This is a genomic window from uncultured Tenacibaculum sp. (assembly GCF_947495995.1).
In the GTDB taxonomy this organism is placed as follows: Bacteria; Bacteroidota; Bacteroidia; order Flavobacteriales; family Flavobacteriaceae; genus Polaribacter.
On sequence record NZ_CANMAX010000014.1, the window covers coordinates 1 to 55,105 of the forward strand.

Here is a 55,105-nt window from a genome sequence, read left to right on the forward strand (position 1 = left end):
TAAAAGAAACTACCAATTCTTGTATTACTTCTGTTTTTAATCCGCCTACATTAAAAGCCTCTATTTTTACATTGTATATCCCTTCTGCATAAGTATGATCAACACTTTGACCAGCTTCGACATCAGCAAAATCAGTAGTACCATCTCCAAAGTAAATTTTAAAACTATTTGCACCATCAGCTGTTGGTGTAATCGTTACTAATCCTGTATTATCTTGTGTAATAGCGTAGGTTGCAGCAACATTACTTGGAGCAACAATACTATCAGCAAAAGACAAGTCTCTATCTTCTTCTATACAGCCTGTAAAAAATAACAAGCCTAATATGATATAATATATTTTCTTCATAATCTTACGTTTTATTGCTCTGAACATGTAGAACTTGAATATCCTTTATTTTGACACCAATTATTTCCTGCCAATTCAATTTCAATTCTTGGAATAGGGAATAATTCATTTTTATCTGTAGTAAATCCTGGGATTGTAGCTGTTTCACCCGTACGCACTTGATCAAAGAAACGATGACCTTCTCCTGCTAATTCTAATCTTCTTTCTTGTAAAATATTGGCAAGTGTTGCTGTAATTCTATTCGTAGTATTTCCAAAAGCTCTGTCTCGTACCCGATCTAAATAAATTTGTGCACTACCTGCACTTCCTCCTTGTACATGAGCTTCTGCTGCCATCAATAAAACATCAGCAAAACGAATTGCTCTGTAATTATTACTGTGTGTTAAATGCGGATCTGGAGCATTTCCTTCAGCAAAAGGAATATATTTAAAATTAAAATATCCGTTATGATCATGACCAACTGTAAATGTTACATCTGGCCTAGTTGCAACAAAATCGTTAATATTAAAAAAGGTAGCCGCTTGTCTTGTATCTCCTGCTTGATATGCATTTACAATAGCCAAACTCGGAATATTAAAGCTAAAACCATCTGCATACGGAGCATAATTTCCACTTCTGAATCTTGGTCCCATAAAACCAACGGCGATATTACCTTCGACACATTGGAAACATCCGAAACCACCACCTTCTTGTCCGAAATACTGAATTTCAAAAACAGATTCTGAGTTGTTTTCATTCTGATTAGAAAAGATCATTGCAAAATCTGTTACCAAACTGTACTGACCAGAATTAATAACTAAATCGAAAGTTTGAGCAGCATCTGAATATTTCTCTTGATATAGATATACTTTACCCAATAGAGCCAAAGCTGCCCCTCTCGTGGCTCTACCAGGTTGTGATTGTTGCCAAGGTAAAATATTGGCAACCTCAAATAAATCTCTTTCTAATTGTGTATAAATTTCTTCTTTAGTTGATTTGTTTATAGATTGAGCTTCTTCTATACTTATTCTTTTATCTAAGTACATTGGCACTCCTCCAAAAAATTTCACTAATTCAAAATAGTAATACGATCTTAAAAACTTGGTTTCTGCAAGTACTTGATTTTTTCGATCGAAATCTGTTTTGTCTTTAAATTCAATAATATAATTTGCTCGACTTATTCCGGCATACATCCATTGAAATATATTTCGTAAAGCTCCATTATCTGGATTATGCGTCATATCATCTATTTGTTGCCAATCTAAAACATCAGTAGGATTTTCTCCTCCACATAAACTATTGTCTGAAGCAATTTCTCCTAATATTTGATTCAAATACGTAGTAGATAATAAATCATAAACTCCTATTAATGCATTTTCATAATCTTCAGCAGAATTAAAAAAGTTCTCTGTATTTTCTTGTCCTGGTGGTAAAACTTCTAAGTAATCATCACAACCAAATAGTGTAACAAATACTACTACCATTATTAATTTTATAGTGTTCTTCATGGTTTTGCTGATTTAAAATGAAACTTTAATTCCTGTAATAAACATTCTAGGCTGTGGATACTGACCTAAATCTACTCCTGCTCCAATTGCGCTTGCATTTGTGATATCAGGATCGTAACCTCTATACTTTGTGAAAGTGTATAAATTGTTTATTGAAAAATACAGTCGTAAAAAGTCGATTCCTTTAATTTGATCTGGACTAAGTGTGTAGCCAAATTGTACATTTTGGATTCTTAAAAATGAACCGTCTTCTACATAAAAAGATGAGAACAATTGATTATTTGCTGCATTTGTAGAAGCTCTCGGTATTTCGTTAGAAGTACCCGGACCTGTCCATCTTCCATTATATAATGATAACTTATTACTGTAGGTTAGAAAACGCTCGTAACTACGTACGATTTCGTTTCCTATAGAAGCATAAAAAGATGCTCCAAAATCGAAACCATAAAATTTAACATTGAAACCTCCACCCATAGTAAAATCTGGAATTGGATCTCCTAAAACCGTTAAATCATTTTCGCTACCAAATTCTATAAATCCATTTCCATCAACATCAACATATTTTAAATCTCCTGGAGCTGCTCCTGGCTGATATTCATCTAAATTTCCATCTCCATCACGATCAACTGCTAATGCATCGATTTCTGCTTGTGTTTGAAAAACTCCATCAGTTTGTAATCCGTAGAAAACACCAATTGGTAATCCGTTTTGCATTCTAGAAGGTCGCTGATTTAATCCGAATAAACCTCCTGGAATAAATCCTGCGTCATTATTAACATCAATTACCGTATTGTTGATTGTTGTGATGTTGTAATTTACATCTAGAGAAACATCATCTGTAAAATAATGTGTGTAGTTTAAAGATAATTCGATTCCGTTATTTTCTACAATTCCTGCATTTACAAAAGGAGCTCCACTACCTGGTGCAGCTGTTCCTAATAACGCTGAAATTTCTGGTACAACTAATAAATCTTCAGTACGTTTATTATAATAATCGAAAGTGAAATTCAAATTATTATCAAAAAAGCCTAAATCGAACCCGATGTTTGTTTGCGTAGTTGTTTCCCATTGAAGATCTGGATTTGAAAGTACTCCAACAGCATTTCCGAAAGACAATACATCGCCAAATGGATATGTTGCATCGCCATTAATTCCTTGAAGTGTTCCTAACCATTGATAAGGATTAATTTTATCGTTACCTACTTGTCCCCAACTTCCTCTTAATTTTAAGTTAGAAACTCCAGTTTCTTCCATAAAATCTTCGTTGTGAATTACCCATCCTCCCGTAAAAGATGGTAAATAAGCAACTCTGTTATTTGGACCAAATCGTGTTGAAGCATCTCTACGTAATATTGCAGAAAACAGATACTTTTCGTTATAATCGTATTGTAAACGAGCAAATATTGACGTGTAACGATCTTCTATTGAGAATGAACTTGAATTTATTGTTTCTCGAATATCATTAGAACCAACATCATCGTCATCAATAATAAATGATTGTGTGTTGAACAAAAATGCGTTTTCCCAAGAATCATTTCCTGTTAAGAATCCTGCTCCGAATAACCCGTTGCTTTGTTCTTTTGTAATGGATAAACCTAATGTGGTTTGAAAATTATGATATTCTCCTAAAGTGAAATCATAATTAAAAAAGTTTTCTGAAATGAATGAAAAGAAATTCTGATTATTTTCATTTACACGACTAAACACATCTCGATCTCCATCTCCGTTTCTGTCTAAATTAAAAGCTCCAGTAACAGGATCTAATTGAACCGTATTTACTACTTTATTTTCTCCATAATATTGCAATGGATTATAACCTCTTGAAAATACATTTGAATAATTAAAACTGTTTCTACTTATTAATTTAAAATTCTTAAACAAATCGTATTCTAACTCTATTTTACCCGTAAATCGATTCACTTTAGTTTCATTGTAAGTATTATCGATTACAGCAAACGGATTTACGATTTCGTTTCCTTGTTCTGTACCGATATAAGAAAAACCACGTGACGGTCCGGAACCATCTGTACCGTCAAAAATCGGAGTTAACGGCGAAGCATTTGTAGCATAATACAAAATTGAACCTCTACTTCCTTCAGGAATTGCTCTTCTTTTTGTATTAGTGTATAACAATAAGGTATTTAACTTTAATTTCTTAGTTAAATTCAATCCTAGATTACTTCTAATTGTAGCTCTTGAAAAATTTGATTTGCTTGGCGCAATAATTCCTTGTTGATCTAGAAAACTACCACTAATATTAAAGTTATATGTTTCTCCTCCTCCAGAAGCCCCGATATGATGTGTTGTCATTGTTGCTGTTTCAAACAACTCATCTTGCCAATCGGTAACTGTATTTATATTTTGAAGTTGAAAAGGAATTGTTCCTCCATCTGCCGCTACAGTTTCATTTACAAGCGCAGCATATTCTAATCCACCTAATAAATTCAGTTTTTTGGTAGTTTCTTGTAGAGTTAAAGTAGAATTATACGTGAATTTTGTTTCGGTATTATTCGTACCAGATTTTGTAGTGATTAGAATTACTCCATTCGCACCTCTTACTCCATATATTGCTGTACTTGCATCTTTAATGATATCGATTTTTTCAATATCGTTCGGATCTATAATACTCAAATCTGGTCCTATTTGCACTCCGTCAACAAGTACTAATGGTGAATTATCTCCATTAGTTGTAATTCCTCTAATTCGAATATTATACGAAGATCCTGGAGAACCAGAATTTGACGATACTTGAACTCCCGCAGTTCTTCCTTGTAAGGCTTGTTCTATTCGTTGCGGATTGTTCTTTTCTATTTCCTCAGGTTTAATTGTTCCATAAGCACCTGAAACCAACTCTTTTCGTTTAGAACCATAACCAATAATTACTACTTCATTTAAAAAACTAGACTCGGTGTCTATTTCTAACTCAACATCTATAATAGAACTTGTTACCACTACTGTTTTTTTAACATAACCTGGATAACTAAATTCTAAAACCTTTCCGATAGCTGCCTTTATTATATAACTTCCATCGAATTCAGTTTCAGCAGTTACAGAAGATTGTTTGAGTAAAATAAATACTCCGGGTAAAGGTTCTCTTGTTATTTCATCTAATACTTTACCCTTTACTTCTATATCTTGGGCAAACGACATCAATGAAAGACACAACAAACTAAAAATTGTAAATAGTTTTTTCATATGTAAGGTGTAATTGATTTAAAACTTGTTTGAGTTTTAGGGGAAATAGAGTGTATAGTCAGACAACATCTAAGAAATTAGATGCTATCTGCATATACTTTAAAATTGTTATTTATTTAGTGTAACTTGAAATCAATCGGAAATGAATATGAAGTATTAACATTCTTTCCTTCTTTTTTCCCTGGTTTTAATCTTGGTAGTTTTTCAACAAATCTTGTAGCTGCAACTTCTAGAATTTTTGCATTCTCTGGTCCATTTGCAGTAATATTAACCACATTACCTTTTTTATCTACTACAAAATTCACGATTACATTCCCTTCTAAGTTTTTCATTTTAGCTTCTTCAGGATATGCAAAATAACTTTGAATGTGTTTAATTAAACTTTCATTAAAACACGTGATTGAATCGTCTTTTGATTTTTTACAAGAATCGAATTGAGGAATTTCATCTAATGACGAAAAACTATAAATTGATTCTTTAATTTTTCCATCTTTAGACTTTCTAATGTTAGTAGGTCTTTTTCCTGGAATTTTAAATGTTATCGGTAATCCGTATTTTACAGAAACCTTAGTACCATTATGTTCTCCCGGCATAAACTTCGGAAGTTTTTTAATAATACGTTTTGCTTCTTTTCCTAATAAATCTCCTTTATAAGGTGAAACGATTTTTAAATTTTCTACGCTCCCGTCTTTACCAATAGAGAAATGCGCATATACTCTACCCTGTATACCTCTTTCATAGGCACTAACTGGGTATTTTAAATTTTTCTTGATATGAGTACGTAATTTTACTTTAAAACAACGCTCCTGACTATAAATAGGAACAGATTTACAACTCTCAAAAAGCGGAATTTGATCTACATAATCGAAAGGAAGTACACTCGGAACTTCTTCTTTATTAACATCTACTAAAGAATTAACTATGTTAACTTTCTTTTTTATAGAAGCTAATTTGTGTGAATACGTTTTGCTAGAAGATATACCTGTGGCTTTATCTCTCTTTCGAATTACTCTTCTTCTTGAAGTAACTTGAACGGTAACTTTTTGTGCTTTATTATCGGTATTTCTTTCGATAGAGCACTTTGTAATACTGTTTAGATCTAAAACTGGATCGTCAACAGAATTTGTACATGTCTGTGAAGACTGGGGACTGACATTGACTATATACAATAGTAATAGAAGTGTCGAAAACTTTAGTTTTTTATTCATGATACGGGGGGTTAAATGTTTAAATGAAACTAATTTTTTCTTTAAAATCTATAAGAAAATAATAAGAACTTATGTTAATTAAAATGAAGTAATAATCATTAACTCACATTTTAACAACTCTACTAATATACTAATTAACAATGTATTAAAAAAGATATATTTTAAAAAAATGACAAAAAAATAGCCAAAACACTATAAAATCGTGATTTTTTTAACGGTTGTAAAGTATATGAAGTCTTTTCTCTTTAAATTTAGAGAACATATGGTTAACTACCTTAAACTTCACTATTTTATTTATTAAAGCTATGAACAATAAAACTGAAGAATCAACTAAAAACAATTAATTATGTTAGAACAATTTACTGATTTTGAATTAACAAATCCTCATTTTATTTATGGAGGATATGATACTGGTGGAAATGATGATATATCCGCTGAAGAATTTAATCAAGGTTAAATAGATTTTTTCCATACAAGAAATTACACTTCTTCTATATCAAACAAATAATAAAATATCTTTTTATAACTAGTCTTCTTTTTATAATTAGTAGTTGTACTACAAAAGACAAAGATCAATATCATTTTAAAGCTAATATTGAAAATATTACAGAAAACGCTAACGTATTATTATTTAACTATGATATTATGAAAGTAGTAGATTCTACTACAGTTAAAGATGGAATAATAGAATTCAAAGGAACTACTAAGTATCCTTTCGAAGCAGCAATACGTGTAGTGGAAGATACATTAACTGTTCTATTTTGGATGGAACATAATAAAGTAACACTCAATACTTCTAAAGAGATAGCTAAAAAACTAGGACTGAATTATAATCTAGAAGTTAGAGGAGGAAAAATTAATGAAGCTTTAAAACAGTACACTAACAAAATAAAACCATTTCATAAAAGATATACCGATTTATACAATAACAATAAAGATACTCTCAATAAAAAACAAAAGCTTAATCAACTATTAAATAAACAGATCGATGCTTCTTATGATTTTTTCATTGACAACCCTAACAATTACTTTTCTCTAGACGAATTAATTAAATTAAAACATAATTATTCTAAAGAATTATTAGAGAACTATTATAACAAATTATCAAAAGACTTACAACAATCTCCAAAAGGAAAACTTTTAAAAGATTATATTTTATCGTCTGGAGTGCAAATAGGTGATTTAGCTCCTAATCATTATTACAAAAGACTTACAAGGAAAAACAGTTAAACTTTCTGACTTTAAAGGAAAATATGTATTACTTAATTTTTGGGCTGCATGGTGTTCACCTTGTGTTAAAAAGATGCAACAATTTCCAGAGTTAGAAAAAAAGTATAAAGACAAAGACCTTGTTGTTTTTAATTTTTCTTTTGATGTTGGTCACGAAGAATGGAAATCTATGAGCGAACAATTACAGTTGAAATCTATTAATACATCTAACTTAAAAAATATGAGCAGAAGTAAAACTGCTTTTAATTATGGAGTGGAATCAATTCCTTCAGGCTTTATAATAAGTCCAGAAGGAAAAATTATAAAACATATAAACTTTGATGATAATCTATTTGAGGAAGTTAAAAAATTAATTAAGTAATCTTTACAAGAAAAAAAGCCAAGTTTTAAACTTGGCTTTAACTATTTAAATAATTACACAAGAAACTCAAAAAGATTAGGCTTGTCGTTGAGATATTCTCCGTAGAAATTCAATCTTTTCATTCTTTCAATTAGAGGATGTAAATCTTTACTATCTACCAATTCAATACCTACAACTGCTGGTCCGTTTTCTCGAGTTGTTTTTTTAGAATATTCAAAAAAAGTAATGTCATCGTTTTCTCCTAAAACATTCATTACAAATTCTTTTAGAGCTCCTGCTCTCTGTGGGAAACGTATGATGAAATAGTGTTTCAATCCGTTATGAAGCAACGCACGTTCTTTAATTTCAGCAGTTCTAGTAATATCATTATTACTTCCGCTAATCACACAAACGATATTTTTTCCTGCTAACTCATCTTTAAATTGATGTAATGCACTTACCGTTAAGGCTCCTGCAGGCTCAACAACTATCGCTTCCTTATTATACATTTCTAATATAGTTTGACAAACTTGACCTTCAGGTACAGTTATCATTCCATCTAAATTTTCAGTACAAATTTGATGTGTTAATGTTCCTACTTGTTGTACAGCTGCACCATCAACAAACTTATCGATATCGTGTAACTTAATAGGCAAACCTTTGGTTAACGCTTCTTTCATTGAAGGCGCTCCAGCAGGTTCTACACCGATAATTTTTGTGTGAGGAGAAAGATATTTAAAAACTGAAGATAATCCAGAAGCTAAACCTCCCCCTCCTACTGGCACAAAAACGTAATCGATAGCAGTATTGGACTGATTAATAATTTCCAATCCTACTGTACCTTGCCCTTCAATTACCTTTTCGTCATCAAAAGGATGAACGAAAGTGATATTATTATGATCTGCAAAAGTTCTAGCACTTGTGTAAGAATCATCGAAAGTATCACCAACTAATTCAATTTTCACATATGAACCTCCAAACATTCGAACTTGCTCTACTTTTTGTTTTGGAGTTGGAGCTGGCATGAAAATAGTTCCTGATATTTCTTTTTTACGACAAGCTAAAGCTACTCCTTGTGCATGATTTCCTGCACTTGCGCAAACAATTCCTTTTTCAACTTCTTTAGCAGTTAAGGAATTAATCTTGTTATACGCTCCTCTAATTTTGTAAGAACGTACTTGCTGAAGATCTTCTCGTTTTAAAAATATATTTGCATTAAATGTATTAGAAAGATTATAATTTTCTTGCAACGGCGTTACCGCTGCCACACCTTTGAGTGTAACAGCAGCTTTTTGAATTGCCGATAATTCTGGAAAATATATCTTCTTTACTGTAGTTTTCATAGATTACGATAACACCAATTCTGATGCTAGTTTTTCTTCTTTTATTGCTTTCATAGCTGTCATTGCTTCTCTTAAACGTTCTCCTACTTCTTCAATAGGGTGATTTCTAATCGCTTTATTAACCTTAATCAATTCTGCATTATCTACACTATTAGATGAACTAAAATTCTTTCCTACTAAATCAGTTGTTACTGTAGTCATAAAATCTTGTAACAATGGTTTAGCTGCATGATCGAATAAATAACAACCATACTCAGCAGTATCAGAAATAATTCGGTTCATTTCATATAATTTCTTTCTTGCAACAGTATTCGCTATTAAAGGAAGCTCATGTAAAGACTCGTAATATGCAGACTCTTCAATAATTCCTGAAGCAACCATAGTTTCAAAAGCTAATTCTACTCCCGATTTCACAAAAGCAACCAATAATGTTCCTTTGTCAAAATAATCTTGTTCAGAAACTGCAACTTCAGTAGCTTCTGTTTTTTCGAAACCAGTTTCGGCAGTATCAGCTCTCCAAGTCAATAAATTTTTATCATCATTTCCCCAATCTTCCATCATCTTAGATGAAAAATGACCAGACATAATATCGTCCATATGTTTTTCAAACAATGGTCTTAAAATATCTTTTAATTCTTCTGATAAATGATATGCTTTAATTTTCGCTGGATTTGATAAACGATCCATCATATTTGTAATTCCACCATGCTTTAATGCTTCTGTAATGGTTTCCCATCCGAACTGAATCAATTTACTGGCAAAATGTGGTTCTACACCATCTGCTACAATTTTATCAAAACATAGAATTGATGCTGTTTGTAATACTCCACATAAAATCGTTTGCTCTCCCATTAAATCAGATTTTACCTCAGCCACAAAAGAAGATTCTAAAACTCCAGCTCTATGTCCACCTGTTGCATAAGCATAAGCTTTAGCTTCAGCTAATCCTTTTCCTTGAGGATCATTTGCTGGATGCACAGCAATTAAAGTTGGTACTCCAAAACCTCTTTTATATTCTTCACGAACTTCACTACCAGGACATTTTGGAGCTACCATAATCACTGTTAAATCTTTACGAACTTGTGTTCCTTCTTCAACAATATTAAATCCATGAGAATACGATAGTGTTGCGCCTTCTTTCATTAAAGGCATTACAGCTTTTACTACATTGCTGTGTTGTTTGTCTGGTGTTAAATTACACACTAAATCTGCAGACGGAATTAACTCATCGTAAGTTCCTACTACAAAATTATTCTCCATTGCATTTTTATACGATTGACGTTGCTCTTTAATTGAATTTTCACGTAAAGCATACGAAACATCTAAACCAGAATCTCGCATGTTTAAACCTTGGTTTAAACCTTGTGCTCCACAACCTACAATCACTACTTTTTTACCTTCAAGTGCTTTGATACCTTCAGAAAACTCAGCAGATTCCATAAATCTACATTTTCCTAATTGCTCTAATTGCTCTCTTAATGATAATTGATTAAAATAATTTTTCATGACTCGTAAGTTTTTATTTTTTAATTGATTCTAATAGTTCTGATACAGGCATTTCTTCTTTTGTAATTGCAATTCGACCTGATCGAACAAATTGCTTAATTCCATGTTTGTTAAGTAAATGATATAACTCTTCTACCTCTTCTTTTGTTCCTGATTTTTCTAAAACAAAAAAGTCTTTATTAATGTTAATCACTCTTGATTTACTACTGTTGATTACCTTCTGAATTTCATCGTTTTCAGTAAGTAAATCTGTACGCAACTTGAATAAACATGATTCTTGATACACAGTTTCTTCGTCAGTATGACAAAAGGCTTTAATCACTTCTATTTGCTTTTCTAACTGACCTAAAATCTTTTGCATTTGATCTTCTGCTATTCTAACCAATAGCGTAATTCTCGATACACTTTTTATTTCAGATTTTGATACATTGACACTCTCTAAATTGATATGTCTTCTTTGAAATATTGCTGAAATTCTATTTAGAACTCCAATGTTATTTTCAGTATATATAGATACGGTATACGTTTGCTTTTCACTCATAATTCTTAACTTAATCTTACCTCTGAAACTGATGACCCTGTGGGTATCATTGGAAATACATTATCTTCTTTCTCTACACACACTTCTAAGAAAAATGCTTCTTCTGATGCCATCATTTCTGAAACTGCATCAGCTAACTCCTCTCGTTGTGTTACTCTCTTAGCATCGATATGATATCCTTTAGCAATGGCTACAAAATCTGGATTTGTCATCGTTGTTGATGCATATCTTTTATCGAAAAATAATTGTTGCCATTGACGAACCATTCCTAAGAATTCGTTATTTAATACCACAATTTTAACCGCTGCTTTTGTTTGTAAAATTGTTCCCAACTCTTGGATTGTCATTTGGTAACCACCGTCTCCAATTACTGCAACAACTTCTCGCTCAGGAGTTCCCATTTTTGCACCAATTGCCGCTGGTAAAGCAAACCCCATAGTTCCTAAACCACCTGAAGTAATATTACTTTTGCTCTTGTTGAAATTCGCATATCGACAAGCAATCATTTGATGCTGACCCACATCTGTAACTACAATAGCATTTCCTTCAGAAGCATTATTAATTTCTTTAATTACTTCACCCATGGTTAAACCATCTTTTGTAGGATATAAATCTTTCTTGATGACTTTGTCGAACTCAATTGCATCGTGATCTCTAAATTCTTGTAACCAAGACTTATGTTCATTATCTTTTAGGTACGGAAGTATTGCTTGTAAACTTTCTTTCGCATTCCCTAAAACTGCAACATCTGCTTTTACATTTTTATTAATCTCTGCGGGATCAATTTCAAAATGAACAACCTTAGCCTGTGTTGCATAACGACTTAAATCACCCGTTACACGATCATCAAATCGCATTCCTACAGCAATTAAAACGTCACATTCATTCGTTAATCGGTTAGGTCCATAATTTCCATGCATTCCAACCATTCCAACATTTAATTCATGAGAAGTTGGTAAGGCAGATAAACCTAAAAGTGTCCATGCAGAAGGGATTCCAGCTTTTTCAATAAATGCTTTAAACTCTTCTTCTGCTTCACCTAATATTACTCCTTGTCCAAAAATTACCATTGGTTTTTTAGCTCCATTAATTAGGTTTGCCGCTTCTTTCACAGCATTTACATCTAATTCTGGTACAGGCTGGTAACTACGTACAGCTGTACAAGCTTCGTAAGAAAACTCAAACTTTTCGAACTGAGCATTTTTTGTAATATCAATTAAAACTGGCCCAGGTCTACCCGAACGAGCGATATAAAAAGCTTTTGCGAAAACCTCTGGGATTTCTGAAGCTTTAGTTATTTGATAATTCCATTTGGTAACAGGTGTAGAAATACCAACGATATCTGTTTCTTGAAATGCATCTGTTCCTAATAAATGTTCTGCAACCTGACCTGTAATACAAACCATTGGTGTAGAATCAATCTGAGCATCTGCAATTCCTGTAATTAAATTTGTTGCTCCGGGTCCGGAAGTTGCAATTGCAACACCAACTTTACCTGTAGCTCTAGCATAACCTTGAGCTGCATGTGTTGCTCCTTGTTCATGACGAGTTAAAACATGATTTAATTCTTTTTGATATTTATACAATTCATCATAAACAGGCATAATTGCTCCACCTGGATATCCGTATAACAAATCGACTCCTTCTGCCAACAAACATTTTATGACTGCCTCTGCACCAGAAATTGTCACACTAGTTTTTACACTCTGCTCTTTAACTTTTTTTGTTCTAGTTTCCATGTTGTTGCTATTTAAAATTCATCTGTTACACATCCATTAGATGCGGATGCTACTGTTCTTGCATATTTATAAAGTACTCCTCTGTTTACTTTTAATGGAGGAGCTTTCCATTCTTTTCTTCTAGCTTCCAGTTCTTCATCAGAAACTTCAAGATTAATTGTATTCGTTTGCGCATTAATAGAAATTACATCTCCATCTTTTACCAATGCAATTACTCCACCTTCTTGAGCTTCAGGAGTAATATGACCAACTACAAATCCGTGAGTTCCGCCAGAAAATCTACCATCTGTAATTAATGCAACCTCTTTTCCTAATCCAGCTCCCATAATAGCAGCTGTTGGTTTTAACATTTCTGGCATTCCTGGTCCGCCTTTCGGTCCTTCATAACGAATTACAACTACATCACCTTTTTGTACTTCTCCATTTTTAATTCCATCGTTAGCTGCAAATTCACCTTCATAAACTTTAGCTTTTCCAGAGAAAAACAATCCTTCCTTACCAGTAATTTTTGCTACAGATCCATCTTTAGCAAGATTTCCGTATAACATTCTTAAATGCCCAGTTTCTTTAATTGGATTATCAACAGACTTTATTACTTCTTGTCCGTTGGTAAGACTTGGAACTTCTATTAAGTTTTCAGCTAAAGTTTTCCCCGTAACTGTTAAACAGTCTCCATGCAACAATCCTTTTTCTAAAAGATATTTTAACACTGCTGGCGTTCCTCCAACTCTATGCACGTCTTCCATTAAGTATTGTCCACTTGGTTTTAAATCAGCTAGAAAAGGAGTTTCATCTGAAATACGTTGGAAATCTTCCAATGTAAATTTCACATCTGCTGCTTTAGCAATAGCCAAAAAATGTAAAACAGCATTTGTAGAACCTCCCATTACAGTTACCAAACGAACTGCATTTTCTAGTGATTTCTTTGTAACAATATCTGAGGGTTTAATGTCTTTTTCTAATAACACACGAAGTGCTTCTCCTGCTTTTATTGACTCTTCTTCTTTATTATTACTAATCGCAGGATTTGAAGAATTGTAAGGTAAACTCATACCTAAAGCTTCAATAGCTGAAGCCATTGTATTTGCAGTATACATACCTCCACAAGCTCCAGCTCCAGGAATTGCTTTTTCTATCACACTCTGATATTCATTTTGTGTAATAGTTCCTGCAACTTTACTTCCCCAAGCTTCAAAAGCAGAAACGATATCTAGTTTTTTGCCTTCATGACAACCAGAAGCAATTGTTCCACCATACACTAAAACTGACGGTCTATTTAAACGTAACATTGCCATTAGGGCTCCAGGCATATTTTTATCACACCCAACAACAGTTACCAAACCATCGTATGACATTGCTTGCACTACAGTTTCCATAGAATCTGCAATTACATCTCGTGACGGTAAAGAATAACGCATACCTGGCGTTCCCATAGAAATTCCATCAGAAACTCCGATGGTATTAAAAATCAAACCAACCAAGTCTACATTTTTCGTTCCTTGCTTTACCAATTTGGCCAAGTCGTTTAAATGCATGTTACAAGGATTTCCTTCGTATCCTGTACTTGCAATTCCTACAAAAGGTTTCTTTAAATCTTCGTGAGTTAACCCTAATGCATGTAACATTGCTTGTGCTGCGGGTTGTGTATCGTCTTGAGTTACTCGTTTACTAAATTTGTTCAATTCCATTTTAAAGTGCTTTTTCATGTACTCTTTCTTCTAGTACTTCTGCTTTATATAGTTTCATTAAATTATGTCCGTGTGATGTTTTCCAATCCATTGGAAATTGATATTCATCTATAGATTCTAAGCCTACTACTTCCGCCGCTGTTCCTGTGAAAAAACATGCATCTGCAGTTTTTAATTCATCTAATGTGAAATGTTTTTCTTCTACTGGAATTCCTTCTTCTCTACATAAATCGATTACTGTAGCTCTAGTAATTCCTGCCATAATATGGCCTCTTGGTGGAGTATATATTTTCCCATCTTTTTCCATGAAGATGTTAGCACCTGAACATTCAGCTACATTTCCATTCATATCTAATAATAAAGCTTCATCGTATCCTTGACTTTTCACTTCATTTGTAGATAAAATTGAGTTTACATAATGTCCTGTTACTTTAGCTTCTACGAAACAAGAATTTGGATTTGGACGTTGAAATTTTGATGTTTTAACTCGAAGTAATTTATCACCCATTAATTTTGCCCAATTCCAGCATTGTATTACAACATTCGTTTCTAATGAAGTTGTTAATCCCATGTTAGCCCCAGCGTAAACTAGAGGTCTTATATAAGCGTCTTCTAACTTATTTAATTCTAAAAGTTTGTAGGTTATTTCTGTTAATTCTTCTTCTGAATAATTAAACTGCAAGCCCATGACATCAATTCCATATTTTAAGCGTTTGTAATGTTCATAAGACTTAAAAATCTTTGCTCCATTTTTGGTTTTGTAAGATCTAACACCTTCAAAAACTCCATTACCGTAATGTAAGCTTTGACTGTATGTATTCATTTTAGCATCAGTTGCTTTTATGAATTCACCATTAAAAAAAACTACACTTTGTTCATCGAAATACATGCTTCTTTATTTATGATTCTAATTTATTTTATCCTTTTTTTATTCTTTTTTAAAAACTTTTAAACTCATGATTTTTAAGTAATTAAAAACAAATTTAAAAACCTAAAAATCAATAACTTAAACACCATTCAAGACGATAATCAATAGTCAAAAAAAAAGCCTGTATCAACTAGTTGATACAGGCTTTTTTAAACAATAGCTATCTATATCAACTCGGTGGTGAGCTAATAATGACAATGCTAATAATGATGTTTAAAAATCTATTCATGTGTTTAAATCAAAAAAGGCTTCCTAAATATTAGGAAGCCTTTGTATATATTCTTTAAATTTATAGTATCACTTCCTCTATCCTTGTGAAATAATAATCACAACGACAATAATAGAAATGATATTTAAAATTCTTGTATTCATCTGATACGGCAAATATTGTTATTTTTTTTTGAATAATCCTAATATTATTTTCAAAAACATTACGCACTCAACAAATCGTTACTATCTTTTAATGGTAAACTTGAGCTTCCCATTAGGAATGCATCGACATGGTGAGCAGCTTGTCTTCCTTCAGAAATTGCCCAAACAATAAGTGACTGACCTCTACGCATATCGCCAGCTGTAAAGATTTTTGGCACATTAGTTTGATAGTTATTTATACTCGCTTTTATATTAGATCGATAATCTAAATCTAAATTCAATAACTCTGGCAAAGTTTTTTCTGGACCAGTAAATCCAAGAGCTAAAAAGACCAAATCGCAAGGCCAAGTTTTTTCTGTTCCTTCGATTTCTATTAACTGAGGACGTTCACCTGGAATTATTTTCCATTCTACCTCAACTGTTTTTAAAGCAGTTAATTCACCTTTATCATTTTTTACAAACTCTTTGGTATTTATCAACCAATTACGATCGCAACCTTCTTCGTGAGAAGAACTTGTTTTTAGTTGCAAAGGCCAAAATGGCCAAGGTGTTTTAATACTTCTAGCCTTAGGTGGTTTTGGCATAATTTCGAAGTTCGTTACTGATTTTGCTCCATGTCTATTTGAAGTTCCGATACAATCTGAACCAGTATCTCCTCCACCAATTACGATAACATCTTTACCTTCTGCACTAATAATTTCACTCTCTAAATCAGAGTTAAATAAGGCTTTAGTCTGCTTAGTTAAGAAATCCATAGCTTGATGCACACCTTTTGCATCACTTCCAGGAATATTTAATCCTCTAGCTTTTGTTGCTCCTCCGCATAAAACCACTGCATCAAATTCATTTAGTTTTTCTACTGGAACAGTAACACCAATATTAGCATTTGTTTTGAAAGTAATACCTTCTGCTTCTAGAATCTTAACTCTTCTGTCTATAACTTCTTTTTCTAATTTAAAGTTAGGAATTCCGTAACGTAGTAATCCACCTATTTTATCTTCTCTTTCGAATACCGTAACTGAATGCCCTGCTCTGTTTAATTGTTGAGCAGCTGCTAATCCTGCTGGACCTGATCCAACAACAGCTACAGTTTTTCCTGTTCTAAAGTTTGGTAATTTCGGTTTTATCCAACCTTTTTCAAAACCTTTCTCTACGATATACTTTTCAGTATTTTCAATAGATACAGGTTGATCTATTATTCCTAAAACACAAGCTTTTTCACAAGGAGCTGGACATAATCTTCCTGTAAATTCTGGGAAGTTATTTGTAGAATGTAAAATATCTAAAGCTTTTTTCCATTCTCCTTTATGCACCATATCGTTAAAATCAGGAATTAAATTCCCTAACGGACAACCGCTATGACAAAATGGAATTCCACAATCCATACAACGAGAACCTTGTTTTTGTTGCTCTGTTGCAGATAACGGGCTCGTAAATTCTTTAAAATTTTGTACTCGATCTTTAACAGCAGTATTTACTTCTTGCTTACGTTCGTATTTTTTAAATCCTCCTAATTCTCCCATAATCTAAGCTGTTATTTTAGTTGTTTGTTCTTCTGCTATTCTTTCTAATGCTAATCTGTAATCTGTTGGGTACACTTTTATAAAGTCCATTTTATTCACTTCCCAATCACCTAAAATCTTTTCTGCTAAGCCACTATTTGTATAATCTTTGTGCTTTTCAATCATTGATTTTAAATCTTTTTGATCTTCAGTTTCTAAATGCACTAATTCAACCATTTCTAGATTACATAATTCATTTCTAAATTGATGAGACGGATCATACACATATGCAATTCCTCCACTCATTCCTGCAGCAAAATTTCGACCTGTTTTACCAAGTACTACAACTTTACCACCTGTCATATATTCACAACCGTGATCTCCAATTCCTTCGACAACAGCAGTAATTCCTGAATTTCTAACACAGAAACGTTCACCAGCTATTCCGTTGATATAAGCTTCACCAGTTACAGCTCCATAAAAACATACATTTCCAACAATAATATTTTCTTCTGCAACGAAATCTGCTTCTTGAGGTTTCTTCACAATAATCTTAGCTCCAGATAAACCTTTTCCTAAATAATCATTAGTTTCACCATCAACAACCATTTTTAAACCTTTGATTGCAAACGCTCCAAAACTTTGTCCAGCAGAACCTTTAAATTGTAACGTTAACGTATCTTCTGGCAACCCTTCTGATCCATGAAGTTTAGAAATTTCATTACTTGTTAAAGCTCCTACTGAACGGTTTGTATTTTGAATTTCATAGGTGAATTCTGATTTAATTTTATTTTTAATTGCTCCTTTAGCATCGTCTACTATTTTTAGATCTAATACTTTTTCTAATCCGTGATCTTGCTTTTCTGTATTGTATAAAATCGGATTATCATTAGCATTCACTTTATGTAAAATTGCCGAAGCATCTATTCCTTTTGCTTTATAGTGATCTATAGCATTATCTACATTTAACTTTTCAACCTGACCAACCATTTCTTTAATAGATCTGAACCCTAAAGTTGCCATAATCTGACGAACTTCTTCTGCAACGAAATACATGAAGTTAATTACATGTTCTGGAGTTCCTTTGAAGTTTTTACGAAGCTCTGGATCTTGCGTAGCAATTCCTACTGGACAAGTATTTAAATGACATTGACGCATCATAATACAACCAGAAGCCACTAAAGGCGCCGTTGCAAAACCAAATTCTTCTGCTCCTAATAAACATGCTATTGCTACATCTCTACCCGTTTTTAATTGTCCATCACATTCTAAAACCACACGATTACGTAAATTATTCATCACCAAAGTCTGTTGTGCTTCAGCAACTCCCAATTCCCAAGGTAAACCAGCATGTTTTAGAGAAGTTAAAGGAGAAGCACCTGTACCTCCATCGAAACCTGAAACTAAAATTACATCTGCTTTTGCTTTTGCAACACCAGCAGCAATGGTTCCAACTCCAACTTTAGAAACTAACTTTACATTAATTCTTGCTTCTCTATTCGCATTTTTTAAATCAAAAATTAACTGTGCTAAATCTTCAATCGAATAAATATCGTGATGTGGTGGTGGTGAAATTAATCCCACATAAGGTGTAGAATTTCTAACCTCTGCAATCCAAGGCAATACTTTTTTCCCAGGTAATTGTCCACCTTCTCCTGGTTTAGCTCCCTGAGCCATTTTAATTTGGATTTCCTTAGCATTCGTCAAATAATTACTAGTTACTCCAAATCTACCTGAGGCTACCTGTTTAATAGCACTATTTTTAGAATCACCGTTAGATAATTTTTTAAATCGCTCTTTATTTTCTCCTCCTTCACCAGAATTAGATTTTCCTCCAATTCTGTTCATTGCAATCGCTAAATTTTCATGAGCTTCTTGACTTATAGATCCATAAGACATTGCTCCTGTTTTAAAACGTTTTACAATTTCTGTCCAAGGTTCTACTTCTTCAATCGGAATAGGGTCTAAGTTTACAAATTCGAACAATCCTCTAAGTGTCATTAACTCTTTAGATTGCTTGTTAATTTTATCTGCATAAACTTTATAACTTTCCTTACTTTTAGAACGAACTGCTTGCTGTAATTTAGAAACTGTTGTTGGATTAAACATATGACGTTCACCATTTCTTCTCCAACGATAATCTCCACCGATTTCTAAATCTAAAACTGAATCTATATTCTTATCTCTAAATGATTCTGTACATCTTTTATAGATTTCTTTTTGAAGTACATACAAACCAATCCCTCCAATTCTTGATGGAGTTCCTGGGAAATATTTATCTGTAAATGTTTTCTTTAACCCTAAAATTTCAAAAATTTGAGAAGCTCGATAAGAATGTAATGTTGAAATTCCGATCTTATTCATAATCTTTAATAAACCTTTACCTATGGCTTTATTAAAGTTTTTTACAGCTGTACCAACTTGTATATCTGGAATTTCTCCTTTCTCGACTTGATGAGCGATAATTTCGTTTACCATGTACGGATTTATGGCACTTGCTCCGTAACCAAACAATGTTGCAAAATGATGTGGTTCTCTAGGTTCTGCACTTTCTATAATGATTCCTATTTTAGAACGAGTTCCTTTTCTATACATTGAATTATGTAGATAAGAACATGCTAATAAAGCAGGAATTGGTGCCCACTCTTTATTTACTCCTCTATCTGATAAAATAATAATATTTGCGCCCTCATCTTCAACAGCAACTGTTGCTTTATATAGAATCCCTTCTAATGCATTTTCAATTCCGTTAACTCCTTTTTCTAATGGAAAAAGCATTGGAATAGTTACGGCTTTAAAATCCTCGTGTTCAAGATTTTTAAGTTTATCTAAATCTTCATTTGAAATTACAGGATTTTGAATTCTTAACTTTTTAGCTTGCTCTGGAATCACATGAAAAATGTTTCGATCTGATCCTAATGCTAAACTGATATCAGTAATTATTTCCTCTCTAATTCCATCTAAAGGTGGATTGGTAACTTGAGCGAATAACTGCTTGAAATAATTATAAAGTAATTGTGATTTATCTGAAAGTACAGCTAATGGAGTATCTGTTCCCATAGATCCAATCGCTTCTTTACCTTCAGTAGCCATAGGAGCAATTAAGTGATCTATTTCTTCAGTAGTATAACCAAATAAACGTAGTCTTGTTTTATAGTCTGTTTTTTCTTTAGGTATAGAGTTGTTTGTATATGGTATTTTAGCTAGCGGAAGTGAATGTTCATTCAACCATTCTTGATACGGATGTTTAGAAACTATTTTCTCTTTAATTTCTTCATCTTCAATAATTCTTCCAGCATTCATATCTACCAAGAACATTTTTCCTGGTTCTAATCTACCATGTTTAACTACGTTATCTGGCTTTATATTTAAAACTCCTATTTCTGAAGACATTACAACATTACCTCGCTTGGTAACTGTATATCTTGAAGGTCTCAATCCGTTTCTATCTAATAATGCTCCAATATAATTTCCATCAGTAAAAGGAACAGAAGCAGGACCATCCCAAGGTTCCATAATGCACGAATTATATTCGTAGAATGCTCTTTTTTCAGCACTCATTGTTTTGTCTTTCTCCCAAGCTTCAGGAACTAACATCATCATTACTTCAGGAAGCGATCTACCTGTCATTAATAATAATTCAACTGCCATGTCCATTGAAGCAGAATCTGATTTTCCTTCAGTGATAATTGGAAATAACTTTTTCATATCATCTCCAAATAATTCAGAAGCCATTAACTCTTGACGAGCTAACATACGTTTCACATTCCCTTTTAAAGTATTGATCTCTCCATTGTGACACATGAATCTGAATGGTTGAGCCAAATCCCAAGACGGGAATGTATTTGTTGAGAATCTCTGATGCACTAATGCTAATCTTGTTACTAAATCTGGCTGTTTCAAGTCTACATAAAAACGCCCAATATCTTCTGGCATTAATAGACCTTTATAAATTAATGTTGTTGTTGAAAGACTAGATAAATAGAAATAATTAGATTCAGAAATCTTTGAACTTGCTACCGTATGTTCGCTAATTTTTCTTGCTGCAAATAGTTTTGCATTAAACTGTAAATCTGTTAGTTCTTTCTCTCCTTTAGTAACAAAAACTTGTTTGATTTTAGGTTGTGTTTTCGCTGCTACAGCACCCAAATTTGATGTGTCAACAGGTACATCTCTCCAACCTAAAACTTTTAATCCTTGTTTTTTAAATTCATCTTCTAAAACATTTTCACAATAACTGCTTTGATTGAATTTTCTAGGTAAAAAAACTTGTCCGACTGCATACTCTTTTACTTCAGGTAAATCAAAATTACACACTCTCTTAAAGAAATCGTGTGGAATATCTATTAAAATACCAGCTCCATCACCAGTTCTACCATCTGCACTAACTGCTCCTCTGTGTTCTAATTTTATTAAAATCTCTAAAGCATCATGAATAATTTGATTCGACTTTTTTCCTTTTAAGTTACATATGAATCCAGCACCACAGTTGTCTCTTTCAAACTCGTTTAAATACAAGCCTTGATCTTTCATATAAAATATTTTTGTTTGTTAGTTTATTTAATTTACAAGAGAAACATGTGTTGTCTTAGTTCACATTCTCTATAAAGAATAAAGCCATTCAGAAATCTTCTGACAGATCTTTACTCAACCTAAACACTCTGTTACAGAGTGTTTATTCTAGTTCAAATATTTTAACGTTTCTTTAGTTTGAAACGATTAGCTCACCTTTAAAAAGGAATTAGTAGAATTAATGCTCATTTAACCTGAAATCAGGATAGGCCGTCATTCCATGTTCATGAGTGTCTAAACCTTCTATTTCTTCTTTCTCACTTACACGTATTCCTATAGTTTTCTTTAAAGTAAAAATGATAATAAACGATGTAGAAATACAGAAAACCGCATAAGTACCTACACCTATTAATTGGCTTACGAATTGAGCGCCACTAGCCAACTTTCCAAAGATTCCAACTGCTAGCGTTCCCCATACACCACAAGCTAAGTGTACAGCAATAGCTCCAACTGGATCATCTAATTTGATCTTATCAATTAAACTTACAGCCAACACAATAAGGATTCCTCCAATGCCACCAACAATAATTGCATCCATCGGACTCATTACATCTGCTCCTGCAGTAATTGCTACCAACCCTCCTAAAATTCCATTTAAGAACATTGTTAAATCTAAATTCTTATACATAATTGTAGAAACAATTGCAGATATTACTCCTCCTGCTGCAGCTGCTAAACATGTAGTTACTAAAGTTATTGATGTTGATTCTGGATTTGCTGATAAAACAGAACCTCCATTAAAACCAAACCAACCTAACCAAAGTATTAAGACACCACCAGTTGCTAATGGAATATTATGACCCGGTATTGCTTGAGCTTTTCCGTTTTTAAACTTCCCTATTCTAGCACCTAATAACCAAACAGCTACTAATGCTGCCCAACCTCCTACAGAGTGTACTAAAGTTGAACCTGCGAAATCGTAAAAAGGAGTATCTAATTGGTGTAAAAAACCTTCTCCCCATTTCCAAGAACCTGCTATTGGATATACAAATCCAACGTAGACCACAGTGAAAATCATAAATGGTAAAATTTTCATTCGTTCTGCAACTGCTCCAGAAACTATAGTTGCTGCTGTAGCTGCAAACATTCCTTGAAAAAGAAAATCTGTCCAGTATGTATAACCAGAATTATACGTTAAATCTAATGCTCCATCTACCATTGGTGCTTCTAAACCAAAGCCAGAAAAACCAAAAACTCCTAATGCCTCTTTTGCAAAACCAGGATACATTAAATTGAATCCAAAAGCTGCATACATTAAAAGCCCAGTTGTGATGATAAAAATATTTTTAAATAATATGTTCAGTGTATTTTTTTGTCTAGTTAAACCAATTTCTAGTAAAGCAAATCCTAAATGCATGAAAAATACTAAAGCAGTACATATCATCATCCACACATTGTTCGTTGTTAGTTGTTCCATAATTATGCTGTCAAATTAATTTAAAGTGTTTCCTCCTTCTTCCCCTGTTCTAATTCTGTAAGCTTGTTTAATTTCACTTACAAAAATTTTCCCATCTCCAACATTTCCTGTCGAAGCTGCTTCAAGAATTGTTTTAATTGTGATTTCTTCAAAATCATCATTTACCACAATTGATAAATATCTTCTTTGAATATCACTTGTACTGTAAGAAACACCTCTATACACATGTCCTTTTTTTTCGTTACCTAGACCTGTAACATCCCAATACGAGAAAAAGTTAACACCTACTTCATGGAGTGCATTTTTCACTTCTCTAAATTTGGATTTTCTAATTATTGCCTCGATTTTTTTCATGGTAATTACTTAATAAATTATCCTGTTTTATATGTTTTAGATTGTTAGAATAACTTGATTTAAGAGGCAAAAGATTGGTGTTTTAAGGAGGATACAAGATTAAAAAGAGTATAAGTATTAATACTTAACATCAAATCTTACTTATGATCTGTTTAAATAGAATTCAAACAAAGTAAATATTAGGAATTCTGAAACCTTACTTTTCATGATTATTGCCTTATAAAATCATTACTCTGACTCCCAAAGCTAAATCCAAAAAAGGAAAAATCAAAACACAAAACACTGTTAAACAGGCTAAAACGATGTATTAAAAAAAGTAAGTCTCAAAAAAACATATTCAAAAATCAGAATATTATAATATCACTATCGAAAAAGTTATTGCAATTATTAAATACTTAAATGAGAAAGCTGAAATTAAGAATCACATAAAAATGACACCTTTTTAAAAAAAAGTGAATTTTAACGTGATATCACTAAAAATACGTACTGATACGTATTTTTATTTTACAAATATGATAAAATTTAGAATATAAAATTACGATTCTTTCAAACAAAAAAAACACCTCTAAAATTAGAGGTGTTTTAAATTCAAAACAAAACTTAACTAAATTATAGTACTCTGTCCCATATGAACATTCGTAAAATTAATATTACTATCCTCTTGATTATGGATGTAATCGGTGATAAAATCTCCAACTTTAGAGGTAGTAAAATCGTTCTCAGAATCGATATCCTGTGTAGTTATTCCTAATTCTAAAGACTTTTGTACAGCATTTTCTATCACTGCAGCTTCTGTCTCTAAATCTAAATGTCTTAACATCATTGCGGCCGATAAAATAGACGCTAACGGATTAGCAATATCTTTTCCTTTAGCCTGTGGAAAAGAACCATGAATTGGCTCAAATAAAGCAGCTTTATCTCCTACTGAAGCTGAAGCTAACAATCCGATAGAACCTCCGATTACACTTGCTTCATCTGATAAAATATCTCCAAATAAATTTTCTGTAAGAATAACATCAAACTGTTTAGGATTTAAGATTAACTGCATCGCTGCATTATCAACAAACATAGTATCAACCTCGACATCTGGATACTCTTTTGCTAAAGCAGTAATTGTTTTTCTCCATAATCGAGACGTCTCCAACACGTTTGCTTTATCGACTAATGTTAGTTTCTTTCTTCTGTTTCTTGCTGATTTAAAAGCTAAATGCCCCATTCTTTCAATTTCTTCTACAGAATATGAACATCCATCAAAAGCTATTTTACCATCGTCACTTAATTCTTTTATACCAAAGTAAATACCACCAGTTAATTCACGATAAATCTCGATATCTGTTCCTTTGATAATATCTTCTTTTAAAGGAGAATTTTTAATCAAAGCATCGTAAGCTTTCACTGGCCTTATGTTACAAAATAAACCTAACTCTTTTCTCAACTTTAATAAACCTTGTTCTGGTCTTACTTTTGCAGATGGATCGTTATCGTATTTAGGATCTCCAATTGCTCCAAATAAAATCGCGTCACTCTTTTTACATGAAGCTAATGTTTTATCTGGCAACGGATTTCCTGTTTTATCAATTGCACAAGCTCCCATCAAAACCTCATCATATACAAAAGTATGATCGTAAACTTCTCCTATCGCTTGTAATACCTTTTTAGCCTGTTCTATTACTTCTGGTCCTATACCATCTCCAGGGATTACTGTAATATTAAATCTCATATACTTGTATTCTTTTTACAACGATGCCTCGTATGCTTCTATTTTTTCTTTCTTACTGATTAAAAAGTCTATATCATCATAACCATTCAATAGACATAATTTCTTATAGGGATTAATTTCAAAACTAACTTCACCAACTGTAGTTTTTAAACTTTGATTCTCTAGATCTACAGTTAACTCAGTTTCTGGATTTTCTTGTATTTTCTTTAGAACACTTTTTAAAAACTCTGGAGTTACTTGAATTGGAAGTATTCCATTATTCAATGCATTACCTTTGAAAATATCAGCAAAAAAACTACTGACTACAACTTTAAATCCGTATCCTGCCAATGCCCAAGCTGCATGTTCTCTACTAGAACCACAACCAAAATTGTCTCCAGCGATTAAAATGCTTCCTTTATAATTTTGATTATTTAAAACAAAATCTTCATTTACACTTCCATCTTTATGGAATCTCCAGTCTCTAAATACATTATCTCCAAAACCTTTTTTATCCGTTGCTTTTAAAAAGCGTGCAGGTATGATCTGATCTGTATCAATATTTTCTACTGGTAATGGTACTGCTGTATCTTTTAATATTTGAAACTTTTCCATTAGTTTAAATGTTCCGTTATATTAATTATTTTTCCTTCTACTGCTGTTGCTGCTGCAACTAAAGGACTTGCTAGAATTGTTCTAGCACCTTGTCCTTGTCTACCTTCAAAATTTCTATTTGATGTAGAAACACAGTATTCTCCTTCAGGTATTTTATCATCATTCATTGCTAAACAAGCAGAACATCCAGGTTGACGTAATTCGAAACCAGCTGCTTCAAAAATATCTTGTAATCCTTCTTCTTTTATTTGTTTTGCTACTTGTTGCGAACCAGGAACTAACCATGCATTTACGTTTTGTGCTTTTTGTTTTCCTTTTATGAAACTAGCCGCAACTTGAAAATCTTCAATTCTAGAATTGGTACAACTTCCTATGAATACATAATTGATTGGCTTACCTACTAAACTTTCACCTTTCTTAAAATTCATGTATGAAAGTGATTTTTCAAAAGAAGCGTCGTCTGATGATGGAATATTTTCTGAAATCTTAATTCCCATACCAGGATTGGTTCCATAAGTAACCATTGGTTCTATATCTGCAGCATCAAAGGAATATTCTTGATCAAAAACTGCATCGTCATCAGTTTTTAATGTTTTCCAATAATCTACTTTAGCTTGAAACTCTTCTCCTTTAGGAGCAAATTCTCTTCCTTGAACATAATCGAAAGTAGTTTGATCTGGCGCTATCATTCCTCCACGTGCTCCCATTTCTATGCTCATGTTACACACTGTCATTCTTCCTTCCATCGACATTTCTTCGAATACATTACCTGCGTACTCACAGAAATATCCAGTTCCTGAATTTGTTCCTAACTTAGATATGATATATAAAATCACATCTTTAGGTAATACTCCTTTTTTAAGTTTTCCGTTTACGTTAACTCTTAAACTTTTCGGCTTTTGAATTAATAAACATTGACTTGCAAACACTTGAGCAACTTGACTTGTACCAATACCAAATGCTATTGTTCCAAAAGCACCGTGAGTTGATGTATGACTATCTCCACAAACCATTGTCATTCCAGGTTGTGTAATTCCTAATTCTGGAGCCATAACATGAACAATTCCATTGTATTTATGACCTAAACCATATAACGTGATATTGTTTTCTTTACAATTCTTTTCTAACTGCTGTAGTTGATTTCTAGATAATTCATCTTTAACAGGTAAATGCTGATTTACCGTAGGTGTATTATGATCTGCAGTAGCCACAATTTTATCTGGTCTAGCTATAGAAACACCTCTTTCCTTAAGCTCATTGAAGGCTTGTGGACTAGTTACTTCATGAATTAAATGTTTATCGATATATAATATTTGTGGACCATCTTGAATTGTGTCCACGACATGTTTATCCCAAACTTTATCGAACAATGTTTTTCCCATTATGCGATTGCTATTTTAGTAATGTTACTCACTTTTTTCATTATTAGATGAATATCTTCATCTATTACTTCTTTTTGTTTATCTGCGAATTGTAAAAACGTTTGATAAGCTTTATCTAATTGAACTTTAGTCAACTCATAGCCAATTTTCTTAGCTCTATATGCTAGAGCTGCTCTTCCGCTTCTTGCTGTTAATACAATTGCACTCTCAGTTACACCTACTTCTTCTGGATCAATAATCTCATAAGTTTCACGATTTTTAATCACACCGTCTTGGTGAATTCCTGAACTATGCGCAAACGCATTTGCACCTACAATAGCTTTGTTTGGCTGCACAGGCATTCCCATTTTCTCTCTTACCATTAAACTTGTATCGTATAACAGTTTTGTATTAATATCAGTATGAAGATTTAAATACGGATGTTGCTTTAAGATCATTACTACTTCTTCTAAAGCCGTATTTCCAGCACGTTCACCAATTCCGTTAATTGTGCACTCGATTTGTCTAGCTCCGTTTACAACACCTGAAATTGAATTAGCAGTAGCCAAACCAAGATCGTTATGACAATGACAAGAGATAATTACATCATCGATTCCTTTCACATTGTCTTTTAAGTATTTTATTTTCGCTCCATATTCTTCTGGCAAACAATACCCTGTTGTATCAGGAATATTTAAAACAGTGGCTCCTGCTTTAATAGCTGCCTCACAAACTTTAGCTAAGAATTCATTTTCTGTTCGACCAGCATCTTCAGCATAAAACTCAACATCATTCACATATTTTTTTGCATGAGATACAGCCGCAATTGCTCTTTCAATTACTTTTTCTCTCGTGCTATTAAACTTAAATTTTATATGCGAATCACTTGTTCCTATACCTGTATGAATTCTAGGTTTCACAGCATATTTCAATGCTTCAGCTGCTACTTCAATATCTTTTTGAACAGCTCTTGACAAACCACAAACCGTAGCATTCTTAACTATTTTTGCAATTTCACTAACAGAATTAAAATCTCCTGGACTAGATATTGGAAATCCAGCTTCTATGATATCAACTCCCATGCTATCCAATCGTTCAGCTATCACTAATTTCTGATTAGTATCTAACTTACAACCTGGTACCTGTTCTCCGTCTCTAAGAGTGGTATCAAAAATTTGGATTTTATTATCTTTCATTGTAACTAATAGTTGTTATTATCTAACTCAAATTTATATATTGGCTTTATAGATTTCTTTGAATAAACGAATCTCTTTACGATATCAAAGAAGATAATAAAAACATTTAAAAAACTGACTTTCAATATATTATAATGAATAATTTTACAAAAGCTAATCAAAATCAAGATGCTTTATTCGCCTTAATTCAATCTCTTACAAAATCTGAGAAAAGGCAATTCAATTTATATATTGGAAGACTTGAAGGAAATAATCAAGCAAAATTTTTCACTTTATTTAAATTTCTAGAAAAACAGAAAAAATATGATGAAAAAGCGATTATTAATAGTGGTATAGTAAGCAAACAGCAGTTATCTAATTTAAAAGCTCATTTATACAAGCAGATTTTAACGAGTTTACGCATGAATCCTTCTCACAAAAACTTGAGGGTTCAAATACGTGAACAATTAGATTTTGCTACAGTTTTATATCAAAAAGGGTTATACAAACAAAGTTTAAAACTTTTAGAAAAAGCCAAAACAATGGCTATTGAAAATGAAGAAAAAAATGTGGCTTATGAAATTGTTGAATTAGAAAAAGTAATAGAGAGTCAATACATTACAAGGAGTATAAGTACAAGAGCAGATGAACTTACTGTTCAAGCAAAAACGTTAAGTCAGCAAAATGTAATTACGAGTAAACTTTCTAATTTATCGCTACAACTTTATGGAATTTTATTAAAGACTGGTTATGTTAGAAACGATGGTGAGCTTCAAAAAATAAATGAATATTTTAACGCCAGACTTCCAGAAGTTAATTACAAAGAATTAGGTTTTAGAGAGCGCTTGTGGTTATACAAAGCACATCTTTGGCGTTGTTTTTTAACTCAAGATTTTTTAAACGGTTATAAATATGCTAGTAAATGGGTTTCTTTATTTAGAGAATATCCTAAAATGATAGCTACAAATCCTGTTTTCTATTTAAAAGGAAGGAACTACTTACTTGAATCTTTGTTTTTTACACGACATAAAAATGAGTTTAACAAAGAATTGTCATGGTTTGAAAATGAAATTCAAAACAATGAAATTCCTATCAACAGTAATACTGAAATTTTAATCTTTCAATACTGCTATGCTAATAAACTTCATAAACATTTTATTGAAGGTAATTTTCATGAAGGAGAATATTTAATTCATGAAATTAACGAGAAAATTAAGCTATATAGTAATCGATTAGATAAGCATCACATCATTCAGTTTTATTACAAAATTGCGTGTTTATACTTCGGAATGGGTAACAACAAAATGTGTATCGAATATCTTTCTAAAATTATTGAAGCTAAAAAACTTTACGTTGGTGAAGATTTACAATGTTTTGCAAGAGTTCTTAATCTGATTGCACATTATGAATGCGGCTTAGATTATCATTTAGAAAAACAATTTAAAGAGACTTATAAATTCTTATTGAAAATGGAAAATCTACAAGAAGTTCAGAAGATTTTTATTGAATCTATTCGATCTTTAGGAGATTTATATCCGCATCAATTCAAAAAAGAATTCCAAAATATTCATACCAGATTAAAAGCTTTTGAACATCATCCGTACGAGAAAAGAGCGTTTTTATATTTAGATATTTTATCTTGGTTAGAAAGTAAAATTCAGAACAAAACTATAGCTGAAATTATTCGAGAAAAAGCCTAATTTTTCAAGAAAATTTCACAACAATTTTTATAAAAAAACATCTAATTTCTATTCAAATTTGTTTAATCAACTCTTATTATTGAAAGGAAATTAGATGTTTATTATAATTTTTTTTGTAATAAATTAATGCTTCTCTTGGATTAAACTTTTGTAGATTGTTTCTCTAATTCCTTCACCTGTAATAAACCAATCGCCATATTTTTCATCATCATACTCTTTCGTTATTGAAGTGTCATTCTTTACCTCATCTACAGATTTTCCTTCATTAATTTTGGCCTGCACTCTATCTCTCAATAAAACTAACATATCTCTATAAGCAGCTAATTCTTTTTTATTTGAGATTTCTCTATGTCCAGGAATTACAACTGTAGCATCATCTATCATCAATAAAGCTTTTTCAGCAGAAGCAATATAACCTTCAATTCCACCTCCACTAGACAAATCTATATACGGATATTTCCCTTGAAAATAGGTGTCTCCCATATGCAACACATTATTTTTTGTGAAATAAATATGAGCATCTCCATCGGTATGTGCATTATGCACATGAGAAATTAAAACATCTTCACCGTTGAAATGCACCATCATATCTTCTGTAAATGTAATTACTGGTAACGCTTCTTTTGGAGAAGCTGGTCTAGTTTTTCCTCTAACCACACTCTCCATCCCCATACGTTTTCTTACATTTTTATGAGAAATAATTACCGCTCCTTCTTTACTCATATTTTCATTTCCACCAGTATGATCACCATGCCAATGTGTATTGATTAAATATTTTACAGGTTGATCTGTTATTGCTTTAATTGCTTTTAAAATTTTTGGTGTTAATTGCGCAAACTGATCATCAATCATAAAAGCGCCATCTTTACCAACAAAAAGTCCAATATTTCCCCCTTGTCCTTTTAACATGTATATGTTATCAGTAACTTTAGTTGGAATAATTTTCACCTCTCTTTTTTGTGCAATTCCATTAAACGTTAATAAGAATCCTAGAAGTAAGCTTGATCTTTTAATTATTTTCATTTAGTCTATTGATTTGTACATTTTATAATGAGGTCCGGCTTTATTTATAAATCTATCTCCCATAATTTTAAAGTCATTTTTCTCGTAAAATAAAATCGCGACTTCCCTGGCATTACACCATAAATAGTCAATTTTTAATTTTACTAACTCGTTAGTCGCAAATTCTAATAATAACTTTCCATAACCTTTACCTCTTCCTTTTTCAGAAGTCGCCATTCCACGTAATTGATAATGGATTCCATCTAATTCTTCTAAATTATTTTGCATAAATGTTCCTATTCCTAATAGCTCTTCTCCATCAAAAACACCAACATGAAAAGTATTTTCATTAAAATCTCCTTCAAATTCGTGAGGTAAATCAATGTTTTTTCTTAAAATTTGCTTACGTAAGAAGTATGTTTCTTCTGCTTTAATTTTCTTTACTAAAACCATTACTTTTAAAATAAAAAATAAATGAATATTTCTTTTACTACTATTAATAAAGACAATATACTAAGTATTCTTCCCTTACTTTCTATAATCAACACAAAAACTCCTCCTGATATCTTAAAAGAACGAGTTGTTGAAATGGGAAACTGCCCTAATTACGAATGCGTAGCTGTTTTCGATGAAGATGAAATGATTGGTATTTGTGGGTTATGGTATTCTACAAGACATTATTTAGGTAGAAGTGTAGAACCCGATCATGTAATAATTTCTGAAGCATATCGCGGAAAAGGACTAGGTAAACTTTTCTTTAACTGGATTTACGAGTATACAAAAGGAAAAGGTTGTGAAGCTATGGAGTTAAATACGTATAGTACTAACACTAAGTCACATAAATTTTATTATAACGAAGGTTTTAATATTTATGCTTTTCATTTTGCTAAGATTTTAAGAGAAGATCAAAAATTTTATTAGATTTTTTTCGAAAAAAGTTTTGCAGAAATTAAAAAGCTCTTATATTTGCACCCGCAATACCAATGCGGGAGTAGCTCAGTTGGTAGAGCGTCAGCCTTCCAAGCTGAATGTCGCCGGTTCGAACCCGGTCTCCCGCTCAAAACAAAAACCGAAACATTAGTTTTGGTTTTTTTTATTTCTATACTTCTCATTTTGAACTACATCTAAAATTTTGTTTTTATTCTGTAAATAAATGTTTGCAGAAATGAAAAAAGCTCTTATATTTGCACCCGCAATACCAATGCGGGAGTAGCTCAGTTGGTAGAGCGTCAGCCTTCCAAGCTGAATGTCGCCGGTTCGAACCCGGTCTCCCGCTCAAAACAAAAAACCGAAACACTAGTTTCGGTTTTTTTTATTTTATATGTTTTATCAGATACTTTTTTTTAGATCTCTTCAAGTTTACTACCAAATAAAAGTAACAACACTATTATACCTCCCAATATCATTAACATTGTTGGGTTATTATTAATCACATTAGGCCTCAATAATAATGTAATTGCATATCCTCCAATAGCACCACCTAAGTGAGCAGCATGACCAACATTACCTAATTGTTTTTTCATACCATATATTGAATACAATAAATATCCAATTCCTAAAGCATAAGCTGGAAAGCTAAAAAATGGAAAAAATATAAAACTGTATAATTTTCCTGGGAACAGTAAAATTGAAGCAAACATTACTCCAGAAACAGCACCAGACGCTCCTACAGCAGAATAATAATGATCTTCTTTATGACGATACAACGTATACAAACTACCAAACAAAAGACTAATTGTGTAAATAAGAATAAAGTTTGTATTTCCGAAAGCTCTGGCTACACCTCCTCCAAAAAGATACAATGCGTACATATTAAATCCTAAATGCGGCCAATCTGCATGCAAAAAACCAGAAGAAAACATTCTTACTTTTTCACCTTGTAATATTTTACCGATTTGAAACTTAAATTTATTATGAAAACTAAAATCGTCAAACCCTTTTTTTGAAACTAGAATGTTTGCTAATATTAAACCTAAAATAACTTTATTCATAATTCTATATATACTTACAAACTTAATGAAAAGTTTTATTCATTAAATTTAGTTTTATAAATACGATATTTGCACAAAATTACCTTAAATGAAGTATGTTTTATATATAATCGTGAATCCTATTATTTGGTGTCTATCTAGAATACCTATGCGATTACTTTATGTATTTTCTGATTTTTTATTTTTCTTAGTTTATTATATTGTTGGATATCGAAAAGACATAGTTTACAACAACCTTAAACTTGCTTTCCCTGAAAAAAGTGATCAAGAGTTAAAAATACTTCGTAAAAAAACGTTACGCCATTTCTGTGATTTTTTAGTTGAAAGCTTAAAAGCATTTTCTCTTTCTGAAAAAGAAGTAAGGAAACGTTATAAGTTTACCAATCCTGAAGTTTTACATACTGCAGAAGCAACTGGAAAAAGTATCATATTGTCTGGCGCGCATTTTAATAATTGGGAATGGTCTGTTTCAATGGATTTAATCTGTAATTCTCAACTTTATGGTTCTTATTCAGCAATTAAAAATCCTTACTTTGAAAATCTAGTAAAGAGTTCTAGAACTAAGTTTGGTATGATTGCTTATAAAACACAGAACACCATTCCAAAAATGGCTAGAAATATCAGACAGAAAAAACAAGGAGCATACATATTACTTAGCGATCAAACTCCTGTGCTTCATAAAACTCATTATTGGGCAAAGTTTTTAGGTGTAAAAGTTCCCGTTCATGTCGGCGCAGAAGTTTTAGCCAAAAGATTTGATATGGCTATCGTAAACTATACCACCAAAAAGATAAAAAGAGGATATTACGAAACTACTTTCGAGTTAATAACAGATTCGGCTAAGGATTTTGAAAACTATCAACTTATAGATAAGTTTCTAGCTATTAATGAAAAATCGATTAGAGAACAACCTGAAAACTATCTGTGGACTCACAAACGCTTTAAACACAAAGATAGATATGATGAGTGGGTGGAAAAATATAAGAAATAATCTAAAGAATTATATTAATCAGACATTAAACTTTATTCAAACTTATTTCTTTAATCTTATTATTTTCAAAATATAACTGTTAATAATTAGCATTTTATTAATCTAAAACAAAAGGAGCTTTCAAAGTCAATTACATAGTTTCACTTCTTTAAACCATTTAACTATTAACGACTTATGAGACCTAACTTTTATTTTTATAGGTTAACTTTTTTTGCATTTATTTTACTATTTGCAACAGCTTGTTCTAACAATGAAGAAATTGTTATTGACGAGACAGAAACAAACTCAACTTTACTTATTGAAGGAAACATTGACGTAGAAACTTTTTTCTACGATAATCACGGACAACATCAGCATAACTTTGCTCCTAGTCGCTCTACTGGGTTTACCGAAACCTTTGAATCTGGATCTAAAACATCTTATACTGGCGGAAGTGTTACATTATCGAACAGCGAACGTTGGTATATGAGTGACGCTCTTATCGGAAATTTATCTAACGACAGAAAGTTTGGTAGTAAATCAGCTAGAATTAGAAATACCGGATACGTTATTATGTCTTTTAACATGGATAACGGAGCGCAAACTATTCGCATTAGGCATGCAAAATACGGTAGTGACGGAAATTCTCAGTGGCGTTTAATCGCTTCTTATGACAATGGAAATTCTTGGTCTTATGTTGGATCTACAGTTAACACTTCTTCTACATTTTTAAATACTGCAACTTTTAACGTAAATGAAAATAGAAGCGTTCGTTATGGTGTTTATAAAACAAGCGGAGGATCAAACAGAATAAATATTGATAATATTGAAATCGTTACTTCAACATCTTCTGGAGGTAGTGGAAATTCAGGATCTCCAACTAGAGACAGTAATATCGCTTTTGGAAATCCATCAAACGCTAACACTAGTAGCAATAATTATTATTTATCTCGACCAGATTACGTTTTATCATATAACAACAGTAGAGGAACTGCAAATTGGGTAAGTTGGCACTTAAGTAGCGCTTGGTTAGGAAACACTTCAAGATGTAATTGCTTTAAAAGAGACACTTCGTTACCAAGCAATTTCTTTAGAGCAACAACAAGCGATTATACCAACTCAGGATTTGACAGAGGTCATTTATGTCCTTCTGCTGATAGGAATTCTTCTTCTAGCTCGAACTCGAATACATATTTTATGACAAATATTGCTCCGCAGTCACCTGACAACAATCAAAGAAGTTGGGCTAGTTTCGAAAACTATTTAAGGTCACTTACTTCACAAGGTAACGAAGTCTATATTATAGCTGGTGTAGCGGGATCTGGAGGAACAGGTAGAAACGGATTTGCTTCTACTATTGACAACGGTAACATTACTGTTCCTGATTCTTTCTGGAAAGTAGCTTTAATCTTACCTAACGGAAGTAACGATATCAACAGAGTTACAACTTCTACTAGAATTATCGCTATTAACGTTCCTAATGATCAAAATATAAGTACAAACTGGACTAGCTTTAGAACCTCTGTAAACGCTATTGAAAATTTAACTGGATTAGATTTATTTGAAAATATTCCTAATGCTATAGAATCTGTGTTAGAATCTAGAGTAGATAACGGTCCATCTAGTTAAAATCTAAAACATACAAAACAAAAAAGAGACTTATAAAAGTCTCTTTTTTTATATAAGCACAGTACTCTTGTTTTACCAAGATTCTTCTTGTACTGGACTTGGCTTTGAGGTTACATATTTTAAAATAAAGACATCTATTTAGATTCTTTATTTACATCTAATACTTTTTAGATGTATAAAAATTATCAGGTGTATTATTCATTACTTAACAATTTGAAATCAACAATATCTGATGAACTTTTACACTTACAATATTAAAAACAATAATCTGTTTTCGAAGAATACAAATACCCTGAATTACTTCTCAGGGTTTACCCTTAGAAGATTTTATTTACTACTACAAACTGAAAGGAGTTTAACTTATTTTAAGTGTTTTTTAAAACTAGTTTTCAATATTTAGATTACAACTATACTACCACTCTATAATTAGCATGAAAATCACACTCATTTTTTTAAGGAAAAATACTCTATAAATGAAAAGAATGACTTAATCACTATAATTCCTAAACTAGAGACTACTAGATATTTTCATGACAAAATACCTTCCTATTGTTTACTTATTTTAAGTATTTATATAAAAAAGGGACGTTTGTAGGGATTTTTTTAATACGAATTTTGGAAAGTTTATTGTTTAAAAACAAAAAACCCCTTATTGAATAAGGGGTTGGAATTTGGGTGAAAGACCGGGTTCGAACCGGCGACCTCCGGAACCACAATCCGGCGCTCTAACCAACTGAGCTACAATCACCATTTAACTAGCGGGTGCAAATATATAACTTTTTTAAAGTGTGGCAAAATATTTTTAAATTAATTTACCTAAATTTTCTACTGCTACATGTCTTTCTGTTGTAAACCCTTCGGCATACTCTACTCCTATCAATCTTCCTAAGTCTTTTGCACGGTATTCAACGCTTTCAGTAAAGTTCTTACTAGTAATCGGAGTTTCAGGCTCTTTACTATTTGGGTCGAAAAATTGTGAGCTATAAGCTAACACAGAAGCAACTTTTTTATCCATAAATCCAGTAACATCTACAACAAAATCTGGCTCGATATTTTTCCATTGGATATAATGATAAACTTGCTTTGGTCTCCACTTTTCTTGTTGTTTTCCGTCTAATTCTGTTTCTATTTTTAACAATCCACTTAGAAAACATGCGTCAGAAACCAATTGACTTCCTTTTGGATGATCGATATGTCGATCGTCAATTGCATTACATAAAACGATTTCTGGTTGATACTTTCGAATAATTTTGATAATCTCTAACTGATGTTCTTTATCATTTTTAAAGAAACCATCTGCAAACGCTAAATTTTCGCGTACAGAAACTCCTAGAATTTCAGCAGCTTTAGCAGCTTCTTGATCACGAAGTTCTGCAGAACCTCTTGTTCCTAGTTCTCCTCTCGTTAAATCTACTATTCCTATTTTTTTCCCTAAAGAAATTTCTTTTGCTATAGTTGCTGAACAACCTAATTCTACGTCATCTGGATGTGCTCCAAAAGCTAATATATCTAGTTTCATTATTTAATCTTTTCTATCGCTTGCTCTATATCTGCAATTAAATCTTCTACCTCTTCTATTCCAACAGAAAAACGAATTAATCCATCTTTAATTCCTTGACTTGCTCTTTCTTCTGGAGATAATAGTGCATGAGAGGTTTGTGTCGGACTTAACAAAGTACTTTCTACTCCTGCTAAACTCATAGACGGTTTTATTAACTCTAAATTACGCTGAAATTGCATGGCATCTAAATTTGACTGTAATTCAAAAGACAACATTCCTCCAAATCCTTTCATTTGATTTTTCGCTAACTCATGATCTTCATGAGATGTTAACCCTGGATAATATACTTTTTCAACATTTGGATTTTGCTCTAGATACTCAGCCATTTTCATCGCATTAGCATTCTGATGATTTACACGCAAACTCATTGTTTTCATACTTCTTTCTAGCATCCAAACTGTAAAATCACTTAAACTTCCTCCAAAGTTCTTTGCAATGTTCCAAATCTTATCTACATGTTCGTTAGAAGCTGCAATAGCTCCCGCTAAAATATCTGAATGACCACCCATATATTTTGTTGCTGAATGAATCATAATATCAATACCAAAATCTATAGGTGTTTGATTTATTGGAGATGCAAAAGTGTTATCAATCATAGTTATGATTCCATTTTTCTTAGCCACATCTGCAACCGCTTTTATATCTACAACTTTTAATAACGGATTCGAAGGAGTTTCAATAAAAATTACTTTTGTATTGGATTTAATTTCCTTCTCAAAATCTTCAATTTTTAAACTATTTGTAAAAGAATATTCAATTCCGAATTTATCAAACTCTTCAACAACTAAATTATATGTTCCTCCATACAAAGTCTGTTGTAAAACAACATGATCTCCTTTATGTAAAAAAGCAAACATTGCAGTACTTATAGCAGCCATTCCTGAACCAAAAATTAAAGCGTTTTCAGTTTTTTCAAGAGCAGCTATTTTTTTACATAAAGCTTCTTGATTTGGTGTATTAAAATATCTAGGATAACGTTTAATATCTACATCATAAAACTGATAAGAAGACGATAAATATATTGGGGAAACTGCTCCTTTGAATTGCTCATCTTTCACCTCTCCTACGTGAGTACAAATTGAATTTATCCCTAGTTTTTTATTTGAATCCATGTTGAAAAATTTAGCTCCTAAATTACTAAATGCTTTCCATAGCTTCAAATAAATTCAATATCTTCGCCTATATGATTTCTGTTGTTATTATTGGTGGTGGTAATGTTGCGTATCATTTGTCTCATGCTTTTTTAGCTTGCGATAAAGTTGATTTAAAACAAATTTATGCTCGAAACATAAATTCAATCGCTGATTTTCAACAACATGTTTCTATTACCGATAATTTGAATTTACTTTCTGATGCTGACGTATATATTATAGCTGTATCAGATGATGCTATTCAAAACGTTTCTTCTTTATTTCCGAAAAACAAATTCGTTGTCCATACTTCAGGAAGTGTTTCTATAAATGCACTTAAAAATGATGGTAATAAAGGGATTTTTTACCCGCTACAGAGTTTTTCTAAAAGTAAAGAAGTAGATTTTACTCATATTCCGTTTTGTTTAGAAGCTGAAAATGAAAATGATTTCATTTTATTAGAAAAATTAGCAGCAACTATTTCTAATAAGATATACAGAATTACCTCAGACCAAAGAAGTAAATTACATGTGGCAGCAGTATTTGTAAATAACTTTGTAAACCATATGTACAAAATTGGGAATGATATTTGCGAAGCTTATGATGTTCCTTTTGAAGTTTTATATTCTTTAATACAAGAAACTGCTTCAAAAATAGAACATGTAAATCCAGATTCAGCACAAACGGGTCCAGCTAAAAGAAATGATCAAAAAACAATAGAAAGACATATCGATTTGTTAGATTCAAATCAAAAAGAAATTTATCAACTTATAACAAAATCAATCCAAAATGGATAAAAGCTATAAAGAACTTTTTAACGATGTTAACACCTTTATTTTTGATGTTGATGGTGTTTTAACTAATGGTATTGTTACTGTTTTTCCTAATGGAGAATTAGTTCGCCAAATGAATATTAAAGATGGTTACGCTCTTAAAGCAGCTGTAAAAGCTGGATATAGAGTGTGTATTATTTCTGGCGGAAAAAACGAAGGAGTTCGTTCTCGTTTAGAAGGATTAGGTATTACAGATATTTATTTAGGCGCACATACTAAAGTTAATCAATACGAAGAGTTGGTTAAAAAATATGATTTAAAACCTGAAAACGTTTTATACATGGGAGATGATATTCCTGATTTACCTGTTATGGAAAAAGTAGGAATACCTTGTTGCCCAAGTGACGCTGTTAGAGAATTGCAAACAATATCTGTTTATATTTCTGATAAAAAAGGTGGTGAAGGTTGCGCAAGAGATGTTATTGAACAAATAATGCGCGTACAAGAAAAATGGCACGATAATTTCGATGCTCAATATTATTAATTAACATTTGTCATTTTAATCAAAACTAAAAATGACAATTTTTGCTTTAGAACAAATTAAATATTAAATACACATGAGAAAATTAATTTTTACATTTTTATTAGTTGCAGTTTCAACTTCAATAAGTGCACAAAGCATTTTTGGGAAATGGGAAAATAGAGATGACGAAACTGGTAAAGTTGATAGTGTTATTGAAGTATACGAAAAAGACGGTAAAGCTTATGCTAAGATCGTAGAAATCACTGATCCTGAAAGACAAACTGCTGTTTGTGATAAGTGCAGTGGTAAAAATAAAAATAAACCAATTTTAGGAATGAACATTTTAACTGGTTTGAAAAAAGATGGTGATGAGTGGTCTGGTGGTAAAATTTTAGATCCTAAAAACGGAAAAACATACAAATGTTTTATCAAATTAGAAGAAGCAGACAAACTAAAAATTAGAGGATACATTGGTTTCTCTTTATTAGGAAGAACTGCTTACTGGTTCAGACAAAAATAAAAAAAGCTCCAAATTGGAGCTTTTTTTTATCTATAATGTGTTGCAATTCTCGTTAATTGGAAACCTATACTTAATGAGTCTCTCATGGATAGTTTAGAACCATCTGCATGAATCCATCTTCTAAGTGGTTGTTCACATATCAATTCTTTAGCTACATCTCCATATTTATTCTTCATTCTTAGGAAGATTTCTACATCAAATAGCCATCTAGTAATGAATTTCTTTCCGAATAGTAACGGAATTAAATCCTTATCTATAATCTTAGCTCCGCATTGAGTATCCTTGAATTTCATTCCCAAAATTTGCTGGATAATAAAATTAATAGTTAAACTAATAAGCTTTCGAGCTGATTGTTTCGTAATATTAGCTCCCATTCTTTCGATTCTAGAACCACTAACAATTTTATAATTTGTTGTGTTTATTGTTTTTAGTAGATCGTCAAAATCATATAAATCTGTAGATAAATCTGCGTCTAAAAAGCCTATGTAATCAAAATTTAGATCTTTATTTTTTGCTAGATGCAGCATCCCTAAACGTACTGCTTCTGCCTTTCCTCCGTTTTTTTCGCAATTTAAAACACTTATGTAATCTTCTCTACCTCTACTAATCTCTTCTAGTTCTCTAAGAGTATTATCTGAGCTTCCATCATTTACAAAACATAAATGATAACCAATGTTAGTTCTAACAAATCTTCTGAATTCTGATTCAGACAACCTACTTTCTTCATTATAACAAGGTATAACTACTCCAATAGATTTTTCACGAACCATACTTGTTTCTCCATCGAATAATACTTCATCAGGAATTGGACAAGTACCGATAATTCTATTGATACGTAAAACTATTTCACTAAGAGTTGCTGGTTTTTTAATAAAGTCATCAATACCATATTCAAATAAATCTACAATATCAATACTATCATTCTCTTCAGATATCATGACAATTTTAGCATTGGAATGTGATTCCTTTAAATACTTCAAAATGTCTAATCCTGAATAATCTGATGCACTAATATCTAGAGTAACTAAATCTGGATTTGTTTCTTTAATTAGCTGTATAGCTTGTTCACTTGTTCTAGCAATTTCAACATTGTATCCAATTTCAGATAGCTTTTTTTTAAGCGACAATAAGATCAATTTATTATGATCAAAAGTAACTATTTTCATACGCGATAGTGTTGTGATGGTTAATAAATAAACTCACCTTCTATATCCCCGACGTGCATGAATAATCTTTCCGAGTTCAATATACAATTAAAAATAGAAACAAAAAAATTAAATTACTGATTATCTGTAATGTGCTGCAATTCTTGTTAGCTGAAATGCTATTTTTAAAGAATCTCTCATGGACAACTTAGAACCATCTGCATGCACCCATCTCTTTAATGGTTGCTCACAAATTAACTGCTTCGTTTCTTCGCCATATTTCTTCTTTAATCTTAAAAACATTTCTACATCGAAAAGCCATCTAGTGATGAACTTTTTCTCAAACAATAATGGTATAACGTCTTTATCTATAATTTTAGCTCCACATTGAGTATCTTTAAACTTCATACCTAAAATCTTTTGGATAACATAATTAATAGTCATACTTATTAATTGTCTTGTAGACTGTTTATTTATGTTAGCCCCCATTCTAGTAATTCTAGAACCACTTACGATTTTATAATTTGAATTTTCGATAGTTTTTACTAGATCATCGAAATCTTTAAAGTCTGTAGATAAATCTGCATCTAAAAAACCTATGTAATCAATTTCTACATTTTTTGCTAAATGTAAAACCCCTTGCCTTACGGCTTCGGCTTTACCTCCATTTTTAGCACAATTGTATACGCTTATATAGTCTTCTTTACCTTCGCTTAATTTATTTAATACCTGTAAAGTATTATCGGTACTTCCATCATTTACAAAACATAAATGATAACCTAAATTTTCGTAAACGAATTTGGTAAACTCATCACTAAGTAATCGATCTTCTTCGTTGTAACAAGGAATTACAACTCCAATACATTTTTCTCTTACTAATCCGTTACTTGAGTGCGAACTTTGCTTTTTTTCTTGTGGGTCTCCGATTAGTTTTTTGACCCTGGCAACAATCTCATTAAGAGACACTGGCTTTTTCATGAAGTCATCGATTCCTAAGCTAAAACCTTTAATTATGGTTTCTTCTTGGGTTTCTCCAGACAAAATCATGACTTTGCTGTTTAAATCGGGGGAATTTTTCACATATTTTGCTATATCTAATCCAGACATATGTCTTAAGTTGATGTCGACAATAACTAAATCTGGATTAATTTTATCAATAAGCTCAACTCCACCTTGACCTGTCTTTGCAGTGTAAACTTCATAGCCTAAATCTGAGAGTTTCTTTTCGACAGATAACAAGACTAGAGTTTGATCGTCAATGGTTACAATTTTCATCTTATTTTATTTGTTTTTGGTTAACAATAACTCAAGAATTAAGTTATTACAATATAACAATTATACTTGTAAAAGTCTGACATTTAATTTATTTTTAGATCAATAACGTTTTTTATTCGACGAATGCTATTTCAAAAGAGCTAACCTTTATTGTATATTTAATCAAAAAAATTATTTGAGTAAGAAGACCAACAAATATTTAATCTCTGCAATTTTAATTGGTATCGCATACCACACCACATGTATATTCTTTACTATTGAATACACGTATGATGCTTTAATTCATTTATTCTTTGCAGATCATTATGCTAACAGTTGGTTTGAGCCGTGGAATTACAGCTGGTATACTGGTTTCACAGTTATGGGATATCCACCGTTAGTTCATCAATCCATTGGTTTTTTCTCTTATATTGGAGGACTCAAATTCGGATTGTTCACTGTTGCCATAATTGCGATACTCTTATTTATTACAGGAACATATCGTTTTTCCTTATTGATGACAGGGAATAGAAAAGTTGCTGGATATGCTGCTATTTTAGCCGTTTTTTCTTCCTGCTTTGCAGAAACACTTCACGTTTTTGGGCAATTACCAAGTATTGTCGGAATTTCTGTTTTAATGCACTCTTTACCTGAAATTTATTTGTGGCTAAAAAAAGGTCAGTATAAATATTTCTTTAAAGCTATTGCTTTAATTTCTGTAACTGTTACTTCTCATCATGTAACTCCTATTTTTGGAATGGTATTCTTTATTTTCCCTTTAATAGGTACTGTAATTATGGATTATGCTGCTGAAGAAGCCGGTAGTTTAAAAAAGGTCAACGTAAAAATATTCATACAAGTATTCATTAAATTATTTAAAAGAATGCTGATGTTTGGATTTACTTCTTTGTTCTTAATTATTGTATGTATTTTACCATATTGGATAAACACAAAGAAAAATCCGATTACACAAGTTCCTATTCCGCATGGATCACGAGACAATTTCTTAGAGGTAACTTCCTCTGGATTGGTATTTTTCTTAATTCCTTGGGGAGTTTTAGTTTTCTTATTTCCATATATATTTTATAGATATTACCACAAGCGTTATATTTTCTTTGGATTATCAATTACCATGCTTACTATTTTAGGAACAGGTGGAACAACACCAATACCTAAAATGCTATTGGGTGATAATGCTTTCAATATTTTAACATTAGACCGTTTTACACTTTGGGCCTCCATAATGTCTGTTCCAATTTTTGGAGAATTTGCATATCGTTTTATAGAAACAGATTTAAAACAATTATATCAAAACACTTTTGGTGCCGTTAATCATCGAATTGTAGGAGGAATATTAGCTTCAGCAATTTTATTCATGTCTATTTTCACTGTTAGTTTAGGATATTTTCGTCCGCTTCAACCTCAGAAAATAAAGATGCTTCCTATTTTAAATTTCTTAAGTCAAGATCAGCATGATCATTGGCGATATTTAACATTAGGATTTGGAGATCAAATTGCTTGGTTAGGAGCGCAAACTGATGCCATGAGTGTAGATGGAAATTATCATTCAGCAAGAAGACTTCCTGAACTTACTACCAGAGCTGTAGAACGTTTGGAAAACTCTAAGTTTAGAGGAATCGAAGGACTCGGATCTTTACAACAGTTTTTAACCGTTCCTGAAAAGTATAATTTAAAATACATCTTTTCAAACGATAAATTTTATGATCCTATACTATACTTTACTGGATGGCAACGATTACGTCAATTAGAAAACGGAATTATGGTTTGGGAACGTTTAGGTGTTCCGCCATTATCAACAATTTTACCTAAAGAAGATGTTCCTAAATTTCAAAAAGTAATGTGGGGAATCATTCCTTTTTCCACAGTGATTTTAACATTGCTTCTTGTAAATATTCAATCTATTGCCGTTAGAGTTTTAAAAATAGGTAGACAAGAACGTTCAGATTATCTAAATTTCAAGATAAAATATAAAAAGTTCTCTAAGTTTATTCTGAAGTTATCTATTGTTTGGGGAATATTTGTTATCGGAGTTATTTGTTTTGGAATGTATCATTTCTATGTAGAAAATAAGACCCAAATTTCTCCAAAAAGTGTTGTAAAAGCTTATTTCGACGCATTAGATTTTAAACGATTCCAACAAGCACATTCCTTTGTTGATCCAGAAAGTAAAATTGAATTAGATCAATACATGCTAGAAATCGCAGTTAATGATGGGTTATTAAGTTCTTATGCAAAACTGAATGATATTCAAGTAGAAATAAAAGATAGAACTAAAAATAGAGCTAAAGCTTTAGTAAACACCAAATGGGTTACTCCGTTAGAAAAAATAGATGTAGAACACTTTTTTGAAGTAATTAAAAGAAATGGAAAATGGTTTGTTAAAATCCCTAAACCGAATACAGATCTTCCTCCAGATCAATTAATGATCACTAATAAAACTTCTTACTTTAATCACGGTAGACGAAGAGTTACAACACAACAAACTTTACATGAAGATGTTTTAAAGCAACCTGTTTTAGAAGTGCTTCAAGCTAGGCTAGTAAAAAAAGGAAAAAGTTATGCTGTTATTGGTACGATTCAGAATGTTGATAATGTGCCTGCTGATGTAGTTATAAAAGCGACTTTATATAATGACTCTTATAAACTTCTTGCTCAATTTAACGCAAAACATCATGTAAAGCATAAATTAATGCCAAAGGAAGCTTCTAATTTTAGAATAGATTTTGAAGGAATTGCATGGTCTAAAACCAAAGACTCTATACCAAAGATTTTTAATCCTGATGAATTTACACCTACAGAATTTGAAGAACAACCTACGCTTTTCAATTTACACTGTGAAGGTAATGTTGCTAAAACAGATTTATACAAAAAAATAAGTTTGAATAACTTACAAGTTGAAAACAATAAGATATACGGAAGTCTTTTTAATACAGGACCAGAAGAAGCAACCATTACACAATTACTCACATCGTATTATAACGAAAAGAAAGAATTAATTTGGGTAGATCATACATATTTACAAGAAAGTGTGAGACAACAACGTCGTCAAAACTTCAATTTTACTCCAGTTAAAATTGATAGTTTGAAAGTAATTTATGATGAATTAGAATATTGTTTTGTTAATGGTTTGCCTAATAAAGAAATAGCTCGAAAAATAGTTCCTGATAGAAAGCACTCACATTTAAGAAATAATCTTATTCGTGTTGATGGAACTAATTTTAAATACATTAAAGTAGAAACAGATAATTATATTGGTAATCCTAATTAATGATAATCAAACAGAAACATATCATATTACAATTACTGTTGGTATTTATTTTCTCTTCATTTAAAGGCATAAATAACGAAGAGGCTGTAAAAGTTACCTTGTTAACTCCTGTAAAACAATCTAGTGCAGATGTGCCTTTGGTATTACAATTTACTTCTACGATAAACGATATTGCATTGTATTGCACAAATTCATACAGTACAACTATATTAAATCCAGAAATTAATAATAATACTTTTTCATTTACAATACCTCAACACATGTCGTATAAAAGAGGCGCATTAACTTGGAAGGTTATTCATAATGACAAAACCTTACTAACAGATGATATTTATATAATTCCTGCAAATCAGAAAGTTGTTATGGAATCTTATGCTGGTCCGCCAAGTATTGTTGCTGGTGGTGTAGATTACTTTATGCTTACTGTTTGTCCGGCCGACCAATTTGACAATCCATTACTTGATGATACTAAAGTTACAATCAACCATCAATTTGAAAGTAGAATTGTTACTTCTGATGAAGAAATTAAAAACTTAACGACTTGGAAAACCATTTTCTCTTATGAAAAATCAGGTAGATTTTTGGTGAATTCAGAATGTAAAGGCACACCTTCTAAAGAAATTACTACAGAAGTGTATCCTAACAATGCCGTAGATTTTAATATCACTGCTACTCGTTTTCACGATTTTGCTGATGGAAATCAAATTGCAAGTTTTAAAACCTCAATTATTAGAGATCAATTTAAAAATATTGTTTGCGACGGTACTCATGTAATTTTTGTTATAAAAAATTCTGACGGGACTTATCTTACTACCTACGGAAATACTATTAATGGAATTGCTACAGGCAAAATGCTTCATCCTGAAAAAGAAGAAACATGGAAAACCTTCGCTTATGTAGACGGAATGGCTGAAAGTGATACCATAACTACAAGGTTTAAAAAACTTTTTGATGATTTTACAACTGAATTTTCTTCTAATAATAGAAAAATTAGAATTGGTCCCATTAAAAGTTTTATGAATCAACTTATTCCTGATGGATTTTACACAAAACTAAATATCGTTAGAAACGATTCAATTATAGATATAAAAGAAGTTCCCACTCGTAAAGGTTATGCTAATTTTTATTTACACCCAGATTATTATAGAAACGACATCTATAATTTTGTTTTAAAAGCTGGTGGTGTAACTAAAAAGTTTAACCAAAAAGAATTAAAAAATTAATATGACTACCAAAAAAAGACACAAAATTCTTCTCGTTTTTCTTTTTGTTTTCCTGAGTTCAATATGTATGTACGGAATTAGTATTGTATTCAACTTTTTGAATACTGGTGCAGATCGAGCTTCAATTTTACATTTACCTATAGAAAGTGTAGATGTATATCTTCCTCGAATAGAATGGACTTCTTTAGAAAACCCTGGGCGTCCGATGGAAGAACAAACATTGAAAGAAATTCAAAAAGATTATTTAAATGCATGGCATATTAAAAATATAGCATATCGAGAAAATAATCCTTATGGAGTTAAAGATTACTATACCGACAGTGTTCAAAAAAATCTTCTTAATACCATAAAATACAATAAAGAAAATAAGGTTTCTGTTGAAACTACTACTTTAGAACACAAACCAAAATTGAACTTTTACAGTGCTGATGGTCAACTAGTAACTTTTACAGATCAAAAAGTTTTAGAATACCAGCGTGTTTTTAAAGATGGAAAATTTGTTTTTGAAACTGAACTGGCTTCTACTTATGAAGTAATGATGCTTTTAGAAGATGGCTTTTGGAGAATACGACATTTGGTAAAAGAATCTAATAATCCTAACCCTGATGAACCTACAAATAACGGTTATGCAACTACAAAAAACGACACTATCTTTTTAGCCCAAAAACCTTTTAAAATGAAAGGTATTAATTACTATCCGCAAGAAACTCCTTGGGATATGTTTGGAAAAAAATTCGATCCAGAAGTTATTCAAGAAGATTTTAAACTTATTCAGCAATTAAATTTAAATACGATACGAATTTTTGTTCAGTATGAAGATTTTGGAAAAGCAAACGTAATTGATGAAAAATTAAAGAAGTTAGAAACTACCATTAATATTGCTAAAGCGCATAATTTAAAAGTGATTGTTACTTTATTTGATTTTTATGGTGATTATGCTGTACAAGACTGGACATTAACACATCGTCACGCAGAAACTATCGTTTCTAGGTTTAAAGATGATACAACTATTATTGCTTGGGATATTAAAAATGAACCTGACTTAGATTTTAAAAACAGAGGAAAACAAAATGTTTTAAAATGGTTAGAATACATGGCTAAGGAAATTAAAAAGTACGATAAAAATCATTTAATAACCGTGGGATGGTCTAACTTTAAAGCAGCGAAAAACTTAACAGATATTGTTGATATTGTTGCCTTTCATCATTTTAATGATAATTTTGAAAATGATCTTAGTGATTTAAAAGAAGTAACCAAAAAACCAATATTAGTTGAGGAATACGGAGTTCCTTCCTATAAAAGTATTTGGAACTTATTTACAGGTGATTCTAAAAATTCTCAAGCAACATATCATAAAAAAATGCAAAACCATTTTACTAAGTATAATGTTTCGCATTTGTCTTGGACCCTTTATGATTTTAAAAATATTCCTTCTGCTGTAGCTGGTAAACTACCTTGGAAAAGAAACAAGCAAAAACACTTTGGGTTTATTGATAAGGATGGGGACAAAAAACCTTCTTACGAATTTATCGCTCCCAAAAAAGATTAAGCATGTTTTACAACTGTTTTTTTCTGTGCTATTTTATCGAAATAATCTAAATACATTTCGGCAATTTCTGACATAGGTAATGAAGCAGCAGCTTTATAATTAGCTTTTGCTAATTCTAATCTATAATCATCGTTTGTTACTACATTTTTTATTGCTGTTGCTAAAGATTCAACATCTTCTGGCTGGAAGAATTCTCCTCTATATCCTTCATCTTGAATTAAATCTGTTAAATCACCTAGATTAGGCATAATTACAGCTTTCCCATAACTTCCTGCCTGATGTAAAACCCCAGAACTTCCTGTTGTTGATGTATATGGAAATACCACAACTGTACTTTCTCCAAAAATAACTGGTACATCTTCCTCAGCAACATAACCGGTAAAATGCAACCCTGGAACATGAGCATATTTTTGTTTCATTTCTTCAATGTAACCTGGTGTATTTGGACTATCAGTTCCTGCAACTACAATTTCTAGATTCTCATCGGTTAATTCTCTCACTCTTTCAACAGCTTCAATCATGACCTCTACCCTTTTATACGTTCCGAACTTACCGAAAGCCATTACTTTTTTTGGCCCTTCTGGTAGATTAAAATCTGGTTCGGGTGGCATTTCAAAAGTTCCGTGTGGTATTAAAACAGCTTTATCTGTTTTGTATTTATTCTTTAAAGTATCTACAAATTTTTGAATTGTTAAAGCTACATAATCAGCCTTCAATAAAAAACGAGTTAATATAGAACCTATTAAATTATATGCTTTTTGAAGTAATCTATTTTTTGTGATACCTGCACTATTTAAATCTACTTGCTCTAAAATATTATGCAATAATACTATAGTTGGTAATCTTTTAATTTTACATAAATACGGTAACATTAAACCTAATGCTGCTGGTATTTTTTTATCTCCAAATTTTAAAAACTGTAAATTGAATAATACAGCATCTGGTTTTGTTTCATTCAAAGCTTTGTTAACAGTTATCATATTTTTATAACTATTAAATTTCCAACAATTTTTGATGGTTATTTTACATCCTTCTTCTTCAAAAACTACATCTTTTTCTGTAACAACCTCATCTGTTAATAATACCAACTCATCTACCCTACCGTTTAGTCTAAACTGTTTTACTAAATGATAACCATACTCATTTAGTGTTACTTTACTCGGGGGAAATGCGGTAACTATAGCTAATTTCATAATTTAAATATATTAAGTGGTACTTAAATTTCTACTTTAATTCATTAAAAAACAATTGGTTTCGACAACAAATACTAAAATGCAGTTCAAATGTAAATTAGTATCGTTAAGCAACTTGTTTTTTGAATGTTTTAAAAAAGAAAAAGAACAATTGTACTATAAGTAAAATTAGCATCGCTATTATTTGTACTACAACAACTTGTTCTAAACTTTCATGAAAGTAAATAATCAGAAGTACTTGAGTTATTCCTAAAACTCCAGTAATGACTACTGGTATATACTGATCTATCGATAAAAAGTAATATGCAAATACATTAGAAATTGCAAAAATAGAAGTGGCCAAAGCATATTTCCATAAAAGAGGCGCAATAGAAACATATGCTTCCCCAAATAAAACATTAACCACAAACTCAGGAAATAAAAAACTTCCTAATACGATAGTAAACGACAATAATGTTATATATCCTACATATTTCAATAATATTGATCCGTGAGGTAAACCTTCCTTTTCTTTGTTCACTACAGCCGGTAATAATAACATTACAAACATCCAAGCAACAAAATAAACCACTCTACCAATTAGAGCTAAAGAAGCATATAAACCTGCGTTATAATTATCGAAATAATGTTTAACTAATAATATATCGCTATTATTAATTATGATCTGCGTACACTCATAAAATGCTGTGAGTATAAAAAACTTTATTACTAATTTCTTTTGCGAATCATTTAGCTTAAAATCCGTTCTAATAGTACTTTTTAATGTGAATGGAAATAAGCTAAACAACAAAGAAATTAATATTCCAATTGCTATTAATACAGATGATTCAGCATTTGTTACGAAGTACAATAATAGTATTGTAACTACCAATCTACTAATCATTTCACCTTGATATGTAATAGATAAATCTACAAACTTTTTCTTCCCTTGAAATACACCTCTATTTACACTCATTAGAAAATAAATAGGTACTCCAATTCCAAAAACAGAAAACATTAACGAAGTACTTGTATTAAAGGTTTGCTGTAAATATTTAGAGCATAGTACAATTATAATTCCTAATATTACTCCTGCTATTAAGGTTCTTTTAGTTACGTATTTTACAAAACTTTTTTCAACTTCATCATCAAAAATCACAGTGTATTTTGCAGTTACGAGCTGAAAAGTCATTGCAATAAAAGAAAGTACAAGTAAAAAAGTAATTAGTATGGCAGCATCAGCAAAAGCTGTTGGTCCTAGCATTCTTCCTACAACTAAATTGTATAAGTAATTACCAGCGTTCACAAACAATGCACTAAGCATAAATATTTGTTCTGGACGAATTGATTTCGGGGGTAGTAATTTCAATTTCATGTATTTACGGCATTCCTAAAATACATAAAAAAAACTTAAAATTTCTATTTTTTTTAGACTGACTGATATGCTTTAGTAAAATATAAAGTATATTTAGATACTGCTTAATTGTAATCACACTTATTATATGAAAGAAAAAATGTCCCTCGCATTACTATTCATTTGCTTAAATTTCTATTTCATCAGTGCTCAAATTGATATGAACAAAGGCTTTAAAATGCTTGAAACTGGTGATTTTAAAAATGCTAAAACTTTTTTTGAAAACGTACTAAAAAAGGAACCCAATAATAAAACTGCAAAAGTTTGTTATGGAAGAGCTTTGGGTTTAACCGGAAGTACCCATGAAGCCACAGGTTTATTCAATGAACTTTTGAAAACGTATCCTAAAGATTTTGAAGTAAAATTAAACTATGCAGAATCTCTGCTTTGGGGAAAGAAATACACAACTGCTAAAGATTATTACGAAGGTTTATTAAAAGAAGATGCTAAAAGCTTTAATGCGCTCTTAGGATATGCAAATACTTTATCGAATCTTAAAGATTACGATAACGCACTTATTTATGTTAATAAAGCATTGGAAGTATCAGTTAAAAATCCGAATGCAATGATTTCTAGAAAATATATTCGGCTAGGTTTAGCTGATAAATTATTCAAAAATGAAAATTATGATGGTGCGTTGGCTATTCTTGATAAAAATTTAGAATATTTTAAAAATGATAAGGAAACTACACAACTGCAAACCAATATTTTTCTTGCAAAAAAAGATTATGAATCTGCAAAAAACAATTACCTCAAAAATAGAGTAACTTTACAAGATTCAATAGTTTCTTTTAATGGTTTAAGTTTAATTGCACATTTAGAAAAGAAAGATCAAAAAGCCTTACAGTTAGCCGAAAACGCTATAACTAAATTACCTAATATTGAAGAAAGTTCACTTACAGAACGCACTAAAGAAAGATATGTTCAGGCATTAATATGGAATAAGAAAAATATTAAAGCTAAAAATGTAATTCAGAAATTATATGACGCATATGGTGAACGCAATTGGATTCACGCTTTAAATGCATCGTTACAAATTTACAGAGGTAATATTGGTGGAAGTATTGGTAATTATCAGAAGATTTTAGATAAAGACCTTTCTTCATTTGATGGAAACTTAGGAATAGCAAATGCATATTTTGCTAATAGTGAATACAAAAAATCTTTAGCAGCAATTAAACAAACTCTAGAAGTTTTCCCTGGTCAGAAAGATGCTTTAGGATTACAAGAAAAATTATTCTTACAATTTACACCTCATCTAAAACAAACCTTCAATTATAGTTTTGATAGTGGAGATAACGTATCTTACAATTCCGATACAAAAATTGAATTCCCTATAAATGCTAGATTAACTTTAACTGGTGGATTGAATTTAAGAGACACCGAAAATCAAAATACTGGAGTATCTACAAGTGCAATAAATTTTAGTGGTGGTTTAAATTATTTATTAATTCCGCGAGTAAAATTCGTTTCTAGTTTCGGTATGAACAAAGTTAGTTCTCAAAACATTAGTTATAATCAGTTTTCTACTAACATAGCTTTTCAAATAAAACCTTTGAATCTTCACAATGTAGAAATAGGTTTCAGTAAACAACTTGAAAATTTTAATGCTGATTTATTAAATAGACAAATCGTAAATGACAACTATTATATCAACTATAATATTAATACGAATTTCAATTTTGGTTGGTTCAATCAGTATTTTTTAACGCAGTTAAGCGATGGAAATCAGCGTAATTTATTTTTTACTTCATTGTATTATAACTTTATATCTTCTCCCGTTTTAAAAGGTGGTTTTAATTATCAATACATCACTTTCGCTCAACAAGTTCCAGCAATATATTTTAGTCCAGAAAAGTTTCAAAACACAGAAATTTTCTTAGAACTTTTAAAAGATGAAAATATAGTAAAACCTAAAAATTGGTTTTATTGGATTAATGGAGCTACGGGTTTACAGTTTATAGATGATAATGATAGCCAGTTCACATACAGACTTCAATCTAAATTAGGTTATAAATTTTCTTCACGTTTTTTATTACATGTATTCGGTCAGCACACCAATATTGCATCTGCTACAGTTGCCGGATTTAAGTTTACAAATATCGGTATTACACTAAAGTGGTACTTTGGTTCAAGTGCTTTAAAATAAGAATCCTCCTACTTTTGAGAGTAAGAGGATTCTATCAACCAAATAAATCTAATTGCTTCTGAGTAGAAGCGGGTTTTTCAAGTAATGAAAAATAAAATCTTATATATTGTTATCTATAATTTTATAGATTGGGAAACTTCTATCTAATTTTAAAAACTGTTCTAAAAAACTTATTTACACTTCAAAAGTAATTCGCTTTTCTAAAATATTCTTTGAAATATCGGTGCGATCTATTTAACTATAGACAAAATACAATTATGAATAGACGAGTTGTTTTTATACTTTAAAAAATGTCAGTTTTGTCTCAATTATTTTCATTAAAAAAGCCTTTTGCAATTTGGGGTTACAAAAGGCTTCATTAATCAACCAAATAAATCTAAAAAACCTTCACTTTATGTAGAAGGGCGTTTTCTATAATGAAAAACTAAAAACTTACATATTGTAATATTTACTACTTACTTACACTTCAAAGATAGCGCTCTTATTCTTTGAAAACCTTTAGAAATCGATGTAAAACCGCTATAAACAGGACAAACACACAAGTAATATCGTTAAGCTGTTTTTGTTTCATTGTTCTTTTTCAGCAAACTGTAAAAAAAAGAAAAAGCCTTTTGCAATTGAGATTTGCAAAAGGCTCTTATTAACCAATCAAATAAATCTAAAAATCCTTCATTTAGATTAGAAGGAATATTCAAATAATGAAAAAAACTGAAAACTTATATATCTTAATATCTACTTCTTTCTTACACTCTAAAGATATAACTCTTGTTTATTCCCCGTTGCTAAAAATCGATGTAAAACACTAATAAACAAGATAAATAAACCTGTAAAACCGTTAAACTGCAATACTCTTCATTTTCTATAATAAACCTCTTTAAAAATGAAAAAGCCTTTTGTAATTGGGGTTACAAAAGGCTCCTATTAACCAATCAAATAAATCTAAAATCCTTCACTTAGACTAGAAGGAATATTCAAATAATGAAAAAACTGAAAACTTATATATTTTAATATTTACTTCTTTCTTACACTTCAAATATACTATACTTCTTTATCGAAATCTGTTATAAATCGACGTAAACCACTAATAAACAAGATTAAAAACCATTAAAATACGTTAAACTGTTTTATAATGATAACTTCAAAAAAACGTGACTGTAAAAAAAGGAAAAGCCTTTTGCAATTAGGGGTTTGCAAAAGGCTCTTACTTATTAACCAAATAAACTTAAAAATTGTTCTTAACACTAAAATTGAAAACTTACATAGTGCAATACTTACTACTTACTTACACTTCAAAGATAGGACTCTTATTCCTTGAAAGCCTTTAGAAATCGATGTCAAACATACCTCTGATGATTAGAAGGCAAATAAATACGTTAAAATGATTCTCCTACAATTCATCGATACTAAAAACTCATAAAAAAGAAAAAACCTTTTGCAATTAGGGGTTTGCAAAAGGCTCTTACTTATTAACCAAATAAACTTAAAAACTGTTC

General features: G+C 31.4%; 39 protein-coding genes, 3 tRNA genes and 1 pseudogene. 15 read left to right on the forward strand and 28 right to left on the reverse strand.

What is annotated here, in order from left to right:
* The 4 genes and pseudogenes from Q1A15_RS20140 to Q1A15_RS20155 form a co-directional block, all read right to left on the reverse strand.
* A pseudogene (locus Q1A15_RS20140) lies at nt 1–346 on the reverse strand (hypothetical protein); the annotation flags it as partial.
* Between the two features lie 11 nt (nt 347–357).
* A complete protein-coding gene (locus tag Q1A15_RS20145; RefSeq protein ID WP_299628126.1) occupies nt 358–1,833 on the reverse strand; it encodes a RagB/SusD family nutrient uptake outer membrane protein in 1,476 nt (491 codons plus the stop codon).
* A gap of 12 nt (nt 1,834–1,845) precedes the next feature.
* Nucleotides 1,846–5,028, reverse strand: a complete 3,183-nt coding sequence (locus Q1A15_RS20150) for a SusC/RagA family TonB-linked outer membrane protein (protein ID WP_299628128.1) — start codon at nt 5,026–5,028, stop codon at nt 1,846–1,848.
* 116 nt (nt 5,029–5,144) lie between these two features.
* Nucleotides 5,145–6,236, reverse strand: a complete 1,092-nt coding sequence (locus Q1A15_RS20155; RefSeq protein WP_299628130.1) for an energy transducer TonB — start codon at nt 6,234–6,236, stop codon at nt 5,145–5,147.
* 543 nt (nt 6,237–6,779) lie between these two features.
* Between Q1A15_RS20155 and Q1A15_RS20160 the strand changes: the two genes are divergently transcribed.
* Together Q1A15_RS20160 and Q1A15_RS20165 are read left to right on the forward strand one after the other, a co-directional pair.
* The gene (locus tag Q1A15_RS20160; RefSeq protein ID WP_299628196.1) at nt 6,780–7,466 is read left to right on the forward strand and encodes a DUF4369 domain-containing protein; all 687 of its coding nucleotides are present in this window, start codon (nt 6,780–6,782) and stop codon (nt 7,464–7,466) included.
* Nucleotides 7,435–7,827, forward strand: coding sequence for a TlpA disulfide reductase family protein (locus tag Q1A15_RS20165; RefSeq protein WP_299628198.1), 393 nt, complete (start codon nt 7,435–7,437; stop codon nt 7,825–7,827). The genes Q1A15_RS20160 and Q1A15_RS20165 overlap by 32 nt, the downstream gene beginning before the upstream one ends.
* A gap of 53 nt (nt 7,828–7,880) precedes the next feature.
* On the opposite strand, the gene ilvA is transcribed toward Q1A15_RS20165, so the two are convergent.
* From ilvA to Q1A15_RS20235, 14 genes are all read right to left on the reverse strand, one after another.
* Entirely contained in the window at nt 7,881–9,149 is a 1,269-nt protein-coding gene (ilvA, locus tag Q1A15_RS20170; protein WP_299628132.1) for a threonine ammonia-lyase IlvA, read from the reverse strand.
* Nucleotides 9,150–9,152: 3 nt separating this feature from the next.
* Nucleotides 9,153–10,655 carry a ketol-acid reductoisomerase gene (gene ilvC / locus Q1A15_RS20175; protein ID WP_299628134.1) on the reverse strand — a complete coding sequence of 501 codons (1,503 nt, stop codon included), beginning with the start codon at nt 10,653–10,655 and terminating at the stop codon, nt 9,153–9,155.
* A 13-nt stretch (nt 10,656–10,668) separates the two neighbouring features.
* Nucleotides 10,669–11,196, reverse strand: a complete 528-nt coding sequence (gene ilvN, locus Q1A15_RS20180) for an acetolactate synthase small subunit (RefSeq protein ID WP_299628136.1) — start codon at nt 11,194–11,196, stop codon at nt 10,669–10,671.
* A gap of 5 nt (nt 11,197–11,201) precedes the next feature.
* Entirely contained in the window at nt 11,202–12,935 is a 1,734-nt protein-coding gene (ilvB, locus tag Q1A15_RS20185; RefSeq protein WP_299628138.1) for a biosynthetic-type acetolactate synthase large subunit, read from the reverse strand.
* Between the two features lie 11 nt (nt 12,936–12,946).
* Nucleotides 12,947–14,623, reverse strand: a complete 1,677-nt coding sequence (gene ilvD, locus Q1A15_RS20190; protein WP_095073025.1) for a dihydroxy-acid dehydratase — start codon at nt 14,621–14,623, stop codon at nt 12,947–12,949.
* Nucleotide 14,624: 1 nt separating this feature from the next.
* On the reverse strand, nt 14,625–15,512 hold the full coding sequence (locus Q1A15_RS20195) for a branched-chain amino acid transaminase (protein WP_299628142.1): 888 nt from the start codon (nt 15,510–15,512) through the stop codon (nt 14,625–14,627).
* 470 nt (nt 15,513–15,982) lie between these two features.
* Nucleotides 15,983–17,446 (reverse strand): glutamate synthase subunit beta, encoded by a 1,464-nt coding sequence (locus tag Q1A15_RS20200; RefSeq protein ID WP_299628145.1) that lies wholly within the window; start codon nt 17,444–17,446, stop codon nt 15,983–15,985.
* A 3-nt stretch (nt 17,447–17,449) separates the two neighbouring features.
* The gene (gene gltB / locus Q1A15_RS20205; protein ID WP_299628147.1) at nt 17,450–21,958 is read right to left on the reverse strand and encodes a glutamate synthase large subunit; all 4,509 of its coding nucleotides are present in this window, start codon (nt 21,956–21,958) and stop codon (nt 17,450–17,452) included.
* 217 nt (nt 21,959–22,175) lie between these two features.
* Entirely contained in the window at nt 22,176–23,414 is a 1,239-nt protein-coding gene (amt, locus tag Q1A15_RS20210) for an ammonium transporter (protein ID WP_299628149.1), read from the reverse strand.
* A 15-nt stretch (nt 23,415–23,429) separates the two neighbouring features.
* Complete coding sequence (locus tag Q1A15_RS20215; RefSeq protein WP_299628151.1) at nt 23,430–23,768, reverse strand: P-II family nitrogen regulator; 339 nt, start codon at nt 23,766–23,768, stop codon at nt 23,430–23,432.
* 604 nt (nt 23,769–24,372) lie between these two features.
* Nucleotides 24,373–25,488, reverse strand: a complete 1,116-nt coding sequence (gene leuB, locus Q1A15_RS20220) for a 3-isopropylmalate dehydrogenase (RefSeq protein ID WP_299628153.1) — start codon at nt 25,486–25,488, stop codon at nt 24,373–24,375.
* 15 nt (nt 25,489–25,503) lie between these two features.
* Nucleotides 25,504–26,082: a 3-isopropylmalate dehydratase small subunit gene (gene leuD / locus Q1A15_RS20225; RefSeq protein ID WP_299628155.1), complete on the reverse strand. Its 579-nt coding sequence runs from the start codon at nt 26,080–26,082 to the stop codon at nt 25,504–25,506.
* Nucleotides 26,082–27,464: a 3-isopropylmalate dehydratase large subunit gene (leuC, locus tag Q1A15_RS20230; protein ID WP_299628157.1), complete on the reverse strand. Its 1,383-nt coding sequence runs from the start codon at nt 27,462–27,464 to the stop codon at nt 26,082–26,084. The genes leuD and leuC overlap by 1 nt, the downstream gene beginning before the upstream one ends.
* Nucleotides 27,464–28,639 carry a 2-isopropylmalate synthase gene (locus Q1A15_RS20235; RefSeq protein WP_299628159.1) on the reverse strand — a complete coding sequence of 392 codons (1,176 nt, stop codon included), beginning with the start codon at nt 28,637–28,639 and terminating at the stop codon, nt 27,464–27,466. The genes leuC and Q1A15_RS20235 overlap by 1 nt, the downstream gene beginning before the upstream one ends.
* Nucleotides 28,640–28,773: 134 nt before the next feature.
* Between Q1A15_RS20235 and Q1A15_RS20240 the strand changes: the two genes are divergently transcribed.
* Nucleotides 28,774–30,318, forward strand: coding sequence for a hypothetical protein (locus tag Q1A15_RS20240; RefSeq protein WP_299628161.1), 1,545 nt, complete (start codon nt 28,774–28,776; stop codon nt 30,316–30,318).
* 123 nt (nt 30,319–30,441) lie between these two features.
* Here the strand turns inward: Q1A15_RS20240 and Q1A15_RS20245 are convergent, their stop codons facing one another.
* Both Q1A15_RS20245 and Q1A15_RS20250 read right to left on the reverse strand, forming a co-directional pair.
* Complete coding sequence (locus tag Q1A15_RS20245; protein ID WP_299628163.1) at nt 30,442–31,341, reverse strand: MBL fold metallo-hydrolase; 900 nt, start codon at nt 31,339–31,341, stop codon at nt 30,442–30,444.
* Complete coding sequence (locus tag Q1A15_RS20250) at nt 31,342–31,773, reverse strand: GNAT family N-acetyltransferase (protein WP_299628165.1); 432 nt, start codon at nt 31,771–31,773, stop codon at nt 31,342–31,344.
* A gap of 21 nt (nt 31,774–31,794) precedes the next feature.
* Here Q1A15_RS20250 and Q1A15_RS20255 point away from each other — a divergent pair, with 21 nt between their 5' ends.
* The 3 genes from Q1A15_RS20255 (at nt 31,795) to Q1A15_RS20265 (ending at nt 32,596) form a co-directional block, all read left to right on the forward strand.
* Nucleotides 31,795–32,241, forward strand: coding sequence for a GNAT family N-acetyltransferase (locus Q1A15_RS20255; protein ID WP_299628167.1), 447 nt, complete (start codon nt 31,795–31,797; stop codon nt 32,239–32,241).
* 64 nt (nt 32,242–32,305) lie between these two features.
* Nucleotides 32,306–32,378: transfer RNA gene (locus Q1A15_RS20260), tRNA-Gly, on the forward strand.
* Nucleotides 32,379–32,523: 145 nt separating this feature from the next.
* A tRNA-Gly gene (locus tag Q1A15_RS20265) sits at nt 32,524–32,596 on the forward strand.
* Nucleotides 32,597–32,663: 67 nt separating this feature from the next.
* Here the strand turns inward: Q1A15_RS20265 and Q1A15_RS20270 are convergent.
* Nucleotides 32,664–33,311 carry a rhomboid family intramembrane serine protease gene (locus Q1A15_RS20270; RefSeq protein WP_299628169.1) on the reverse strand — a complete coding sequence of 216 codons (648 nt, stop codon included), beginning with the start codon at nt 33,309–33,311 and terminating at the stop codon, nt 32,664–32,666.
* A gap of 88 nt (nt 33,312–33,399) precedes the next feature.
* On the opposite strand from Q1A15_RS20270, the gene Q1A15_RS20275 reads away from it, so the two are divergent.
* Together Q1A15_RS20275 and Q1A15_RS20280 are read left to right on the forward strand one after the other, a co-directional pair.
* Nucleotides 33,400–34,302, forward strand: coding sequence for a lysophospholipid acyltransferase family protein (locus Q1A15_RS20275; protein WP_299628171.1), 903 nt, complete (start codon nt 33,400–33,402; stop codon nt 34,300–34,302).
* Nucleotides 34,303–34,476: 174 nt separating this feature from the next.
* Nucleotides 34,477–35,910, forward strand: a complete 1,434-nt coding sequence (locus tag Q1A15_RS20280) for a DNA/RNA non-specific endonuclease (protein WP_299628173.1) — start codon at nt 34,477–34,479, stop codon at nt 35,908–35,910.
* Between the two features lie 673 nt (nt 35,911–36,583).
* On the opposite strand, the gene Q1A15_RS20285 is transcribed toward Q1A15_RS20280, so the two are convergent.
* From Q1A15_RS20285 to Q1A15_RS20295, 3 genes are all read right to left on the reverse strand, one after another.
* A tRNA-His gene (locus Q1A15_RS20285) sits at nt 36,584–36,659 on the reverse strand.
* A 53-nt stretch (nt 36,660–36,712) separates the two neighbouring features.
* Nucleotides 36,713–37,429: a bacillithiol biosynthesis deacetylase BshB1 gene (bshB1, locus tag Q1A15_RS20290; RefSeq protein ID WP_299628175.1), complete on the reverse strand. Its 717-nt coding sequence runs from the start codon at nt 37,427–37,429 to the stop codon at nt 36,713–36,715.
* A complete protein-coding gene (locus tag Q1A15_RS20295) occupies nt 37,429–38,583 on the reverse strand; it encodes a PLP-dependent aspartate aminotransferase family protein (protein WP_299628177.1) in 1,155 nt (384 codons plus the stop codon). Before Q1A15_RS20295 ends, bshB1 begins: the two co-directional genes overlap by 1 nt.
* 71 nt (nt 38,584–38,654) lie before the next feature.
* Here Q1A15_RS20295 and Q1A15_RS20300 point away from each other — a divergent pair, with 71 nt between their 5' ends.
* From Q1A15_RS20300 to Q1A15_RS20310, 3 genes are all read left to right on the forward strand, one after another.
* Nucleotides 38,655–39,398, forward strand: coding sequence for a Rossmann-like and DUF2520 domain-containing protein (locus Q1A15_RS20300; protein ID WP_299628200.1), 744 nt, complete (start codon nt 38,655–38,657; stop codon nt 39,396–39,398).
* Nucleotides 39,391–39,918 carry an HAD family hydrolase gene (locus Q1A15_RS20305; protein WP_299628179.1) on the forward strand — a complete coding sequence of 176 codons (528 nt, stop codon included), beginning with the start codon at nt 39,391–39,393 and terminating at the stop codon, nt 39,916–39,918. The genes Q1A15_RS20300 and Q1A15_RS20305 overlap by 8 nt, the downstream gene beginning before the upstream one ends.
* A gap of 73 nt (nt 39,919–39,991) precedes the next feature.
* A complete protein-coding gene (locus Q1A15_RS20310; RefSeq protein WP_299628181.1) occupies nt 39,992–40,417 on the forward strand; it encodes a DUF2147 domain-containing protein in 426 nt (141 codons plus the stop codon).
* A gap of 26 nt (nt 40,418–40,443) precedes the next feature.
* Here Q1A15_RS20310 and Q1A15_RS20315 read toward each other — a convergent pair whose 3' ends face one another.
* Nucleotides 40,444–41,583 (reverse strand): response regulator, encoded by a 1,140-nt coding sequence (locus Q1A15_RS20315; protein WP_299628183.1) that lies wholly within the window; start codon nt 41,581–41,583, stop codon nt 40,444–40,446.
* Nucleotides 41,584–41,703: 120 nt separating this feature from the next.
* Nucleotides 41,704–42,837, reverse strand: coding sequence for a response regulator (locus Q1A15_RS20320; RefSeq protein WP_299628185.1), 1,134 nt, complete (start codon nt 42,835–42,837; stop codon nt 41,704–41,706).
* A gap of 175 nt (nt 42,838–43,012) precedes the next feature.
* Here Q1A15_RS20320 and Q1A15_RS20325 point away from each other — a divergent pair, with 175 nt between their 5' ends.
* From Q1A15_RS20325 to Q1A15_RS20335, 3 genes are all read left to right on the forward strand, one after another.
* Complete coding sequence (locus Q1A15_RS20325) at nt 43,013–46,105, forward strand: hypothetical protein (RefSeq protein WP_299628187.1); 3,093 nt, start codon at nt 43,013–43,015, stop codon at nt 46,103–46,105.
* The gene (locus Q1A15_RS20330) at nt 46,105–47,328 is read left to right on the forward strand and encodes a hypothetical protein (RefSeq protein ID WP_299628189.1); all 1,224 of its coding nucleotides are present in this window, start codon (nt 46,105–46,107) and stop codon (nt 47,326–47,328) included. Before Q1A15_RS20325 ends, Q1A15_RS20330 begins: the two co-directional genes overlap by 1 nt.
* Nucleotides 47,329–47,395: 67 nt before the next feature.
* Nucleotides 47,396–48,877: a glycoside hydrolase family 2 TIM barrel-domain containing protein gene (locus Q1A15_RS20335; RefSeq protein ID WP_299628191.1), complete on the forward strand. Its 1,482-nt coding sequence runs from the start codon at nt 47,396–47,398 to the stop codon at nt 48,875–48,877.
* Here Q1A15_RS20335 and Q1A15_RS20340 read toward each other — a convergent pair.
* Together Q1A15_RS20340 and Q1A15_RS20345 are read right to left on the reverse strand one after the other, a co-directional pair.
* Nucleotides 48,874–50,070 (reverse strand): glycosyltransferase, encoded by a 1,197-nt coding sequence (locus Q1A15_RS20340; protein ID WP_299628193.1) that lies wholly within the window; start codon nt 50,068–50,070, stop codon nt 48,874–48,876. The two genes, Q1A15_RS20335 and Q1A15_RS20340, sit on opposite strands and share 4 nt — an antisense overlap.
* A gap of 106 nt (nt 50,071–50,176) precedes the next feature.
* Nucleotides 50,177–51,373, reverse strand: coding sequence for an oligosaccharide flippase family protein (locus Q1A15_RS20345; RefSeq protein ID WP_299628202.1), 1,197 nt, complete (start codon nt 51,371–51,373; stop codon nt 50,177–50,179).
* A 250-nt stretch (nt 51,374–51,623) separates the two neighbouring features.
* Here Q1A15_RS20345 and Q1A15_RS20350 point away from each other — a divergent pair, with 250 nt between their 5' ends.
* On the forward strand, nt 51,624–53,612 hold the full coding sequence (locus Q1A15_RS20350; protein WP_299628195.1) for a tetratricopeptide repeat protein: 1,989 nt from the start codon (nt 51,624–51,626) through the stop codon (nt 53,610–53,612).
* The last annotated feature ends 1,493 nt before the right edge of the window (nt 53,613–55,105 follow it).

Excerpts from the sequence above, each read along its gene's own strand:
- Q1A15_RS20145 (WP_299628126.1), bottom strand. The coding sequence starts at position 1,833 with ATGAAGAACACTATAAAATTAATAATGGTAGTAGTATTTGTTACACTA.
- Q1A15_RS20150 (WP_299628128.1), bottom strand. The coding sequence starts at position 5,028 with ATGAAAAAACTATTTACAATTTTTAGTTTGTTGTGTCTTTCATTGATG.
- Q1A15_RS20155 (WP_299628130.1), bottom strand. The coding sequence starts at position 6,236 with ATGAATAAAAAACTAAAGTTTTCGACACTTCTATTACTATTGTATATA.
- ilvA (WP_299628132.1), bottom strand. The coding sequence starts at position 9,149 with ATGAAAACTACAGTAAAGAAGATATATTTTCCAGAATTATCGGCAATT.
- ilvC (WP_299628134.1), bottom strand. The coding sequence starts at position 10,655 with ATGAAAAATTATTTTAATCAATTATCATTAAGAGAGCAATTAGAGCAA.
- ilvN (WP_299628136.1), bottom strand. The coding sequence starts at position 11,196 with ATGAGTGAAAAGCAAACGTATACCGTATCTATATATACTGAAAATAAC.
- ilvB (WP_299628138.1), bottom strand. The coding sequence starts at position 12,935 with ATGGAAACTAGAACAAAAAAAGTTAAAGAGCAGAGTGTAAAAACTAGT.
- ilvD (WP_095073025.1), bottom strand. The coding sequence starts at position 14,623 with ATGGAATTGAACAAATTTAGTAAACGAGTAACTCAAGACGATACACAA.
- Q1A15_RS20195 (WP_299628142.1), bottom strand. The coding sequence starts at position 15,512 with ATGTATTTCGATGAACAAAGTGTAGTTTTTTTTAATGGTGAATTCATA.
- Q1A15_RS20200 (WP_299628145.1), bottom strand. The coding sequence starts at position 17,446 with ATGGGAGAATTAGGAGGATTTAAAAAATACGAACGTAAGCAAGAAGTA.
- gltB (WP_299628147.1), bottom strand. The coding sequence starts at position 21,958 with ATGAAAGATCAAGGCTTGTATTTAAACGAGTTTGAAAGAGACAACTGT.
- amt (WP_299628149.1), bottom strand. The coding sequence starts at position 23,414 with ATGGAACAACTAACAACGAACAATGTGTGGATGATGATATGTACTGCT.
- Q1A15_RS20215 (WP_299628151.1), bottom strand. The coding sequence starts at position 23,768 with ATGAAAAAAATCGAGGCAATAATTAGAAAATCCAAATTTAGAGAAGTG.
- leuB (WP_299628153.1), bottom strand. The coding sequence starts at position 25,488 with ATGAGATTTAATATTACAGTAATCCCTGGAGATGGTATAGGACCAGAA.
- leuD (WP_299628155.1), bottom strand. The coding sequence starts at position 26,082 with ATGGAAAAGTTTCAAATATTAAAAGATACAGCAGTACCATTACCAGTA.
- leuC (WP_299628157.1), bottom strand. The coding sequence starts at position 27,464 with ATGGGAAAAACATTGTTCGATAAAGTTTGGGATAAACATGTCGTGGAC.
- Q1A15_RS20235 (WP_299628159.1), bottom strand. The coding sequence starts at position 28,639 with ATGAAAGATAATAAAATCCAAATTTTTGATACCACTCTTAGAGACGGA.
- Q1A15_RS20240 (WP_299628161.1), top strand. The coding sequence starts at position 28,774 with ATGAATAATTTTACAAAAGCTAATCAAAATCAAGATGCTTTATTCGCC.
- Q1A15_RS20245 (WP_299628163.1), bottom strand. The coding sequence starts at position 31,341 with ATGAAAATAATTAAAAGATCAAGCTTACTTCTAGGATTCTTATTAACG.
- Q1A15_RS20250 (WP_299628165.1), bottom strand. The coding sequence starts at position 31,773 with ATGGTTTTAGTAAAGAAAATTAAAGCAGAAGAAACATACTTCTTACGT.
- Q1A15_RS20255 (WP_299628167.1), top strand. The coding sequence starts at position 31,795 with ATGAATATTTCTTTTACTACTATTAATAAAGACAATATACTAAGTATT.
- Q1A15_RS20270 (WP_299628169.1), bottom strand. The coding sequence starts at position 33,311 with ATGAATAAAGTTATTTTAGGTTTAATATTAGCAAACATTCTAGTTTCA.
- Q1A15_RS20275 (WP_299628171.1), top strand. The coding sequence starts at position 33,400 with ATGAAGTATGTTTTATATATAATCGTGAATCCTATTATTTGGTGTCTA.
- Q1A15_RS20280 (WP_299628173.1), top strand. The coding sequence starts at position 34,477 with ATGAGACCTAACTTTTATTTTTATAGGTTAACTTTTTTTGCATTTATT.
- bshB1 (WP_299628175.1), bottom strand. The coding sequence starts at position 37,429 with ATGAAACTAGATATATTAGCTTTTGGAGCACATCCAGATGACGTAGAA.
- Q1A15_RS20295 (WP_299628177.1), bottom strand. The coding sequence starts at position 38,583 with ATGGATTCAAATAAAAAACTAGGGATAAATTCAATTTGTACTCACGTA.
- Q1A15_RS20300 (WP_299628200.1), top strand. The coding sequence starts at position 38,655 with ATGATTTCTGTTGTTATTATTGGTGGTGGTAATGTTGCGTATCATTTG.
- Q1A15_RS20305 (WP_299628179.1), top strand. The coding sequence starts at position 39,391 with ATGGATAAAAGCTATAAAGAACTTTTTAACGATGTTAACACCTTTATT.
- Q1A15_RS20310 (WP_299628181.1), top strand. The coding sequence starts at position 39,992 with ATGAGAAAATTAATTTTTACATTTTTATTAGTTGCAGTTTCAACTTCA.
- Q1A15_RS20315 (WP_299628183.1), bottom strand. The coding sequence starts at position 41,583 with ATGAAAATAGTTACTTTTGATCATAATAAATTGATCTTATTGTCGCTT.
- Q1A15_RS20320 (WP_299628185.1), bottom strand. The coding sequence starts at position 42,837 with ATGAAAATTGTAACCATTGACGATCAAACTCTAGTCTTGTTATCTGTC.
- Q1A15_RS20330 (WP_299628189.1), top strand. The coding sequence starts at position 46,105 with ATGATAATCAAACAGAAACATATCATATTACAATTACTGTTGGTATTT.
- Q1A15_RS20335 (WP_299628191.1), top strand. The coding sequence starts at position 47,396 with ATGTACGGAATTAGTATTGTATTCAACTTTTTGAATACTGGTGCAGAT.
- Q1A15_RS20340 (WP_299628193.1), bottom strand. The coding sequence starts at position 50,070 with ATGAAATTAGCTATAGTTACCGCATTTCCCCCGAGTAAAGTAACACTA.
- Q1A15_RS20345 (WP_299628202.1), bottom strand. The coding sequence starts at position 51,373 with ATGCTTAGTGCATTGTTTGTGAACGCTGGTAATTACTTATACAATTTA.
- Q1A15_RS20350 (WP_299628195.1), top strand. The coding sequence starts at position 51,624 with ATGAACAAAGGCTTTAAAATGCTTGAAACTGGTGATTTTAAAAATGCT.